Source organism: Streptomyces monomycini, from assembly GCF_022271435.1.
GTDB classification, from domain to species: domain Bacteria; phylum Actinomycetota; class Actinomycetes; order Streptomycetales; family Streptomycetaceae; genus Streptomyces; species Streptomyces monomycini.
The window spans coordinates 1-57,671 of sequence record NZ_JAFIQY010000018.1 but is presented as its reverse complement, the minus strand read 5'-3'; the positions used below and the strand labels follow the sequence as shown (position 1 = coordinate 57,671).

At 71.2% G+C, this 57,671-nt stretch carries 39 protein-coding genes and 5 tRNA genes (1 of these 44 running past the window's edge); 22 read left to right on the top strand and 22 right to left on the bottom strand.

Annotated elements, in window-relative coordinates:
- The 3 genes from JXZ78_RS21035 to purM form a co-directional block, all read left to right on the top strand.
- Positions 1-340, top strand: partial view of a maleylpyruvate isomerase family mycothiol-dependent enzyme gene (locus JXZ78_RS21035; protein ID WP_030023253.1) — the end only. Its footprint begins 467 nt before the window's first position; only the last 340 of its 807 coding nucleotides appear in the window; its start codon lies off the left edge, out of view; it ends in the stop codon at positions 338-340.
- A gap of 866 nt (positions 341-1,206) precedes the next feature.
- Positions 1,207-2,766: an amidophosphoribosyltransferase gene (gene purF / locus JXZ78_RS21025; protein WP_030024846.1), complete on the top strand. Its 1,560-nt coding sequence runs from the start codon at positions 1,207-1,209 to the stop codon at positions 2,764-2,766.
- 32 nt (positions 2,767-2,798) lie between these two features.
- Positions 2,799-3,893 carry a phosphoribosylformylglycinamidine cyclo-ligase gene (gene purM / locus JXZ78_RS21020; protein WP_050503060.1) on the top strand — a complete coding sequence of 365 codons (1,095 nt, stop codon included), beginning with the start codon at positions 2,799-2,801 and terminating at the stop codon, positions 3,891-3,893.
- A gap of 110 nt (positions 3,894-4,003) precedes the next feature.
- Here the strand turns inward: purM and JXZ78_RS21015 are convergent, their stop codons facing one another.
- Together JXZ78_RS21015 and JXZ78_RS21010 are read right to left on the bottom strand one after the other, a co-directional pair.
- Positions 4,004-4,264 (bottom strand): DUF3073 domain-containing protein, encoded by a 261-nt coding sequence (locus JXZ78_RS21015; RefSeq protein ID WP_003980574.1) that lies wholly within the window; start codon positions 4,262-4,264, stop codon positions 4,004-4,006.
- A gap of 594 nt (positions 4,265-4,858) precedes the next feature.
- Positions 4,859-5,977 carry a Leu/Phe/Val dehydrogenase gene (locus tag JXZ78_RS21010; protein WP_030024844.1) on the bottom strand — a complete coding sequence of 373 codons (1,119 nt, stop codon included), beginning with the start codon at positions 5,975-5,977 and terminating at the stop codon, positions 4,859-4,861.
- Between the two features lie 263 nt (positions 5,978-6,240).
- Here JXZ78_RS21010 and JXZ78_RS21005 point away from each other — a divergent pair, with 263 nt between their 5' ends.
- A complete protein-coding gene (locus tag JXZ78_RS21005; protein WP_030024842.1) occupies positions 6,241-7,077 on the top strand; it encodes a DUF8083 family protein in 837 nt (278 codons plus the stop codon).
- Positions 7,078-7,615: 538 nt separating this feature from the next.
- Entirely contained in the window at positions 7,616-7,822 is a 207-nt protein-coding gene (bldC, locus tag JXZ78_RS21000) for a developmental transcriptional regulator BldC (RefSeq protein WP_003980577.1), read from the top strand.
- A gap of 523 nt (positions 7,823-8,345) precedes the next feature.
- On the opposite strand, the gene JXZ78_RS20995 is transcribed toward bldC, so the two are convergent.
- From JXZ78_RS20995 to hrpA, 3 genes are all read right to left on the bottom strand, one after another.
- Positions 8,346-8,672, bottom strand: coding sequence for a DUF6274 family protein (locus JXZ78_RS20995; RefSeq protein WP_033040247.1), 327 nt, complete (start codon positions 8,670-8,672; stop codon positions 8,346-8,348).
- Positions 8,673-8,959: 287 nt separating this feature from the next.
- Positions 8,960-9,034 (bottom strand) — tRNA-Asp (locus tag JXZ78_RS20990).
- A gap of 109 nt (positions 9,035-9,143) precedes the next feature.
- Positions 9,144-13,208 carry an ATP-dependent RNA helicase HrpA gene (gene hrpA, locus JXZ78_RS20985; RefSeq protein WP_030024838.1) on the bottom strand — a complete coding sequence of 1,355 codons (4,065 nt, stop codon included), beginning with the start codon at positions 13,206-13,208 and terminating at the stop codon, positions 9,144-9,146.
- 245 nt (positions 13,209-13,453) lie between these two features.
- On the opposite strand from hrpA, the gene JXZ78_RS20980 reads away from it, so the two are divergent.
- Positions 13,454-14,569: an ABC-2 transporter permease gene (locus JXZ78_RS20980; RefSeq protein WP_030024837.1), complete on the top strand. Its 1,116-nt coding sequence runs from the start codon at positions 13,454-13,456 to the stop codon at positions 14,567-14,569.
- 164 nt (positions 14,570-14,733) lie between these two features.
- Here JXZ78_RS20980 and JXZ78_RS20975 read toward each other — a convergent pair.
- From JXZ78_RS20975 to JXZ78_RS20960, 4 genes are all read right to left on the bottom strand, one after another.
- A tRNA-Phe gene (locus tag JXZ78_RS20975) sits at positions 14,734-14,810 on the bottom strand.
- Between the two features lie 4 nt (positions 14,811-14,814).
- Positions 14,815-14,889 (bottom strand) — tRNA-Asp (locus JXZ78_RS20970).
- 48 nt (positions 14,890-14,937) lie between these two features.
- Positions 14,938-15,010: transfer RNA gene (locus JXZ78_RS20965), tRNA-Glu, on the bottom strand.
- A gap of 175 nt (positions 15,011-15,185) precedes the next feature.
- Positions 15,186-16,880: a metallophosphoesterase family protein gene (locus JXZ78_RS20960; protein ID WP_238783268.1), complete on the bottom strand. Its 1,695-nt coding sequence runs from the start codon at positions 16,878-16,880 to the stop codon at positions 15,186-15,188.
- A gap of 121 nt (positions 16,881-17,001) precedes the next feature.
- On the opposite strand from JXZ78_RS20960, the gene JXZ78_RS20955 reads away from it, so the two are divergent.
- From JXZ78_RS20955 to JXZ78_RS20935, 5 genes are all read left to right on the top strand, one after another.
- Positions 17,002-17,352, top strand: coding sequence for a metallopeptidase family protein (locus JXZ78_RS20955; RefSeq protein ID WP_003980582.1), 351 nt, complete (start codon positions 17,002-17,004; stop codon positions 17,350-17,352).
- A gap of 282 nt (positions 17,353-17,634) precedes the next feature.
- Positions 17,635-18,183 (top strand): hypothetical protein, encoded by a 549-nt coding sequence (locus tag JXZ78_RS20950; protein ID WP_050503059.1) that lies wholly within the window; start codon positions 17,635-17,637, stop codon positions 18,181-18,183.
- Between the two features lie 337 nt (positions 18,184-18,520).
- Positions 18,521-20,797 (top strand): DEAD/DEAH box helicase, encoded by a 2,277-nt coding sequence (locus tag JXZ78_RS20945; protein WP_238783267.1) that lies wholly within the window; start codon positions 18,521-18,523, stop codon positions 20,795-20,797.
- Positions 20,798-21,143: 346 nt separating this feature from the next.
- Positions 21,144-21,219: transfer RNA gene (locus JXZ78_RS20940), tRNA-Lys, on the top strand.
- Positions 21,220-21,623: 404 nt separating this feature from the next.
- Positions 21,624-22,709: a PP2C family protein-serine/threonine phosphatase gene (locus tag JXZ78_RS20935; RefSeq protein ID WP_030024508.1), complete on the top strand. Its 1,086-nt coding sequence runs from the start codon at positions 21,624-21,626 to the stop codon at positions 22,707-22,709.
- 45 nt (positions 22,710-22,754) lie between these two features.
- On the opposite strand, the gene JXZ78_RS20930 is transcribed toward JXZ78_RS20935, so the two are convergent.
- Positions 22,755-23,807 carry a DUF2332 domain-containing protein gene (locus JXZ78_RS20930; RefSeq protein ID WP_030024507.1) on the bottom strand — a complete coding sequence of 351 codons (1,053 nt, stop codon included), beginning with the start codon at positions 23,805-23,807 and terminating at the stop codon, positions 22,755-22,757.
- A gap of 575 nt (positions 23,808-24,382) precedes the next feature.
- Here JXZ78_RS20930 and JXZ78_RS20925 point away from each other — a divergent pair.
- The 3 genes from JXZ78_RS20925 to JXZ78_RS20915 all read left to right on the top strand — a co-directional run bounded on the left by JXZ78_RS20925 (position 24,383) and on the right by JXZ78_RS20915 (position 28,325).
- The gene (locus JXZ78_RS20925; protein WP_030024506.1) at positions 24,383-25,543 is read left to right on the top strand and encodes a M23 family metallopeptidase; all 1,161 of its coding nucleotides are present in this window, start codon (positions 24,383-24,385) and stop codon (positions 25,541-25,543) included.
- Between the two features lie 396 nt (positions 25,544-25,939).
- Complete coding sequence (locus JXZ78_RS20920; RefSeq protein ID WP_238783278.1) at positions 25,940-27,310, top strand: MFS transporter; 1,371 nt, start codon at positions 25,940-25,942, stop codon at positions 27,308-27,310.
- A gap of 73 nt (positions 27,311-27,383) precedes the next feature.
- The gene (locus tag JXZ78_RS20915) at positions 27,384-28,325 is read left to right on the top strand and encodes an aldo/keto reductase (protein ID WP_030024504.1); all 942 of its coding nucleotides are present in this window, start codon (positions 27,384-27,386) and stop codon (positions 28,323-28,325) included.
- Positions 28,326-28,384: 59 nt separating this feature from the next.
- Here JXZ78_RS20915 and JXZ78_RS20910 read toward each other — a convergent pair whose 3' ends face one another.
- The 3 genes from JXZ78_RS20910 to JXZ78_RS20900 all read right to left on the bottom strand — a co-directional run bounded on the left by JXZ78_RS20910 (position 28,385) and on the right by JXZ78_RS20900 (position 29,605).
- The gene (locus JXZ78_RS20910; RefSeq protein WP_078624674.1) at positions 28,385-28,690 is read right to left on the bottom strand and encodes a hypothetical protein; all 306 of its coding nucleotides are present in this window, start codon (positions 28,688-28,690) and stop codon (positions 28,385-28,387) included.
- 175 nt (positions 28,691-28,865) lie between these two features.
- Complete coding sequence (locus JXZ78_RS20905) at positions 28,866-29,075, bottom strand: hypothetical protein (protein ID WP_157851744.1); 210 nt, start codon at positions 29,073-29,075, stop codon at positions 28,866-28,868.
- A gap of 251 nt (positions 29,076-29,326) precedes the next feature.
- On the bottom strand, positions 29,327-29,605 hold the full coding sequence (locus JXZ78_RS20900; protein WP_030024502.1) for a hypothetical protein: 279 nt from the start codon (positions 29,603-29,605) through the stop codon (positions 29,327-29,329).
- 1,287 nt (positions 29,606-30,892) lie between these two features.
- Between JXZ78_RS20900 and JXZ78_RS20895 the strand changes: the two genes are divergently transcribed.
- The 4 genes from JXZ78_RS20895 (at position 30,893) to JXZ78_RS20880 (ending at position 36,421) form a co-directional block, all read left to right on the top strand.
- Positions 30,893-31,582 (top strand): KpnI family restriction enzyme N-terminal domain-containing protein, encoded by a 690-nt coding sequence (locus JXZ78_RS20895; protein ID WP_030024501.1) that lies wholly within the window; start codon positions 30,893-30,895, stop codon positions 31,580-31,582.
- Positions 31,583-31,632: 50 nt separating this feature from the next.
- Entirely contained in the window at positions 31,633-33,048 is a 1,416-nt protein-coding gene (locus JXZ78_RS20890) for a ParB N-terminal domain-containing protein (protein ID WP_030024500.1), read from the top strand.
- A 6-nt stretch (positions 33,049-33,054) separates the two neighbouring features.
- Complete coding sequence (locus JXZ78_RS20885; protein WP_030024499.1) at positions 33,055-34,881, top strand: DEAD/DEAH box helicase; 1,827 nt, start codon at positions 33,055-33,057, stop codon at positions 34,879-34,881.
- 319 nt (positions 34,882-35,200) lie between these two features.
- Entirely contained in the window at positions 35,201-36,421 is a 1,221-nt protein-coding gene (locus JXZ78_RS20880) for a DNA cytosine methyltransferase (RefSeq protein ID WP_030024498.1), read from the top strand.
- Here the strand turns inward: JXZ78_RS20880 and JXZ78_RS20875 are convergent.
- From JXZ78_RS20875 to JXZ78_RS20850, 6 genes are all read right to left on the bottom strand, one after another.
- On the bottom strand, positions 36,356-36,844 hold the full coding sequence (locus JXZ78_RS20875) for a very short patch repair endonuclease (protein WP_078624673.1): 489 nt from the start codon (positions 36,842-36,844) through the stop codon (positions 36,356-36,358). The two genes, JXZ78_RS20880 and JXZ78_RS20875, sit on opposite strands and share 66 nt — an antisense overlap.
- Complete coding sequence (locus JXZ78_RS20870; protein WP_030024494.1) at positions 36,837-37,814, bottom strand: NaeI family type II restriction endonuclease; 978 nt, start codon at positions 37,812-37,814, stop codon at positions 36,837-36,839. The genes JXZ78_RS20875 and JXZ78_RS20870 overlap by 8 nt, the downstream gene beginning before the upstream one ends.
- A 125-nt stretch (positions 37,815-37,939) precedes the next feature.
- Positions 37,940-39,283: a PrsW family intramembrane metalloprotease gene (locus tag JXZ78_RS20865; RefSeq protein ID WP_238783266.1), complete on the bottom strand. Its 1,344-nt coding sequence runs from the start codon at positions 39,281-39,283 to the stop codon at positions 37,940-37,942.
- Positions 39,284-39,311: 28 nt separating this feature from the next.
- Entirely contained in the window at positions 39,312-40,235 is a 924-nt protein-coding gene (trmB, locus tag JXZ78_RS20860; RefSeq protein ID WP_238783265.1) for a tRNA (guanosine(46)-N7)-methyltransferase TrmB, read from the bottom strand.
- Positions 40,236-40,393: 158 nt separating this feature from the next.
- Entirely contained in the window at positions 40,394-41,611 is a 1,218-nt protein-coding gene (gene lhgD, locus JXZ78_RS20855; protein ID WP_030025343.1) for an L-2-hydroxyglutarate dehydrogenase, read from the bottom strand.
- A gap of 264 nt (positions 41,612-41,875) precedes the next feature.
- Positions 41,876-43,342, bottom strand: a complete 1,467-nt coding sequence (locus tag JXZ78_RS20850) for an NsdA family TPR-like regulatory protein (protein WP_030025344.1) — start codon at positions 43,340-43,342, stop codon at positions 41,876-41,878.
- Positions 43,343-44,352: 1,010 nt separating this feature from the next.
- On the opposite strand from JXZ78_RS20850, the gene JXZ78_RS20845 reads away from it, so the two are divergent.
- Positions 44,353-46,437 (top strand): asparagine synthase-related protein, encoded by a 2,085-nt coding sequence (locus tag JXZ78_RS20845; RefSeq protein ID WP_030025345.1) that lies wholly within the window; start codon positions 44,353-44,355, stop codon positions 46,435-46,437.
- Positions 46,438-47,010: 573 nt separating this feature from the next.
- Here JXZ78_RS20845 and JXZ78_RS20840 read toward each other — a convergent pair.
- Both JXZ78_RS20840 and JXZ78_RS20835 read right to left on the bottom strand, forming a co-directional pair.
- Positions 47,011-48,831, bottom strand: coding sequence for a sigma-70 family RNA polymerase sigma factor (locus tag JXZ78_RS20840; RefSeq protein ID WP_238783277.1), 1,821 nt, complete (start codon positions 48,829-48,831; stop codon positions 47,011-47,013).
- 1,233 nt (positions 48,832-50,064) lie between these two features.
- Entirely contained in the window at positions 50,065-51,123 is a 1,059-nt protein-coding gene (locus JXZ78_RS20835; RefSeq protein WP_030025342.1) for a TetR/AcrR family transcriptional regulator, read from the bottom strand.
- 424 nt (positions 51,124-51,547) lie between these two features.
- Between JXZ78_RS20835 and JXZ78_RS20830 the strand changes: the two genes are divergently transcribed.
- Positions 51,548-52,948, top strand: coding sequence for an NAD(P)/FAD-dependent oxidoreductase (locus tag JXZ78_RS20830; protein ID WP_050503128.1), 1,401 nt, complete (start codon positions 51,548-51,550; stop codon positions 52,946-52,948).
- Positions 52,949-53,367: 419 nt separating this feature from the next.
- Positions 53,368-55,152, top strand: a complete 1,785-nt coding sequence (locus JXZ78_RS20825) for an ATP-binding SpoIIE family protein phosphatase (protein ID WP_238783264.1) — start codon at positions 53,368-53,370, stop codon at positions 55,150-55,152.
- Positions 55,153-55,289: 137 nt separating this feature from the next.
- Here the strand turns inward: JXZ78_RS20825 and JXZ78_RS20820 are convergent, their stop codons facing one another.
- Positions 55,290-56,642, bottom strand: coding sequence for an MFS transporter (locus tag JXZ78_RS20820; protein ID WP_030025339.1), 1,353 nt, complete (start codon positions 56,640-56,642; stop codon positions 55,290-55,292).
- Positions 56,643-56,774: 132 nt separating this feature from the next.
- Here JXZ78_RS20820 and JXZ78_RS20815 point away from each other — a divergent pair, with 132 nt between their 5' ends.
- Positions 56,775-57,335 (top strand): MarR family winged helix-turn-helix transcriptional regulator, encoded by a 561-nt coding sequence (locus tag JXZ78_RS20815; RefSeq protein ID WP_030025338.1) that lies wholly within the window; start codon positions 56,775-56,777, stop codon positions 57,333-57,335.
- Positions 57,336-57,671 lie beyond the last annotated feature (336 nt).

The following is a 57,671-nucleotide window of genomic DNA, read 5'->3' as shown; positions in this document are numbered from 1 at the left end:
GGTCGTGCACACCGACGACCTGGCCGCCGCCACCGGCCTGGACATCCCGTTCGACCGCCAGGCCCTGGCCACCGCCACCCGGGTGCTCGCCGACGCGCTGGCCGTCAAGGCGCCCGGCGGCTCCGTCGAGGTCCGGGTGCCGCCGTTCGCCGTCGTCCAGTGCGTCGAAGGCCCCCGGCACACCAGGGGTACGCCGCCCAACGTCGTCGAGACCGACCCGATGACCTGGCTCCGCCTGGCCGCCGGACGTACGGACTGGCCCGCGGCGCTCGAAGCCGCCGCCGTGACCGCCAGCGGTGAACGGGCCGATCTCGCGCCGTATCTGCCCCTCATGGGCTGAACCCGGAGACACAGCAGGCACTTTCGGGCGCTCCGCCCCACCCCTCCGGGCCCCGCCCCACCCCTCCGGGCCCCCGCCTCACCGTCCCGGGCGCCCCGCCCCGCCGGCTCGTACCGTCCAGCGGGCAGGACCACGGCCGGTACGGGGTGGTGAGGTTTGCGGGGCGGTGAAGTCCCGGTCGAGCAGCCACGGCCGGGTGTGCCGCCCACCCACGAAGCCGACGGCACGCTCGGTGCTGATCCGCGCGATGGCGCAGGTCGCGGTATTCGGCATCACCCTCGGTCACATTGCCTTCGTAAAGGCCGCACTCCCCGGCCCGCCCGAACACGGAGTGGCACTCCAGCGCACCGCCGAAGTTCCCGCAACAGCAGAACGCCTCGCCGAACAGGACCTTCCGGAAAGGGGTGCAAGCGTGCCGCGCCCCGTACGAGCGAGGCAGGGGGACGCGAGGAGCGAGGGCTGAAAAGCCCGGAATTCACCGGAACGTTCGCCGTGCCGCATCCCCCGGACAGCGGAGTGGCGCATCTCACCCCGCCCCCCGGTCCGGAAGACGGGAGGAAGCGGAACGGCGCACGCCGAACCCGCACCGGAACCGGCCGGACCTCGCGTGAAGAGACGGTGAAGGCGTACACGAGGGAAAGCGGCATTCACCCGCGCCGCACGCGGCGACGGATGGCGCCGGCGACGCGCCCGAGGCCGACGTGGCGGCGCTGCGCCAAGGGCTGCGGGCGCCGCGGGGAGCATGATCCCCTCCGTGAGTACGTGCTCACGTCAAGCCCTCGCCCACCTGGAGCAGGCCCCCCGGACCCGGCCCCGGTTCGATCCCCGGTTCGGATGAATCGCGGACCTGCCCTAGACTCAGTGCTGTGCCACGTGGTGACGGACGACTCAGCCACGACCTGCTCCCCGGCGAGAAGGGCCCCCAGGACGCATGTGGCGTCTTCGGTGTCTGGGCTCCGGGTGAAGAGGTCGCCAAACTCACCTATTTCGGGCTGTATGCCCTGCAGCACCGCGGTCAGGAGTCCGCGGGCATCGCAGTGAGCAACGGCTCCCAAATCCTCGTATTCAAGGACATGGGCCTGGTTTCCCAGGTCTTCGACGAGACATCCCTCGGTTCCCTCCAGGGCCACATCGCCGTGGGTCACGCCCGCTACTCCACCACCGGTGCCTCGGTGTGGGAGAACGCCCAGCCGACGTTCCGCGCGACCGCGCACGGCTCGATCGCCCTGGGTCACAACGGCAACCTGGTCAACACCGCCGAACTCGCCGAGATGGTCGCCGCACTGCCCCGTGAGGGCGGCCGCGCGACCCAGGTCGCGGCGACCAACGACACCGACCTCGTGACGGCCCTGCTGGCCGGCCAGGTCGACGAGGACGGCAAGCCGCTGACCGTCGAGGAGGCCGCGCCGCGCGTCCTGCCCAAGGTCTCGGGCGCCTTCTCGCTGTGCTTCATGGACGAGCACACCCTGTACGCGGCCCGTGACCCGCAGGGCATCCGCCCGCTGGTCCTCGGCCGGCTGGAGCGCGGTTGGGTGGTGGCCTCCGAGACCGCCGCCCTGGACATCTGCGGCGCCAGCTTCATCCGCGAGATCGAGCCGGGCGAGCTGATCGCCGTGGACGAGAACGGCCTGCGCAGCTCCCGCTTCGCCGAGACCAAGCCCAAGGGCTGCGTCTTCGAGTACGTCTACCTGGCCCGCCCCGACACCGACATCGCGGGCCGCAACGTGTACCTCTCCCGGGTGGAGATGGGCCGCAAGCTGGCCGCCGAGGCGCCCGCCGAGGCCGACCTCGTCATAGCGACCCCGGAGTCCGGCACGCCGGCCGCGGTCGGCTACGCCGAGGCCAGCGGCATCCCGTACGGCGTCGGCCTGGTCAAGAACTCCTACGTCGGCCGGACCTTCATCCAGCCCTCGCAGACCATCCGGCAGCTCGGCATCCGGCTCAAGCTCAACCCGCTCAAGGAAGTCATCCGCGGCAAGCGGCTGGTGGTCGTCGACGACTCGATCGTCCGCGGCAACACCCAGCGCGCCCTGGTCCGGATGCTCCGCGAGGCCGGTGCCGCCGAGGTCCACATCCGGATCTCCTCGCCGCCGATCAAGTGGCCGTGCTTCTACGGCATCGACTTCGCCACCCGGGCCGAGCTGATCGCCAACGGTCTGACCGTGGACGAGATCGGTACGTCGCTGGGCGCCGACTCGCTGGCGTACATCTCGATCGACGGCATGATCGAGTCGACGACGATCGCCAAGCCGGACCTGTGCCGCGCGTGCTTCGACGGCCAGTACCCGGTCGACCTCCCCGACCCGGAGCTGCTGGGCAAGCACCTCCTGGAGGCGGAGACCGCGGGCCAGGCCAAGCCGGACCTGGACGGCGTCGAGACGCTGACGGCCGGGGTCGGCGGCGCCGACGCGCTGCGCCGCCCGTAGAGCTCGTACACACCGACAGGAAAGATCTCACCGTGTCTGCCGAGTCTTTTGAGCGTGCCCAGCACGCGGGCACCAGCGCCAGCTACGCAGCAGCGGGCGTGGACATCGAAGCGGGCGACCGCGCCGTCGACCTGATGAAGCAGTGGGTCAGGAAGGCCACCCGCCCCGAGGTCGTCGGCGGCCTCGGCGGGTTCGCCGGCCTCTTCGACGCCTCGGCCCTCAAGCGGTACGAGCGGCCGCTGCTCGCCTCGGCCACCGACGGCGTCGGTACCAAGGTCGACATCGCCCGCCGGATGGGCGTGTACGACACGATCGGCCACGACCTGGTCGGCATGGTCGTGGACGACCTGGTCGTCTGCGGCGCCGAGCCGCTGTTCATGACCGACTACATCTGCGTCGGCAAGGTCTACCCGGAGCGGGTCGCGGCGATCGTCAAGGGCATCGCCGAGGGCTGTGTCCTGGCCGGCTGCGCGCTGGTCGGCGGCGAGACCGCCGAGCACCCGGGGCTCCTCGGGGCCGACGACTTCGACGTCGCGGGCGCCGGTACGGGTGTCGTCGAGGCGGACCGGGTGCTGGGCGCGGATCGTATCCGTACGGGTGACGTCGTCATCGCCATGGAGTCCTCGGGTCTTCACTCGAACGGGTACTCGCTCGTCCGCCATGTGCTGTTCGACCGCGCGGGGATGTCGCTGGACCAGCGGGTCGAGGAGCTCGGCCGGACGCTCGGCGAGGAGCTGCTGGAGCCCACGAAGATCTACTCGCTGGACTGCCTGGCGCTGACCCGCACGGCCGAGGTGCACGCCTTCTCGCACATCACCGGCGGCGGCCTGGCCAACAACCTGGCCCGGGTGATCCCGGACGGCCTGCACGCCACGGTCGACCGGTCCACCTGGACCCCGGGCGCGATCTTCGACCTGGTCGGCGCGGCCGGCGACGTCGAGCGGCTGGAGCTGGAGAAGACCCTGAACATGGGCGTCGGCATGATGGCCGTCGTACCGCAGGAGTCGGTGGACGTGGCGCTGGCCACCCTCGCGGACCGCGGCGTGGACGCCTGGGTCAGCGGCGAGATCGTCGAGCGTGGTGACCACACCGAGGCAGTGACCCTGACCGGTGACTACGCTGCCTGACCCGGCCGCCCGCAGGGCAGCACAGAACCCGGTCCGAGGTGACTACCCCGGACCGGGTCCGTGGAAATGCTGTGCACACCGTGCACGCACGACAGAAGAGACGTCGTACGTCAGGCGCGACGACGCTGCTGGGACGAGTTGCCCTCGTCCTCGTCATCGTCGTCTCGGTTGTAAAGGTCGGCGTACCGCGCGTACGGGTCGTCGTCCTCTTCATCCTCGAACGGCTCGCCGTTCGGCGGCTGCTGCTGTGCCGGCTGTTGCGGCGATGCACCCAGCTCTTCGGCCAGGCGTGAGAGATCAGTCCCACCGCTGTTGTACTTCAGCTGGCGGGCGACCTTCGTCTGCTTGGCCTTGGCCCGGCCGCGCCCCATGGCTCGACCCCCTCAACGACGGGGCTCGACGGCCCCAGAGTCTTGACACGCGTTCATGATCCAGAGCGGACTCTCGACGGAGAGACCGGCCCGTAGGGCTTTAACGGTACCTGCTTCCGCGGCCATACGGTACGTCGCCCGCATCACCGACCGCTCGGCACGACCGGCAGGACGCCCCGTCCCCGCTGGTCAGCTGCGATTTTAACCTGTCCCGTCCGGCGACCCGCCGACGGGTGGTGAGGGATGTCTCCTTCACCACCCGTGATCCCTTACGCAGCGCTCAGAGATCGTTACGCGAGCCGTTCGCAGGCCATTTCCGTACCCACCGTGACGACGGCCGGTACGGTCCGTGACCGGCGCGGCGCCCGCAGGGGTGTGCGGACCTGCTCGGAGCGTCCCGTGCGCATGATCGGATCGCGATCAGCCTCGGTCGGACCCGAGCATTCTTGGACATTGATGAGCGGGAACGGTCGTGATCTCGCTCCGTGACCGGCTGGAAAAATGGCCTGAACCGATCGGTACCGGCCGGGCCGGCACCGCCGCCGGGCGGCAGCACCAGGTGACACCGGGCGCTACCGGCCGACGCCGGGTCCGTCAGGCCCGCCGGGCGTCCGCCATCCGCTGTTCGGCCAGCCGGTCCGCCGCCGCGGCGGGCGGAATGCCGTCTTCCTTCGCACGAGCGAATATCGCCAGCGTGGTGTCGAAGATCTTCGCCGCCTTGGTCCGGCAGCGGTCGAAGTCGAAGCCGTGCAGCTCGTCGGCCACCTGGATGACACCGCCGGCGTTCACCACGTAGTCCGGCGCGTAGAGGACACCGCGGTCGGAAAGATCCTTCTCGACGCCGGGGTGCGCCAGCTGGTTGTTGGCCGCGCCGCAGACCACCTTCGCCGTCAGCGCCGGTACGGACTCGTCGTTCAGCGCTCCGCCGAGGGCGCACGGCGCGTACACGTCCAGGCCCGGCGTACGGATCAGCGACCCGGTGTCCGGCGCCACCTGGACCTGCGGGTGCCGGCTGCGGACGCGCTCGATCGATTCGGCACGCACATCCGTGATCACGACCTCCGCGCCGTCCTCAAGGAGGTGTTCGACGAGGTGGTGGCCCACCTTGCCGACGCCCGCGACGCCGACCTTGCGGCCGCGCAGCGTCGGGTCGCCCCACAGGTGCTGCGCCGAGGCGCGCATCCCCTGGAAGACACCGAAGGCGGTCAGGACGGAGGAGTCGCCGGCGCCGCCGTTCTCGGGGGAGCGGCCGGTGGTCCACCGGTTGGTGCGGGCGACGACGTCCATGTCGGCGACGTATGTGCCGACGTCGCACGCGGTTACGTAGCGGCCGCCGAGGGAAGCCACGAACCGGCCGTATGCGAGCAGGAGTTCTTCGGTCTTGATCAGTTCGGGATCGCCGATGATCACTGCCTTGCCGCCACCGTGGTCGAGACCGGCGAGGGCGTTCTTGTACGACATGCCACGGGAGAGGTTCAGGGCGTCCAGCACGGCCTCCTCCTCGGAGGCGTACGCGTGGAAGCGGGTGCCGCCGAGGGCCGGGCCCAGGGCGGTGTCGTGGATGGCGATGACGGCCCGCAGACCGCTGGCGCGGTCCTGGCAGAGGACGACTTGCTCGTGCCCACCCTGCTCGGAACGGAACAGGGTGTGCAGCACGCCTCCGTCAACGCTGACGGAGGAGGGACGTACGTCGGTCACGGTGGTGACTCCCATAAGTCGCGGAGGACGCCCTTCGGCGGCTCCCTGTGGCTTGTGGCAGGAGGAGGGCCGGAGGGCCGGTCGGGAAGAGAGTAAGACCTGAGGGGCACGCTGATCGGTGCAGTGCGGAGGATCACCCTCTCCTGAGGGACGGGCGTGGGACGATTTGCCGTATCCCGAGCCGGGTGGCGTGAGTCAACTCCCGGTACTTTGCACCTCTTTCTCATTCTTTGCGGTAGTTCTGCGGACGTCACGTTGTAGGAGACAAAGGAGCGGGCGTGGCCCTGGCGTCGTCGGTGATGGTCCCGTACGCGGCATATCTACGGGTCTACGAGCCGCTCGCAGCGTTCCCCGAACCGGAGCGCTCCTACTGGGCGCGCTATGCCCGGCGCGCCGAGACCCCCACGGTTCAGGACGAACTTCGGCGGTCTCTGGCCGATTTGCTGCCGACCCCGCCGGTGCCGGTCCGGGTCCACGAGAGCAGCGACGCCTTCGTCACGGTCGTGGACGGCGTGACGTGCGTCTGCCCCTGGCGGACGCGGCTGCGCGGCTGGCAGGCCCTGGAGGAGCTGTCCGAACTCCTCCCGGCGCCCGTGCTGGACGCGGCGCTGCCCCCGGTGGTGCGGCGCCAGGCGGCCGCGGACTACGAGGAGTGGCTGGAGCGCAATCCGGACGCCCGGCCGTGGATCCGCACCGCCACCTGGCACGTACCGGTGCGCTGGTTCGCGCTCTTCGGCGACGGCGAGCGGGAGTACACCAAGAGCGAGCACGGGCCGGTGCTGCGGTACCGGACGCCCATGGTGCAGGCGCGGCGCCGGGTGGCGCGGGGCCTGCGCACGCTGCGCGACTCCCTGGAGGAGGGGCCGTTGATCGACGGCCTGGTGGACGTGGGCCGCTGGCTGGAGGAGTTCCATCCGCGGGCACTGGTGGAGCTGGACTACGGCGGGCTGGTGCACGCGGTGCCCGAGGGGCAGCTCGCCGAGGACCGGTCGGCCGCCGAGGTGGCGGAGGGGCTGGCCGCGTTGCGCGAGGGGGACAGCGACCGGGCCGGCGAGGCGTACGAGAAGCTGTCGGACCGCTGGCGCGAGGTGCGCGAGCGTCAGTTCGCCAGCTGAGGCGGGCGCTTCCGGCGCCACGGGACGTTCCGCGGGACGACAAAATGATCTGCGGCCGCCGAGGCTCGTGCACACTACTGACACGGGGGGCGTGGGACGTAGGTCCCGATCCGGGCGATTGCCTCAAGGGTGACCTAAAGCACTGACTTCGGGCCTTGCGGCCAAGCCATACCCTCGTGCCAAAATAGGACAAGGAGCCCGACAAGGGCCCCTTCCGCCCTACTAAGGGCGGATAGTTCGGTATTGCGCTCCTTGGTGGGTCTGGTGGCGGCTGGTCACCGTGTGACTGATCGTCACGGTGGGGTGACTGTCCGCTATGGCATGGTCCATCGGCTTCCGCCGAGGTTGAACACCTGAGAGGGCAATTCCATCGGTTTGGCCGACGTGGCTGGACAGATGGTGTAGTTGTAGTGCCGAGGACAAGCCGTTCGTCCTATAACCGACTCGGCCCGCGTCCGCCATTTCGGGCAACGCGGGTCAAGGTGCAGAATTTAGAGGAAAGAACCGTGATGGTTCGGTTCTCCCGAGGAGGCCGCTCATGACCGCTCGCACCCCTGACGCCGAGCCGCTGCTTACCCCCGCCGAGGTCGCCACGATGTTCCGCGTGGACCCGAAGACGGTGACCCGCTGGGCCAAAGCAGGCAAGCTCACGTCCATCCGCACGCTCGGAGGACACCGGCGCTACCGCGAAGCCGAGGTTCGCGCTCTGCTCGCGGGCATTCCGCAGCAGCGCAGCGAAAGCTGAACAACCGCATGACCGGGCTGTTTTCGGGCCCCCCAACCCGATGCCGGCCCATGGAGCCCCACCCGGCTCCGCCCAGCACCACCTAGCACCACACAGCACCACTTAGCTTCACCCAGCTTCATACGACGCGGAGCCTGCCCCAACAGGCCCCACACCCGCACCATCTGGGTACGTCATCGATCGCGCTGGACTCCGCCGGGTCCAGCGCGATCTTTTTTGTGCGCGCGCTCCCGTGCGGGCGGCCGGTCCGGCCGGCTGGACACCGCCCGCGGGGGCCGCCGGGGCGGGCCCCCGCCGTTCTCCGGTCCAGTCCAAGGACTGCCGGGCGGGCGGTGCAATTGCACATATTAAATTGACCGGGTGTAGGGCGGCCGTAAGATTCCCGGTTCCTGAAACCCGGGCGGTGACACCCGTCACAGCCCGGGAAGGTTGTGGCGCCGACGCCGCTGCGATAGAGGGACGGAGCGCCCTGGCTCCTCTCAACAGCCTCCCACCGCAGGGCCGGTGGGGAACGCGCCGTTGGTCACCGGGCCGGGGGACTTTGGTCCCCACCCGCCTCCGCGGGCGACGCGGCGGGTGCGACCGCCTCCGTCGACGGCGCTTGCCGGGACGCCGGGTCCGAGCCCGGTGCGTCTTCAGAAGCCGTGGAAGGCCCCCTGGAGGGCCGCGCGGACGCCCGGGCGGCGGAGTCGGCGGCCGGTGCGCCGGCGGCGCGGCTGCGGGGCTCCATGGCGAGCCGCAGGAGGCGGGCGCACACGGGGCAGTGGCGGGTCAGGTGGCGATAGCCCGTGGCGGCCGACAGGTGGGCCCGCAGCAACGCCCTGGTCTCATGCCTGGCGGCTGTCGACATCGCCCACTCCTCCCGGCCCCGCGCCCTTCCTCGTGACTACCGGTGGTACGTGCCCCCGTCAATACGCACATCGGCCCGGGCCCGTACGACCCGGACCTTCAGGCCACGGGGTGGAGCATCGCTCCCGTCCACACTCCCCCACCGCGGGGCGGGGCAAACGGCCCGCAGCCGGCGAGTGGGTACGGCCCGGACGGCGGCCGGTCGCGGCGCCGCCGCGCGCTCCCCGGCGTACGCCTGCCGCAACGCGAACGGCCCGCATCCTCGGAAGGATGCGGGCCGATCAACTGCGGTCCTGACGGGATTTGAACCCGCGGCCTCCACCTTGACAGGGTGGCGAGCACTCCAAACTGCTCCACAGGACCTTGGTGCGGCTTCCGCTTGCGCGGTGCTGCGAAACAAGACTCTACAGCAGGTCAGGGGGTGCGGTCGAACTCGGTCCCGCGGGGCCGCCCGGAGGGGCCCCGCGGCCGGTCAGGCCTTGGGCACCGCCGCGTCCACGGCCTTGACGATCCGTTTGTCGGAGACCGGGTACGCGGTGCCGAGCGCGTGCGCGAAGTAGCTCACCCGCAGCTCCTCGATCATCCAGCGGATCTCCCGGGCCTCGGCCGGCACCGGCCGCCCCTGGGGGTACTGCTCCAGCAGCCAGGCGTACTCGTCCTGCATCTCCTTGACCTTCGCCATCCGGGAGCGGTCCCGTTCGGCGTTGTTGGGGAGCTGCTGGAGGCGGCGGTCCACGGCGACCAGGTACCGCATGAGGTCCGGCAGGCGCTTGGCGCCGTGCGCGGTCACGAATCCGGGCTTGACCAGGGCGGCCAGCTGTTCCTTGACGTCCGTGAGGGAGGGGAGCAGCGAGGCGAAGGCGGTGGCCTTCAGGCGGCGCTCGCACGCCTGCCAGGCCGCCAGCACCTCCCGTACCTGCTGGACCGTCTTCATCGTCGCGTCCACCAGGTCGGCGCGGACCGCGTCGAAGAGCTTGCGGAAGGACTCCTCGTCCCAGGCCGGGCCGCCGTGCGCGGCGATCAGCCGGTCGGCGGCGGCGGTCACACAGTCCTCGAAGAGGGCCTGTATGGAGCCGTGGGGGTTGGCGGACAGTGCCAGCTTCTGTTGATTGGTGAGCTTGCCCTGCGCGAACTTGGCTGGGTTGCTCTGGATATTCAACAAGATCAAACGGCGGGTGCCGGTCCACATCGCCGTCTGCTGTTCCGCCTCGGTGTCGAAGAGGCGTACGGCCACGCTCGTGCCCTCGTCGACCAGCGCCGGGTACGCCTTCAGCGGCTGGCCGCCGCGCCGGGTCTCGAAGGTGCGGGGGAGCGTGCCGAGCGTCCAGGACGTCAGGCCGGTGCGCTGTTCCAGGCCGGCCGGCGTCCCGGCGCCCGCGGACGCGCCGTCCCCGCCGCCCTTGGCGGGCCGCTCGGCGGCCTGCGCGAAGGCCTTGCTGAGGGCCGCCTGCGTCTTCGGCTTGAGTTTCAGGCGCAGCGCTTCGAGGTCCTTGGCCTCGGCCAGCTTGCGGCGGCGCTCGTCGACCACCCGGAACGTGATCTTCAGATGGTCCGGGACCTTGGCCAGGTCGAAGTCGGCCGGGTCGACCGGGACGCCGACCATCCGCTGGAGCCCGGCCGCCAGGGCCGTGGTCAGGCCGCCCTGGAGGGGCACGGTCGAGTCCAGGAAGCGGGCGGCGAAGTTCGGCGCCGGCACGTAGTTGCGGCGGATCGGTTTGGGCAGCGAACGGATCAGTTCGGTCACCAGTTGTTCGCGCAGGCCCGGGATCTGCCAGTCGAAGCCTTCGGAAGAGACCTGGTTGAGCACCTGGAGGGGGACGTGGACGGTCACACCGTCCGCGTCCGCGCCCGGTTCGAACTGGTACGTGACGCGGAACTTCAGCTTCCCCTGCCGCCAGGAGTCCGGGTAGTCGTCCTTGGTGACGGCCTCGGCGGACTCGTTGATGAGCATGGAGTGCTCGAAGTTGAGCAGCTCCGGCTCGTCATGGCGTTTCTTCTTCCACCACGCGTCGAAATGGGCACCCGACACGATGTCTTCGGGCAGCCGCTGATCGTAGAAGTCGAAGAGCGTCTCGTCGTCCACGAGGATGTCGCGCCGCCGGGCGCGGTGCTCCAGCTCCTCGACCTCGCCGAGCAGCTTGCGGTTGTCGTGGAAGAACTGGTGGTGGGTGCGCCAGTCGCCCTCGACCAGGGCGTTGCGGATGAACAGGTCCCGGGAGGTCTCCGGATCGATCCGCCCGTAGTTCACCTTCCGCTGGGCGACGATCGGCACGCCGTACAGCGTCACCCGCTCGTACGCCATCACCGCGGCCATCTTCTGTTCCCAGTGCGGCTCGCTGTACGTCCGCTTCACCAGGTGCTGGGCCAGCGGCTCGATCCACTCGGGCTCGACCTTGGCGTTCACCCGCGCCCACAGGCGGGACGTCTCGACCAGCTCCGCCGACATGACCCAGCGCGGCGGCTTCTTGAAGAGCGCCGAGCCGGGGAAGACCGCGAACTTGGCGCTCCGGGCGCCCAGGTACTCGTTCTTGGCGTCCGTGTCCTTCAACCCGATGTGCGAAAGCAAACCGGACAGCAGGGAGGTGTGGATGGGGTCGGGCGCCGCGTCCTGCTCGCTGAGGTGTACGCCCATCGTCTTGGCGACCGTCCGCAGCTGCGAGTAGATGTCCTGCCACTCGCGTATCCGCAGATAGTTCAGGAACTCGCCCCGGCACATCCGGCGGAACGCCGACGAGGACAGTGCCTTCTGCTGCTCGCGGACGTACCGCCACAGGTTCAGATACGCCAGGAAGTCGCTGGTCTCGTCCTTGAAACGGGCGTGCTGCTGGTCGGCCTGCTGCTGTTTCTCGGCGGGCCGCTCGCGCGGGTCCTGGATCGACAGCGCCGCCGCGATGACCATGACTTCGCGTACGCACCCGTTGCGGTCGGCCTCCAGCACCATCCGGGCCAGCCGCGGGTCCACCGGCAGCTGGGAGAGCTTGCGCCCCAGCGGGGTGAGCCGCTTCTTGGGGTCCTTCTGCTTCGGGTCGAGCGCGCCCAGCTCGTGCAGCAGGTCCACGCCGTCCTTGATGTTGCGGCGGTCCGGCGGGTCGATGAACGGGAACTTCTCGATGTCGCCGAGGCCGGCCGCGGTCATCTGCAGGATGACGGAGGCCAGGTTCGTGCGCAGGATCTCGGCGTCGGTGAACTCCGGCCGGGTGAGGAAGTCGTCCTCCGAGTACAGCCGGATGCAGATGCCGTCGCTGGTCCGGCCGCAGCGGCCCTTGCGCTGGTTGGCGCTGGCCTGCGAGACCGGCTCGATCGGCAGCCGCTGGACCTTGGTGCGGTAGCTGTAGCGCGAGATCCGGGCCATGCCGGGGTCGATCACGTAGCGGATGCCCGGCACGGTCAGCGAGGTCTCCGCGACGTTGGTCGCGAGCACGATCCGGCGGCCGGTGTGGCGCTGGAAGACGCGGTGCTGCTCGGCGTGCGACAGGCGCGCGTACAGCGGCAGCACCTCGGTCTGCGGCAGGTTCTTCTTGTTGAGCGCGTCCGCCGTGTCGCGGATCTCGCGCTCGCCGGAGAGGAAGACCAGGATGTCGCCGGGGCCCTCGCCCCGCAGCTCGTCCACGGCGTCGCAGATCGCGGTGATCTGGTCGCGGTCGCTGTCGGTGCCGCCCTCCTCCAGGAGCGGGCGGTAGCGGACCTCCACCGGGAACGTACGGCCGGAGACCTCGACGATGGGCGCGCTCGGGGCCTCCTCACCCTCCGCGGGGCCCGCCTCGGGCGCTCCTACGGAGGCGAAGGAGCCGAAGTGCCGGGCGAACCGCTCCGGGTCGATGGTCGCGGAAGTGATCACGACCTTCAGGTCCGGCCGCCGGGGCAGCAGCTGCGCCAGGTACCCGAGGATGAAGTCGATGTTGAGGCTGCGCTCGTGCGCCTCGTCGATGATGATCGTGTCGTACTGGCGCAGCTCGCGGTCGGTCTGGATCTCCGCGAGGAGGATGCCGTCCGTCATCAGCTTCACGAGGGTGTCCGGGCCCACCTGGTCGGTGAAGCGGACCTTCCAGCCGACCGCCTCGCCCAGCGGGGTCCGCAGCTCCTCGGCGACCCGCTCGGCGACCGTACGGGCGGCGATCCGGCGCGGCTGGGTGTGCCCGATCAGACCGCGGACGCCGCGGCCCAGCTCCAGGCAGATCTTGGGGATCTGGGTCGTCTTGCCGGACCCGGTCTCGCCCGCGACGATCACGACCTGGTGGTCGCGGATCGCTGCGAGGATCTCGTCCTTCTTCTGGCTGACCGGCAGCTGCTCGGGATACGTGATCGCGGGCAGCGCGGCGCGGCGCTGCGCGACCCGCAGCTCCGCCTCCTCGATCCCGGTGGCGATCTCGGCGAGCACGGCCGCGCGGGCCTCGGGCTTACGGATCCGGCGCGCGCCGTCGAGCCGGCGCCCCAGCCGCTGCTGGTCGCGCAGCATCAGCTCGGGCAGCCGCTCCAGGAGAGCGGGCAGGGAGGGGGCGGCACCGTCGGGCCGGGCGGAGGCAGGCTGACTGGACATACGTCCCCCAGGATCTCACCTCCGTGAATACGGTGGCGAACGAATTGCCGCCGGTGCGGGGCCGGGAGGGCTCCCGAGCGCGGGCGGGGTCCCCGCGCGGCCGTACCGGACGGACCCTCCCGGCCGTTTCCGACGGGCCCTCCCGGCGGTTTCCGACGGGCCCTCCCGGCCGTACCCGGCGGCCCTTGCGCACGGTGGGCCGACCACCAGGGGAATGTCCGGGATAGGTGCTTTAGCGTGGCCTTATGTCTGATCAGCACGGTGACCTCCCCCAGCCGCACGGCGCCCACGGACGGCCTCCCACCGCGGCCGAGAGATGGACCGCCTTCAAGAAGTCGCCGTTCCTGCCCGCCACCGTGCTGGTCTTCATCCTCGCCGTCGCCGCCGGCCTCTTCGCGGGCTCGTACACGTACACCATGGCCAACCCGACCCCGCGGCACATCCCGACCGCCGTGGTCGGCCCGCCGGACTCTCCGCACGGCAAGGCCTTCGCCGACGGCATGGAGAAGGCCCTGAACGCCTCCCTCCAGCTGCACGCGTACGACTCGTACGCCGCCGCCCAGGAGGGCATCGAGGAGCAGGAGGTCTTCGCGATCCTGCGGGTGCGGGACAAGAGCGTGGAGCTGGACGTGGCCGGGGCGGCCGGCGCCCAGGTGGCACAGGTGCTGGAACAGGCGGGGCCCAAGGTGGGCCAGGCGGTCGGCGTGCCGGTCGAGGTCAAGGACCTCAAGCCGCTCCAGGAGGGCGACCCGCGCGGGCTCGCCCTCTTCTACATCTCGCTCGCCGCGGTGATCATCGGGTTCGTCGGCGCCATCCAGCTGAGCGTGCACGCGCGCGGCCTCAATCCGCTGGAGCGGATCGCCTTCACGGTGCTGTACGCGCTGCTGGGCGCCTTCGCGATCGCCGCGGTCGTGGACTGGCTGCTGGGGGCGCTGGACCTGCCGTTCGTGGAGTCCTGGCTGATCCTGGCGCTGACGATGTTCACGTCCGGCATGGTCTTCACGATGTTCAACACCCTGATCGGGCGCTGGGCGATGATCCCGACGTGGGGCCTGATGGTGCTGCTGGGCAACCCGTCCTCGGGCGGCGCGGTCTCCTGGCCGCTGCTGCCGTCCGTCCTCGGGCACATCGGCCGCTGGCTGCCGCCGGGCGCCTCGGTCAACGCGCAGCACACGGCCGTCTACTTCGGCGCCTCGCAGCACCTCTTCCCGTTCCTGGTGCTGGCCGGCTGGGCGCTGGTCTCGTGCGCGGTCTTCTGGACCTGGCGGCACCGGCACCCGGGCGGGCGCGAGGTGGGCGCGCTCACCTCGGGGGCGCACCGGGCGGGCGCGCCGGCCGCACCGGACGCGCCGGGCGCCTGACGCACGCGGGGCCGGGCCTTCGGGGTCCGGCCCCGGTTTCCGCCGTACGGGTGGATGGGGGATCGCATACGGGTGGGCCGGGCGGGCCGGATTCCCCGGGGCGGCTTCCCGAGGGACCGCATGAAAAAGGCCCCGATCCGAAGATCGGGGCCTTTTCCCACTGCTGGTGGCTGGGGCCGGGGTCGAACCGGCGACCTATCGCTTTTCAGGCGATCGCTCGTACCAACTGAGCTACCCAGCCACAGCGGTCCTGACGGGATTTGAACCCGCGGCCTCCACCTTGACAGGGTGGCGAGCACTCCAAACTGCTCCACAGGACCTTGCACTGTGCGAGATCAAGCGTACCTGCTCTCGCACACGGTAATGCGTGCCCCCAACGGGATTCGAACCCGTGCTACCGCCTTGAAAGGGCGGCGTCCTGGGCCACTAGACGATGAGGGCTGATGGCCCGCCTTGGTGCCTTGTGGGGCGCCGTCGGGGACGTGAGAAGCATATGGGATGCAGGGACCGTTCGCCAAAACGGTTTGTTCGAGCCCCTCCGAGGAGGTGTTCGGCGCGGGATCCGACGGGCGGATGGGGCGGGTGACGCGCCGCGCTCCCCGCCCGCCTCGCGGGCCTACGGAGGGCCGGGGGAGGCCGTGCCGGGAGCCGTCGTGCCGGGCGTCCCCGCGCCGGGACCCCTCGTGCCGGGCGTCCCCGCGCTCGGGGACGACGAGGCGCCCGGCCGGTTCTCCTGCGGCAGGTGGCGGCTGACCTCGGCCTTCGACAGCCCCAGCCCGCCGAGCGTGATCTCGTCCCACGCCTGGAGGCGCCGGGTCTCGCGGTCCAGGTAAAGGACGGACGCCTGCACCGGAGCGGGCTTCTTGCCCTGCACCGCGCGCAGCCCGCCACCGCCCGTGGAGCCCTCGATCATCAGCCGGGTGCCCCGGGGGAGCACGCTGTTCTCGCGGTGGTGGACATGACCGGCCAGCGCCAGCGGAACCAGACCGTCCGTCTCGGACGCCGCGACCGGGTTGTGCGCCAGCGCGATGTCCACGGGCGTCCCCGCGAGCCGCTGCGTACGGAGCGAGTCGGCCAGCTTGCCGCCGGCCGTGCGTTCCGAGAAGTCCCCCTCCGCGACGACCGAGCGGTCCGGGGTGAACTGCGGGTCGCCGACGCCGGCGATCCGCAGCCCGCCGACGCTGACCGCCCGCCCGTCGTCGAGGACCATGGCGTTCTTACGGGTGGCCAGGTACTTCTGCGTCGTCACGGAGTCGTGGTTGCCGCGCACCCAGACGTACGGCGCGCCGAGCGTGGCGACCGGGTCCAGGAAGGCGTTCTCGGCGGCCGAGCCGTGGTCCATGGTGTCGCCGGTGTCAATGATCACGTCGATCTTGTACTGCTTCACCAGGGACTTGACGATCTGCCAGGCCGCCGGGTTGAGGTGGATGTCGGAGACGTGCAGCACCCGGATGGTGGTGGGGTCGGGCGCGTACGCGGGCAGGGTCGAGGTGGCTTCGTAGAGCTTGGTCACGTTCGTCACCAGGCGCGCCAACTCCCGCTGGTAGACGTCGAACTCGCTGACGATGTTGCGGGCGTTGCCGACCACCGAGGGCGCCGAGGACAGCAGCCCGGAGAACTTCGGCTCCAGGACCGATTTCGGGTTCCAGGTGGCGTACGCGGCGGCGCCCGACGAGGCCAGCAGCACGAGCGCCAGCCCGCCCGCGGCCAGCGCGCGGCGCGGCCGCCGGTAGACGGCCAGCCCCAGCGCGGTGGCGCCGGAGACGACCGCGACGCAGGAGCGGAAGGCGAGGGTGCCGGTGCCGCTGACGACGTCGCGGGTGACCTGTTCCTGGAGGCCGGCGAAACGTTCCGGGTGGTCGACCAGGGCCTGGGCCCGTACGGGATCCAGCCGGTCGACGTCGACGTCCAGCCGTATCGGCGCGTGGTGGCTGCGCAGCTCCAGGGCGCCCAGCGGCGAGACGTTGATCTTCGTGCCGCCGGAGAACGACGGGCGCAGTGTCATGTTCGTGTCCACCGGCCCCACGGGAGCGTGGATGCTGCCGACGATCAGCAGTCCCAGCCAGGCGCCGAGCAGGGTGACGGCGATCAGGCCGAGGGCGCGGGCGTACGGGTGCGGGGTGTGGGTGAGGGTGCTGGTGGGGGCGGTGCGGTGGGAGCGGTAGTCGTGGAGCACCGCGGCGGGAAAGCCCCGTAACCGGGCGAGCGAGGCGCGGAGCAGCCGGGACACAAAGGAGCCGGGGTGACCGGCGGAGCCGGAGGAGTCGGAGGGGCCGGGGGAGGAGCCCCCGGGCGGCGCGACACGGGCCATTGGGCGCGTATTCCCGGGCGCCGCGCCCGTCATGCCCGGAAAACGGACCTCGCGCGCCGGTGCCGCAGGCGGCACCGCTCGGTACCGCCGCCGAACGGTGGCGTGGCGGACAATGGGTGGTGTGCTGGAGATGACGCGCGAGGAGTTCGAGGAACTGGTGGCCGAGGCGCTGGACCGGATCCCGCCGGAGCTGACACGGCTGATGGACAACGTGGCGGTGTTCGTCGAGGACGAACCACCGGCCGAGGACCCCGACCTCCTGGGGCTGTACGAGGGGACGCCGCTGACCGACCGCGGCGAGTGGTACGCGGGCGTGCTGCCCGACCGGATCACGGTCTACCGCAACCCGACCCTGCGGATGTGCGAGACGCGGGAGGACGTGGTGGCGGAGACCGAGGTGACCGTCGTGCACGAGATCGCGCACCACTTCGGCATCGACGACGAGCGGTTGCACGCGTTGGGGTACGGCTGACGGCCTGACGGCCTGACGGCCTGACGGCCTGACGGCCTGACGGCGGTCCGGTGGGGTTCGCGTACGGCGCGGAGGCGTACGGCCGGAGCGCCCGTGCCGGCCGGCGCGGCCGGTTCGCGGCATTCGTGGCGTTCGGGACGGTGCCGCCGGTACCCGGGGCCGAGATCGGGCCCGTACGGACGCGATCTCGTGCCCGCGGCGCGTGTCCTCGGGTGCCCGGCGGGAGTTGGGCAGGGCGTTCATCTCCGCAGTCTCCGCGCTCCGGATCCGGAGGTCCCGCCCGTGCGCCCGATCGCTTCCCCCCTTCCCGGCCCGGCCCTGAACCGGCTCGCCGCCGCCGTGGCCGCCGCCTCCGCCCTGGCCGCGTCGCTGAGCGGCTGCATGAGCGTGAGCGACGCGGAACCGCCCAAGCCGTCGGGCTCCTCCGCGCGGCCCGACGGCGGGCCCGCGCCGGACGGCGGCACGGTGGACACCCGCGGCGGGAGCCCGGACCGCAGGGGGCGTACCGGCGGCGGCCACGGTGTGGAGGGGCACGCGGGGGCGCCCGCGAGCGACCACACGCCCTCGGCGCACGAGACGGAGCCGGAACCGGAACCCGCTTCGGGCGCCGCGCCCGGCCCGGAGCAGCCCGGACCGCCCGGCAGCGGCCCCGCCGCGCCCGGACCGCCGCGGCCCGGCAGCAGCCGCCCCTCCTCGACCGCCCAGCCGCCCCGTACGACCCCGACCGTGAAGCCGACACCGAGCGCCAGCCCGGACCCGCAGCCGAGCACCCCGGCGCCTACCCCGTCGTCCCCGCCGCCCGCGCCCTCGAACCCGGAGGGCGGGGGATAGCGACAAGGCGGGGGAGTGGCGTACGGGGCGGCTGGGCGGGGGACGTCGGAGCGGGCGTGGTGCGGGTGGGGGCCGGGGTGGGCGAGGTGCAGGGGTGGCGGCAAAAGGCCAGGTGACAGCGGTGGGGAACGGGGGTTCGGGAGGGCATTTGCCTTCCGGGGGTTGGAGTGAGTATGGTGGTAGATCGTTTGATCCCATTTGCCCGGCGCATGATGCAGCGCCGTGTGGCGCGTTCTCTCCCTTGCCGTGGCTGACCGCATTGAGGCGGTCGTTTGTGAAGTCTCACGGAGTTTGGGCGCGTGCCTGTGCCGAGACTCCGGAAGGTTTCGCATTTCGCATGTCTGTTTCCACTGATCAGTCCGTCCTGCCCGCTGCCGACGAGCAGGCTCCCCAGCAGGACCAGCCGCAGGACCAGGCCGTCGTCGAGGCGCCTGCCGAGGTGACCGGAGCGGCCGAGCCGGCCGCCGACACCGACGCCGACACCGACGTCGACGCCTCCGCCGACGCCCCCGCCGAGGACGCGACCCCGCAGATCACCTTCGGTGACCTCGGCCTCGACGAGAAGATCGTCCGCAAGCTGGCCGCGAACGGTGTCACCACCCCGTTCCCCATCCAGGCCGCGACGATCCCCGACGCGCTGGCCGGACGCGACATCCTCGGCCGCGGCCGTACCGGCTCCGGCAAGACCCTCTCCTTCGGTCTGCCGCTGCTCAGCCGCCTGGCCGGCGGCAACACCGCGAAGAAGCGCCCGCGCGGCGTCATCCTCACCCCGACCCGTGAGCTGGCCATGCAGGTCAGCGACGCGCTGCAGCCGTACGGCGACGTCCTGGGCCTCAAGCTCAAGGTCGTCTGCGGCGGTACGTCCATGGGCAACCAGATCTACGCGCTGGAGCGCGGCGTCGACGTCCTCGTCGCCACCCCCGGCCGGCTGCGCGACATCATCAACCGCGGCGCCTGCTCGCTGGACGACGTCGAGACCGCCGTCCTGGACGAGGCCGACCAGATGGCCGACCTGGGCTTCCTGCCCGAGGTCACCGAGCTGCTCGACCTGATCCCGTCCGGCGGCCAGCGGATGCTGTTCTCCGCCACGATGGAGAACGAGATCGGCACCCTGGTCAAGCGCTACCTGACCAACCCGGCGACCCACGAGGTCGACGCGGCCCAGGGCGCGGTCACCACCATGACCCACCACGTGCTGGTCGTGAAGCCGAAGGACAAGGCGCCGGTCACCGCCGCCATCGCCGCCCGCAAGGGCCGCACCATCATCTTCGTCCGCACCCAGCTCGGCGCCGACCGCGTCGCCGAGCAGCTGTGCGACTCCGGTGTGCGCGCCGACGCGCTGCACGGCGGCATGACGCAGGGCGCGCGGACCCGCACGCTGGCCGACTTCAAGGACGGTTACGTCAACGTCCTGGTCGCCACCGACGTCGCCGCCCGCGGTATCCACGTCGACGGCATCGACCTGGTCCTGAACGTGGACCCGGCCGGTGACCACAAGGACTACCTGCACCGTTCCGGCCGTACCGCCCGTGCGGGCCAGTCCGGCACGGTCGTCTCGCTGGCCCTGCCGCACCAGCGCCGCCAGATCTTCCGCCTGATGGAGGACGCGGGCGTGGACGCCTCGCGCCACATCGTCGGCGGCGCCGGCGCCTTCGACGAGGACGTGGCCCGGATCACCGGCGCCCGCTCGCTCACCGAGGTGCAGGCCGACTCGGCGACCAACTCCGCCAAGCAGGCCGAGCGCGAGGCCCAGGAGCTCTCCCGCGAGCTGGAGCGCGCGCAGCGCCGGGCGACCGAGCTGCGCGAGGAGGCCAACCGGCTGACCGCCCGCGCCGCGCGGGAGCGGGGCGAGGACCCGGAGGAGGCGATCGCCGCCGCCGAGGCCGCCGTGGAGGAGGCCGCCGAGGCCGTCGTACCGGCCCAGGCCGCTCCCGAGGCCGACGAGGCGCAGCGCCGCTCCTCGTACCGCGACGAGCGGGGCAACTACGAGCGCCGGGACCGCCGGGACAACGACCGCGGTGACCGTGGTGACCGTGGCGGCTTCCGCCGTGACGACCGCTCCGGTGGCGGCTTCAACCGCGACCGTCGCGACAACGACCGCGGCGACCGCGGCGGCTTCAACCGTGACCGCCGCGACGACCGCTCGGGCGGCGGCTTCCGCCGTGACGACCGTTCCGGTGGCGGCTTCAACCGCGACCGTCGCGACGACCGTGGCGAGCGCGGCGACCGTGGTGACCGTGGCGGCTTCCGCCGTGACGACCGTTCCGGCGGTGGCTTCAACCGTGACCGCCGTGACGACCGCTCGGGCGGTGGCTTCAACCGTGACCGCCGTGACGACCGTTCCGGTGGCGGCTTCAACCGCGACCGCGGCGACCGCCCGAACCGTTCCTTCAACCGTGACGACCGCTCCGGCGGCCGCTCGGGCGGCGGCTACCGCTCCGGTGGCGGCGACCGTCCGTACAACCGTGACCGCCGCGACGACCGTCCCGCCTCGGGCGGCTACCGCTCGGGCGGCGGCGACCGTCCGCACGGCCGCCGTGACGACCACCGCGGCCACGGCACCAGCTCCTTCGGCCGCCGTGAGGACAAGCCGCGCTGGAAGCGCAACGGCTGACGGAGTCCGTGACGCCTGAGGGCGTCCGTGACGCCTGACGGAGTCTGTGACGCTCGATGGAGTCTGTGACTTCTGACGTCGTCCGTGACACCTGACAAAGTCGGTGCCGTCCGACGGCGTCGCTCTCCACGACCGCGGGGCCCGCGCCACGCCTCCGTACTCCGGTACGGGGCGGGCGCGGGCCCCGCGTCTCAACTGCGTTCCCCGTGCGGCCCTTTGACCGCGCTCCCCGCCGTACGGCAGCCTCGTGCGCCACGCCCGCCCCGAAGCGGACGCGGCGCCTCCGCCGGTCCGATGGCTAATGCCTTCGGGCTGCGGCGGGAACGCGGGCTATGCTGCTCGGTGCGGGCCATTAGCTCAATTGGCAGAGCAGTGGACTTTTAATCCATTGGTTCAGGGTTCGAGCCCCTGATGGCCCACCAGGTACGAGCCGGAGGCGAGCCCTCCGGTCCACCGCACAGCGCCCCCGCCGGGAGTCCCCGGGCGGGGGCGCTGTCGTATGCCCGCCGCCCCTTCCCCCCGCCCGGCCCGCAGCCCCTTCCCCCCGCCCGGCCCGCAGCCCCTTCCCCCCCGCCCGGACCGCTGCTCGTTCCGCCGTCCCCGACGTCCGGTCCGCCGCCCCCGTCGGCTCCGTATGACCCGTACGGCCCCATCTGATTCGCCCCCCGGCCCGGCAGCGGAAAGCCTTGGGACGGCGGCGGTGGTCGTACGGGCGGGCGCGGGCCGCGGCCCGGCTGCGACGGGAGTGGGAGGCAGGCCGGTGCGGGTGCGTCGAGGCGGCAGGGGCCGTACGGGCGAACGGGAGCGGCGGCGCCGCCGCTCCGGCATGTCGCCGTTCGGCCGGCGGCTGGTCTGCTGGCTGCCGCTGATCCTGCTGGTGGCGGGGCTGGTTTTCGACAGCGGCACCCCCGACCGGTACACGGCCGCGCCCTTCTTCTCCGCCGCTCCGCTGGTGGCGGCGCCGCTGTACTCGCTGGGCAGTACGGCCGTCATCGCGGCGGCCGCCGTCTTCGCCGAGACCTGGGTCGTGACGTACCACGGGGGCCGCGACGCCAACCAGTCCTTCACCGAGGGCCTGACCGTCCTGGTCGTCGCCGTCCTCGCGCTGGGCATCAACCGGGTCGTACGGATGAGCGACGCCCGGCTCGCCTCCGTACGGGACGTCGCGGAGGCCGCCCAACGGGCCGTGCTGCCGACGCCCGCCGAACGCATCGGCGGGCTGGCGGTCGCGGCGCGCTACGTGGCGGCGCAGGCGGACGCCCGGATCGGCGGCGACCTGTACGCGGTCCAGGACACTCCGTACGGCGTACGGCTGATCGTCGGCGACGTACGGGGCAAGGGCCTGGAAGCGGTGGAGGCCGCGGTGATCGTCATCGGTGCCTTCCGGGAGGCGGCCGAGCAGGAGGCCAGTCTGGAGGCAGTGGCGGGGCGGCTGGAGCGCGCGCTGCAGCGCGAGGGCAGCCGACGGGAGGGCCTCGACCAGTTCGAGGGGTTCACGACGGCCGTACTGGCGGAGCTGCCCTCGGACGAACACGCGGCGCTCCGCGTCCTCAACCGCGGCCATCCGGCACCACTGCTCCTCGCCCCCGACGGCGAACTGCGCGAGCTGACGCCCGCGTCGCCCGCGCTGCCGCTCGGCATGAGCGAGGTGGCCGGCTGGCCGGACCGGGCGGACGAGACGGCCTGCCCCGCGGGCTCGATCCTGCTGCTCTTCACCGACGGCGTGACCGAGGCCCGGGACGCAGGCAACGTCTTCTACGAGCCGGCGAAGCGGCTGCGCGGGCGGGTCTGGGCCTGCGAGGGGCCGCAGGCGCTGCTGGACGCGCTGGTGGCGGACGTGGCGGCACACACAGGCGGGGAGACGGCGGACGACATGGCGTTGCTGGCGGTGCAGCGGCCTCTTAAGGGGTGAGGGGGCCGTGGCCACAGCCCCGGAACATCAGCCGATGCCCCGGCCTCACAGCCACTGCACGTTCTGCCCGTACAGCCACTGCACGCTCTGCCCGTGCTGGCCGGTCAGCGCGACAGCCCGCTCGTCGAGAGCCAGCGTCAGCAGCCGCTCCGTCACCTCCAGGGGCTGCGCCGGGCGGGGTGTGGTGATCCACGGGAGCACGGAACGGTACTCGTTGGAGACCCAGTGCCCGGGGCGGTCGCGCTCCCGGAGAACGGTCCGTACGAGCCGGGCGAACTCCTCGCGGCGTGCCGGGGGCAGGTACGTCAGCACGGAGGTGTGGAAGACGACGAGCGTCGCTTCGGGCGGGGCCTCGGCGGCCAGTGAGGGCAGTGCGTCGAGCAGGTCGCCGCGTACGACCCGGGGACGCGGCGCGGACCGTACGGCTTCGATGGCGGCCCGCTGCCGCCGTACGCGCTCGTCGGTGGCGCCCGGCCAGACGAGAGCCTCCAGCCAGCGCACGTCGTCGGGGTCGGCCGGGTCGAGGGGGGCGAGGTCGATGCCCGCACGCCAGGCGATGTCCGGGACACGATCGGGTACGGGGGTGTCCGGCCCCGTACGGCAGGCGAAGACCGCGGCGCTGTCCGGGGCCCCGAACTCCGGCCGCTCGTCGTAGCGATAGCGGTAGCGGTCCGGGTACAGGCACAGCCCCGCCGACGCGCCGACCTCCAGGAGGGCCAGCGGCTGCGGGAGCCGGGCGAGCAGGGGCAGCAGGGTCGCGCAGCGGGCCGGCTCGTTGGTCTGCGTCAGGCGCCGCATGACGACGGCCCTGACCTGCTCCCAGTGGCGCAGGGTCCACTCACGCCAGCCGCGGTACGCCGCGTCGCCGCGCGGCCCGTGCTCGGCGTAGGGGCCGTCGAGGTAGCGGACCGCGGCGAACAGGAGGTTGGGCTGCTGCTTGTTGCCGGCGGGCAGGGAGCGCGCGAGATGGCCGCAGAACTCGGGGTCGTGGCCGATCCGCGCGGCCAGCTCCTCATGGGCGTCGGACTGCCCCCGTGCCTGGTACCAGGCGAAGTCCACGTACCGATCCGCCAGTGCCTGCGCGCTGTTGACGACCATGATCAGACGTTACTGCGCTCACAGGGGGTGAGTGCCGGGCACCCCTGCGCATAACGACTCCCGCACAATCGCGCATCACAGGTTTGAAGGGCGCTCGGCAACTCGGCCTGTTTGTGCCTCGATGGGCGTTTAAGCTCAGGCCAAAGCTATCCCAAAGCGCCCATGAATTCGGTGGAACGCTTGGTATCGGACCACGGTTTCTATTACAGTCCGATAACGCAGCGCGGTCGTCCCAGCCGTCGCAAGAGGCGGCACCGTGCGCCGACGCCTAATCCCGTCAGCAGGTTCACAACTGAATCACCGTTGGGGCATCGCTGGACCGGCCGTGCGGCCGGTGCCGTACCAGCGCGTGTCCGGGGAACCGGGGAACCACCACGTTGGGGTGCGCCGGGCCGGAGGGCCGCCGATCCGTCGGAAGCCGCCCGCCGTCCGCCGTCCGTGGCAGACCTTCCAGCTCTGCACACCCCAGCGCCTGAACGACTCCGGAGGCCCGTCCCCCTCCGGCGCCGGACCGGCCTGGAAGGCGGCTCCACCACTGACCCGGTAGGCGAGAGGAAGGAAAGGAGTGCGCCCCCGTGGCGTCCAACAGCCCTGCCGACTCCGGCCCCGAGACTCCTTCCGGCGCCGTTCCCGGCGCCTTCGACCCGTTCCTGGCGTTCGGCGCGGGCGCGGGCGCGGGCACGGGCGGCGCTGCTGCGGCCGGTGCCGATGCCGCTGCCTCCGCTCCCAGCACTGTTCCGGCCGCCGATGCCGGGTGGTTCGCGGCCGAGCCCGGTGCGTTCGACACCGGCACCTGGGAGGAATGGAATCCCCCCGAGGAGTCCGCACGCCCCGCACGCGGCAAGCACCGGGTGGCCGGCAAGCAGCGCGGCGGACTCGCCCGCAGCGGTACGGCCCTGGGCGTCGGCGTGATCGCGGCGGTCGGCGCCGGCGGTGTGGCCTCCGCCGAGGGGAAGCCGCAGGTCGCGATATCGCTGCCGGATGTCGGTGCATCCGGAGCCGACGCGGCTTCCTCGGACGTGGCCTCCTCGGACGCTGTGGAGGCCGGCACCGAGCCCATCGGATCCGCATCCGCATCCGCATCCGCACCTGCCGCCGTCTCCGCCGCTCCCGCCGTCTCCGCCGCTCCCACCGTCTCCGTCCCTTCCACCGGGGTCGGGCCGGGTACGAGCGGCACGTACGGCATGCGCGGCACGGGCGACGTGCACGGCACGAGGGCGGGCCAGTCCTTGAACGACCACGTCATCCCGCAGACCGACCAGCAGCAGAGCAGCGCCGCCGAAGAGGAACGTCTCGCCGCCACCGGCTCCCAGAACGCCGCACAGCCCGCGACCGCGCACGCCCGCCGCTACGTCACCCCGCTCTCCACCTACACCCTCGCCGCCGGGTTCGGCCAGGCCGGCGACCGCTGGGCGGCCCACCACACGGGCCTGGACTTCGCCGCCCCCGCCGGCACCCCGGTCAAGGCGATCCACGGCGGCACGATCACGCAGGCGGACTGGTCCGGCGCGTACGGCTACCGGGCCGTCCTGACCCTGGACGACGGTACGGAACTGTGGTTCTGCCACCTGTCTTCCCTGGTGCGGACCTCAGGCCGGGTCGCCGCCGGCGACCTCGTCGGCCGGGTCGGCGCCACTGGCAACGTCACCGGCCCCCACCTCCACCTCGAAGTACGCCCGAGCGGCACCCCGGTGGATCCGAAGCCGTGGCTGCGCGATCACGGAATCAGCATCTGACCCCGGAGCTTCTCCCCCTCCCCTCCCACCTCCTGCACGACACGCGCGCCGCACCGGGAGGACAGATCGGCCCCGCCGACCCCGCCTCCTGGAGAATCCCTTCCAACCTGGGCATTCCCCCTGCTTCGCGCGCTGTCCGCCGGGCACTCGGATGGATGCGCCGCCGGGGTGACCGGCCCCGGCCCGGTACAGGAGGGTGCGATGAGTCCGAACGACAAGGCAGGGGACACGCCGGGCACGAAGGACCACCGAGCAGCCGCGACGCCCGCAGACAGCGCCCCGAGTATCCCCGCCGCCAGCTCCGCCCCCACCTCCGCCCCTTCCCCCGGCGCCCCCGCCATCACCACCGACGTCCCCGCCCGCCTCGACCGTCTCCCCTGGTCGCGCTGGCACTGGATGGTGGTCGTCGGCCTCGGCACGGTGTGGATCCTCGACGGCCTGGAAGTCACCGTCGTCGGCAACATCGCCGGCCGCCTCTCCGAAGAGGGCAGCGGGCTGCCCATCTCATCCGCCCAGGTCACCGGGGTGGCTGCGGCACTGTACGTGGCCGGTGCCTGCCTCGGCGCGCTGTTCTTCGGGCGGCTCACCGACCTCTTCGGCCGTAAGAAGCTCTTCCTGATCACCCTGGCCGTCTACCTGGCCGCCACCGCCCTGACCGCGGTCTCCTTCTCCTCCTGGTGGTTCTTCCTCTTCCGCTTCCTGACCGGTTTCGGGATCGGCGGCGAGTACGCGGCGATCAACTCCGCCATCGACGAGTTGATCCCCTCCGCCTACCGGGGCCGCGTCGACCTCGTCATCAACGGCAGCTTCTGGCTCGGCGCGATCGGCGGCTCCCTGCTGTCCATCGTCATGCTGGACACCAGCGTCTTCCCCATCGATGTCGGCTGGCGGCTGACCTTCGCGCTCGGCGTCGTTCTCGGCCTGGTCATCCTCCTCGTACGCCGCAATGTGCCCGAGAGCCCACGCTGGCTGTTCATCCACGGACGGGGTGACGAGGCGGACCGACTCGTCACCTCCATCGAGCAACAGATCACCGAAGAGAAGGGAGAGCGCCTCCCGGAGCCCGACGGCGAGATCACCATCCACCCCCGCAAAAGCATCGGCTTCCTCGAAATCGGCCGCACCGTCTTCTCGCGCTACCGCCGGCGCGCCGTCCTCGGCCTCGCCCTCTTCATCGGCCAGGCGTTCCTCTACAACGCCGTCACCTTCGGCTTCGGCGCCATCCTCACCTCGTTCTTCGACGTGTCGACCTCGCACACCGGCTACTTCTTCGCCGTCATGGCGGCCGGCAACTTCCTCGGCCCGCTCCTGCTCGGCAAGCTCTTCGACACCGTCGGCCGCCGCGTCATGATCTCCGGCACCTACCTGCTCTCCGGCGTACTCCTCTTCGCCACCGCCTGGCTCTTCGCCGCCGGCCATCTGACGGCCACCACCCTCACCGCCTGCTGGTGCGTGGTCCTCTTCTTCGCCTCGGCCGGGGCCAGCAGCGCGTACCTGACCGTCTCGGAGATCTTCCCGATGGAGACCCGGGCCATGGCCATCGCCTTCTTCTACGCGATCGGTACGGCCGCGGGCGGCATCAGCGGCCCCCTGGTCTTCGCCGAACTGACGGAATCCGGCGTGGCCGCCGACACCGCGCTCGCCTTCTGCATCGGCGCCGCCCTCATGTGCCTGGCCGGCCTGACCGCCGCCTTCCTGGCCGTACGCGCCGAACGCCGCTCCCTGGAAAGCATCGCCAGCCCGCTGTCCACGGCCCCCGGCGCGTGACCCGACCCCTCTGCCTCCCGTTTCCCTCCCCTCAGCCGCGACGTGATACGGCTCCCCCTAGTTTGGATAGATCATGAACGCGAAACAGAAGTCCCTCGGCTCCCTGTCCGTCTCACCGCTCTCCCTCGGCGGCAACGTCTTCGGCTGGACCGCGGACGAGCCCCAGTCCTTCGCCGTCCTGGACGCGTACGTCGCCGGCGGCGGCAACTTCATCGACACCGCCGACGTCTACTCGGCCTGGGTGCCGGGCAACAAGGGCGGCGAATCCGAGACCGTCCTCGGCAACTGGCTCGCCTCCCGCGGCAACCGCGACCAGGTCGTCATCGCCACGAAGGTCGGCGCGCACCCCGACCACAAGGGTCTCGCCCCCACCACCATCAAGGCCGCCGTCGACGCCTCCCTCACCCGCCTGCGCACCGACTACATCGACCTCTACTACACCCACTACGACGACGAGTCCCTCGCCGTCTCCGACTTCCTCCCGGCCCTCGACGAACTGGTCAAGGCCGGCAAGGTCCGCGAGATCGCCGCCTCCAACATCTCGGCACCGCGCCTCGAAGCCGCCCTGACCTTCTCAGCCGACGAGAACCTGGCCCGCTACGTAGCCGTCCAGCCCCACTACAACCTGGTCTCCCGCGACACGTACGAGGGCGACCTGGCCGACACCGCCGCCCGCCACGGCGTCTCCGCCATCCCGTACTACGCCCTGGCCTCGGGCTTCCTCACCGGTAAGTACCGCCCGGACAGCGACGTGAACAGCGCCCGTTCCGAGTCGGCCGCCAAGCACCTGGCCACCGACCGCGGCCGCAAGGTCCTCGCCGCCCTCGACACGGTCGCCACCACCCACCAGGCCGAACACGCCACCGTGGCCCTCGCCTGGCTCGCCGCCCAGCCCACGGTCGCGGCCCCCCTCGCCAGCGCCCGCACGGTCGACCAGCTCCCCGCCCTCATGTCCGCCGCCGACCTCTACCTCACCAACGAGGACCTGACCCTCCTCAACGAGGCCTCGGCCTGACCGCACCCCACAAAAGGGCGTGGGCGCGCACCCAGTACGCACCCACGCCCTCCTTCTTCCTACCGACCGCGCCGATCAGCAACCACCCAAGAAGCAGCCCCCACAACCCCCGCCACCGCAAACACCGAAGGCCAGGCCCCCACCTTCTTGGCCAACGGATGCGACCCCGCAAACGCCGCCACATAGGCCCCACTCAACAGCGCAGCAGCCTTCCCCCCAGCCTTCCGCTCCCACTCCCGAGCCGCCACAGCCCCCGCAGCCGCCAAAGCCACCCCACCCAGGGGCCGCTTCTTGGTCCAACGGGCTACGGCGTAACCGCCTACGAGCCCGCCTGCCGCTATCACTGCCGCCGGCACCTGCGCCATGTCCGGAACCTCCGTATCAGGGATCTAGATGTTTGCGACCCTACGCCGGCCGTGCGGAAGCAGGCCGGCGGCGTGGTGTCGCACGGCAACGCGGCCGGCAGATGCCTGCCGACCGCGTTGCCTATCGCTATTCGGAAGGGGCGTGCGCCCCCCGCAGAAGAGCAGCGTTACTTAGTTACCTACGACCGCCCCTGGTGGCGACGACCTGAAGCCACGTCCAGCAGATCATCGACACGGCGGACAGGACCACCAGTGCCCAGAGCTGCTGCGAGTCCGCGGGCGCACGGTCCGTGAGGATCAGGTAGCCGACCGCGGGCGTGCAGAAGGGCAGCCCGACCAGAGCCAGGGAGGCGTTGCCGCCCCGGTTCATGGGATCGTTATTCATAGCGTCTACTTCCTTGTCTAGAGGCTTGGGGGTGACGCGGCGCCCGCCGCTTCGTCCTGGGCTAGGTTGGGAGCGGCGGGCTGTCCTTTGTGTCTGCGCCGAACAGCGCAGGCGGGCTCCCGTTGGGAGGAGCCTGGCCCCGTGAACCGTCTGGGTAAGAGGTCGTGGGCTGGATGACCGTTTCTCCTTTCATGTGGAGGGTGGTTACGTGAGGTCGCGGGGCGGTCCGGTGGCCCGCCGTCGGCGGTACGTCAGGCGGGCTGGTCCAGGGCGGCACTGACCAGCACCGAAGCGTCCTCGACCTGACCGGCGTCCAAGAGCGTGCTCACGATGTGCAGCACGGCGCGGAGGTCCCGCGCCGCGGCGCTGGTCAGCATCGTCGTAGCGGCATCCGTACGGCCTGCGGCCCGGTACCTGCTGACCGCGTCCCGGACCTCGTCAGGGGAGTGGCTCCGGCCGGCGTGCCACAGCAAGGTGGCGGCATCAGCGTCCCGTCCCGAGCGCAGATGCTGGAGGGCTTCGTCCTCCACGAGCCCGTGAGCTGGAGCTGTACCCCTCTCAGGGGAAGGGCGGGTCTGGGGCACCGGGGCGTGAGGGGCAGCGGAACCATCGCCAGAAGGCAGGTGGCCCTGCCGCCTCAGGATGGCCTTCCGGTGCGCCTCCAGTACCTGCTCCAGCGGTGGAGGCGGTTGTCCCGTCGCCGACTGTGAGGAGTCGGCGAGATCCCAGAGTCTCCGCAGTACGTCTTTCGAAGGGGTCCGGCGCCCGGTTGTGTACTCCGTCAGGGAGGAGGGTGCGACAAAGACCGTGCGCGCGATAGCCCGCTGGCTCACCTGCGTACTGCGCCCCAGCGCACACAGATGGGCAACGAGCTTCGCCAGGTCCTGTTCCTCGGTCGCGAGGTCAGCGCGAGGCTCGGCACTTACCTGTCCTCTCGGCGGCACGGTACGGATTCCCTTCTGCGGGTATGGCGGGGTGACGGGCGAATAGGCATGGAGGGGGATAGCCAGGTTCCTCAGGGTGCTTTCTCGTGGCCAACAGAAGTCTTGCACGAGTAGCTGACGAGAAGTCAACAGCTGTTGCGTGACATTGCGATTGCTGAAGGTATGACGACGGTCTGCGGCCCCAAGTTCCCAGGATTGACGATTTCCCTGACCCTAGCTCATGTGCCGGGACGCGCCAGTGGGGGCGACGCCGCATGGCGTCGGATTTCTGGTCGGCGCACCGCCGACTGGTTTGCCCAGATAGGCCCGGTTGTTCGGTTTCCATTCTGGAAACGGAATGCTTGCTTCCGGTCTCCTCGCGAACACTCGGCGGTGGGTGCCGGTCCTGTGAGCTGGAGTTGCCGAGGAGCGCGGGGGCTGGCAAAAGTGCAGGTCAGCGACTCAATGGTCCGCCTGCTCGTGTTCGCAGGGTGTTCGCGCCCCTCCCGCTTCGCGATGCTGGCGGCGGGAAAAGTTCTCGCCGGTCGGTTAATTCGAAGGGACCGGCAAGCGGGTGTCGCCGCAGAGGGGAGGCCGGTTTTGCCGCCCACGCCGCCGACGTGAGATGGAACCTGTGACGAGGGTCACAAAAACTTGGTCAGAATGCCCGGTTGTACTGTATGCGGGTCGCGAAGTCAATGGTTTCGTATTCGCAATCTCGCGAATGCGGGACGGGGGGAGCTGTATTGAATTCTGGCGTTCGGCATGGATCCTTGAAAGGGTGACCGGCCGCGGGCTGGTGTTAGGTGTCGCGCGTGCATGGGTGGCGGGGAAGAAGGTGTCCATCGCATCCGTACAGTCACGAGCGCTTACGGAATGTGAAAGGCGATCCTTATGGCACTGCCGTCCTGGGAGGACAAGAAGCTCGGCACGATGAAGCGTGCCGCGCTGTGGTTGGTCACTGAAGTCGGTGAGGGGAACGTCTTCACCAAGGGAGCCTTGAGGGCTGCTTTCCCTGAGACCTCGCAGATCGACCGCCGTATGCGTGACTTGCGGGACCACGGCTGGCGGATCGATACAAACCGGGAGGATGTCGGCCTCGAACCGCATGAGCAGCGCTTCGTCATCCGGGGCGAAGCGGTCTGGGAGCCCGGCAAGGGACGCTCCAAGCAGGCGGTAGCCATTACAGCTACCCAGCGGCGCGAGATCATCGCGCGGGACGGGCACTTCTGCCGGTCGTGCGGGATCTCCGCGGGGCAGACGTACCCGGGCACATACGAGGCCGCGCAACTGGACATCGCCCGGCGGCCAGTCCAGGGGGCAGGAGGAGCAGCCGAGGTACAGCTGGTCACTGAATGCAACCGGTGCCGGGTGGGCGGCCGGGACCTGACGGCAGACCTCACGAGTGTCCTCGGCGCTGTACGGCGGATCGGTCCAATGGAGCGCAAGCTTCTGGCCGGCTGGATGGAGCAGGATCGCCGTGAGTTCAGCGACCTGGAGCGAATCTGGGCCGACTACCGGTCGCTGCCCGCGGACTCGCGGGCTCAAGTACGCGAGCAGCTCGGTCTTGAGGGCGGCCGCTAGCCGCGCCGGCTGGCAGGCCCTGTGATTGTTGAGAGCCAGGAGAACGGAACGTGAGCATGGACTTCGGACGACCGCCAAAGGCGGAGGCTAACCAGGAGCTGGTCCGGAAGCGGCTGAAGGAGGCTGAGTCTGCGGCCGGCACCAGGGAAAGCCTCACTGTTGAGTGGCGGAGCCAGCCCCTGCACGTCGAGGTCATCGACATGCCGGTGGCCGACCTTTACTACAACCCGGGCACGCACCGCATCAGGGCACAGCGTGATCACGACCCACAGCTCGATGCTGAGCTGCAGAGTGACCCCTGGAGCGACGACAGCCAGGGCTACTTGCACCTCCTGCTGAAGGCGCTGCCGGCTGATCCGTCGAAGGACGACCCGGACTTCATCGCTCTCATGGAGAGCCTGCGCGACTTCCGGCAGAACGACCCCGGCCTCATCACGCGCGATGGCGTGCTGGTCAACGGCAACACCAGGCGAGCCGCGCTGAAGGAACTGGGCGTCGCGCACATCCGAGTCGGTGTGCTTCCGGAGTCGTGTACATGGGACGACGTCAACGCGGTAGAGCTGTCGTTGCAGCTTCGCAAGGACCACCGCCGCGAGTACTCGTACATCAACCGGCTGCTGGCTATCGATGAGCAGGCTGAGCTCGGCCGTTCCGCCAAGGACATCGCCCGTGACTTCCGGATCAAGGAAGAGACCTGCAAGCAGGACCAGTGGATCCTGACCTGCCTGCGTGACCTCATCGAGCGGAGCAAGACAGAGGGAACCGGGCTGCGGCTGCTTGACTTCGAGCAGCACCAGGAGAAGCTGCGCGAGCTTCACCGCCGGTACGTCAAGGAGGCGAGGGTCAGCAAGGGCAACGCTGACGTGATGAAGGAGAACCGGCTGGCAGCCATGGTCCTCGGCTTCTCCAAGACAGACGTACGGCTGATCGAGCCTGACTTCGCGCGTCGCTACCTGGACCAGCGACTGCCTGATGAGCTGAAGGCGGAAGCGGCATCGACCAGCGGCTCGGTCGCCATTCCCGGGCTTGGCAGGACGATGAAATCCGCTGACGCCAGTGTGACGGTGGCCAGGACACTCACGGACACCGTTCTCCGGGCGAAGGCGGTCAGCCCGACGGCGGCCGGTGTGTCCGCTGAGCGCGTGCAGGTGGCGACCCACACCTTCAAGGCCGCTTACGAGGCGTTCGAGGCAGCCCTGTCGCCGGCTGGCAAGGACGCACGTATCCGCAAGCGCAAGCAGGCCGCCCCCGGACGCATCACTGACGCGTGCCAGGACATCGAGCAGTGCATCACCGATCTGGTGATGGCCAGGGCCTCCCGGAGTCTCGACGAGGAAGCGTTCGACGAAGCGGTGCTGAAGCTGCGGGACAGCCTCGGGAAACTCGCCGTCGAGTCTGCCCGTAGCATCGAGGTTCCCGGAGACGGGGTTGAGTGGCTGCTGGGTGCGGTGAAACAAGAGGAGTGACGGCCGATGGCGGGTAAGCGGGAGCCGTCGCTGCGCATCGGGTTCGACATCACCCGTACCAAGGCGGCCCTGCGGGTAAGCCCAGCACACCAGAGCGACCTCACGCAGCTGGCGGGCTGGTTCCCCGCCAGTACGCGGAGCGGCCCGCTGGCTGTGGAAGTCGATCTCGATGACTTCCTGGTCGGCCTGGAAGCGCTGGGCACCTGGCCGGTCCCGGAAGATGTCGAGTGGGAAGCGACGCTGGCTGACCTCGTCGGCAGTGTGCTGGACGATGCCGAGGCCGCCGAGCAGGCACTGGCCGGCGAGGGCGGCGCGGCAGTCACCGCAGACGATGTCACTTCCTTGCTGGGCGCCGGCTGGAAGGCTGACCTCACGTCCTTCCAGCGGCGCGACATCGCACACCTGCTGTCGATGCGGCACGGAGCGAACTTCAGCGTCCCGGGGGCCGGAAAGACCCGCGTCGGGCTGGCGGTCTACGCGGCGATGAGAGCTCGGGGAGAAGTCCGGCGGCTCCTCGTGGTCAGCCCGAAGTCAGCCTATGAGTCGTGGCTTTTCGAGAGCGCGGCTTGCTTCGAGGAGCCGCTCGCCGCCGAGGTCATGGCCAAGAGCCCTGACCTCGGCACGGAACTGCTGCTCGTGAACTACGAACGGCTGGACCGCTCGCTGGCCCAGCTCACGTCCTGGCTCCGGGCGGCCCCGTCCATGGTGATCCTGGATGAAGCGCACAGGATGAAGCTGGGCGCGAATGGTGTCTATGGAAGCGCCTGCATGCTCCTGGGCCCCCTCAGCCGCCGTCGGCTCATCCTGACCGGTACGCCGGCTCCGAACGGGGCCCGGGACCTGGAGAACCTGCTTTCCTTCGTCTGGCCTGGGCACGGCAGGCGGGTAGTGACCAGTGCGGTAGACGGCGGAGACCTGGCGTACGCCAGCAAGATTCTGCGCCCGCTCTTCACCCGTACCACTAAGCATGAGCTCGGACTGCCCCCTTATGAGACCAGGATCCGCTACGTAGACCTCCCTGGCCTGCATCGCGAGATCTACGACGCACTGATCGGCCGCTACACCGCCAGAGCCGAGACATCACGCGATGACTTCGACGCTCTGGGCAAGGCGCTTATGCGGCTCCTCATGGCTGCCACCAGCCCCGCGCTGCTGCGGGAAGGCAGCAGCAAGTACGAGCCCCTCGCCTACCAGGTGCCGCCACTGGACGTTCCAGAAGGCGATTCGCTGTACGAGCTGATGCGGGACCTGCCCAGCTACGAGGTATCCCCGAAGTACTCGGAGGCGCTGAGTCTGCTGGCCGAGAACGCGGCCGCTGGCCGGAAGACCCTCGTATGGTCCACCTTCGTGCGCAGCCTGACCACGATGGAGCACCTGTTCGCCGATTATGGGCCGGCTGTGGTCCACGGGGGCACAGCTGACCGTGAGGAGCAGATCCACCGCTTCCGGAATGATCCGGACTGCATGGTGCTGCTGTCCAACCCGGCGACCCTGGGCGAAGGCATTAGCCTTCACCAGGTGTGTCACGACGCGATCTACGTGGACCGCGATTTCATGGCCGGGCGGTTCCTGCAGAGTCTGGACCGCATCCACCGGCTGGGGCTCGCGCCGGGTACTGAGACGCGTGTCACGGTGCTTGCCGCTACCGGGACGGTTGACGAGGTCGTGGCCCGCCGCATGGAGGAAAAACTGGAGTTCATGGGCGGCATCCTCGACGACCCCTCCGTTAGGCAGCTCGCTGACCTGCAAGAAGAGCCCTCAGTTGCCGGCGGCATGGACGCTGCGGACGTCCAGGCACTGCTGCGGCACCTGGGCACCGCCGGGCGGGAGTGAGCCGAAGCGGATTCTCCGTATCGCGGTGGCGGCTACCGCGAAGCGATGAAGAGTGCCGGCTGAGTGCATCATGATGTCCTTCGGTACGTGACTCTCGGTCTGTGCCACCGGCTCCCTAAACGTTGCTGGGATGCGGTTGCGGCAATACTGAGAGGCGTTCGCTGCGTTGTCTGTGATGGCAGCAGCGGCGCGAACGAGTGCCGCACACTAGTGGAGGCCGAGTTGTTGCCGGGGCCGAGCCGTTGTCAGTGGCGTCTGTCACCCTCTGTGAGGGCGGACTGCAAGCTGTGTCCGCCGTGGCACGTAGGAAGGAGGGTGCATGACCCGCACTGAGTCCAAGTTCACCTCTGTGGAGATCTGCGCTGGGGCCGGGGGGCAGGCACTCGGTCTGCACCAGGCGGGTTTCCGTCACCACGCACTGATCGAGATCGACAAGCACGCGTGCGAGACGCTGAAGCTCAATGTCACGGAGAAGAACGGCTGGGGCGACTGCAGAGTCATTCCAGCTGACCTGACGGAGTTCGACCCGGCTGACCTTGAGCTGGAACCCGGTTCCCTCGATCTCCTGGCCGGCGGCGTGCCGTGCCCGCCCTTTTCGGCCGCGGGCAAGCAGCTGGGCCGGGATGACGAGCGTGATCTGTTTCCCGTCATGCTCGACCTGGTGAGCTATCTGAAGCCCAACGCCGTCATGATCGAGAACGTGCGAGGTCTGCTCGAACCGCCGAAGAAGTTCGAGACCTACCGCAACGAGATCAAAGCGCGCCTTCGGGACGAGGGCTACGTCATTTGCGGCTGGCGGGTGATCGAGGCCCGCGACTATGGGGTACCGCAGCTCAGGCCGCGTGCGATCCTCGTCGCGGTGCGTCCGGAGTTTGCCGGCCACTTCACCTGGCCGGACCCGGAGAAGATCGAACTGGTGACGGTGGCGAAGGCTCTCGCGCCCACGATGAAGAAGCGCTTCGGCAACTCCGAAGAGGGCCGGAGTGCATACAAGCGCTGGTACGGCAAAGCTGTCACCGGTGTAGCGCCTACGCTGGTGGGCGGGTCCAAGAAGCATGGCGGCGCGGATCTTGGCCCTACACGGGCCAAGAAGGCATGGCTCAAGCTCGGAGTCGATGCCATGGGGGTGGCCAATGACCCCAAGGAGATGAAGGACCCGGTCCGGGACCTTTACAGCGTGGACGGGCAGGGCAACCTGATCGGTCCGAAGCTGACCGTCACCCAGGCAGCGATCATCCAGGGTTTCCCGGAACAGTGGAAGTTCTTCGGCCGCAAGACAGCGGCGTACCGCCAGGTCGGTAATGCTTTCCCGCCGCCGGTCGCGCGAGCCATCGGTGAGCAGATCATCATCGCCCTGGAGAAGGGTATGAAGGCTCCCTTCCCCGTGGAAGAGACCTTGGAGCGGGAAGCGGTCCTGGAAGCTGAGGCGGCGAGAAGGGCACGAGAGGCAGCCCTTTTCGAGATTCCTGAACAGTCAGCGCTGATCTCCGCGGAGCCTGCTGACCGTACTGGCGATCTTGAGGGCGCAGTCGCCCGGTGACTCGTGCTCCCAGAACCGGAGGATGGTCCACCCCGCTTCGGTGAGCCGCTGGTCAGTGTCCCGGTCGCGCGCCATGTTCCGTGCCACCTTGTCTGACCAGTACCCCTGGTTGGTCTTCGGCGGCACATAGTGTTCCGGGCACCCGTGCCAGTAACAGCCGTCGATGAACACCGCGACCTTCGCCGGACGGAAGACCATGTCTGCTGTCCGGCGAAGGTCCGCGACAGGCCTGGCCGCTACGCGGTACCGGAGCCCTTGCGCGTGCACGAGCCGCCGGATGAGCTGCTCCGGCTTGGTGTCCCGGCTCCGGATGGCCTGCATGTTCCGCCGCCGGGCGGCGGATGACGCCCAGGAGCCGTCCGGCGGGGTCCAGACATCGCCGTTAGAGGGCTGCCTCTGATCAGAGCGGTTCTCGTCAGTCACGGTTCTTCTCAGTGTGCTTCGGAAGGAAGGGCGCTGGCTGGGGCGGGTCCTCCGGGGTCGCAAGGACCCACGCCCGGTTATCGAGGATTACACGCGGGAGGCCTGCGTGGTGAGCGGCCGCTTCAGCTACCCGGAAACTGACGAGTTCACCGACCCGTGGCACAGGGGCGCCGAGTCCGCGTGCCACGGCCTGGTGGCTGCTGTAGTGCCCCGGGATGAGAATCCCGGCTTCGCGCAGGACTGTCCGCGCACGGCCCTTCGCCTCTCGGACCCGGGCCATGTAGTCGCTCTGCTGGGCGACAGTACGCACCACGCCTCTGCCGATGGGGCGCATCTGAACGCGGCGGAAGAGCTCATTGACTCGCGTCTGGCCTGAGGACGGACCGAGGATCTTGTCCCGGGTTGCCTGGTCCAGGTGCAGCAGCACGTTCTCCGGCAGCGGAGCGTCCCGCCAAAGCCAGTAGATCTTGTTGCGGTGCTCGGCCTTGATGGTCAGCTTACGGTCGCGGTTATTGCCTCTATTCAGCAGTTCCGGGCGAATCCGGAGCAGTCCTGCGCTCCAGCGGCTCTGCTCATCGTCGGCCCAGACCAGCAGACAGATGTGGTTCTCCGCTTCGGGCGGGATCATCCACCCGCCGAACTGCTGAGAGTATTTGCAGTCGACCTGGACCCCGGCTATCCGGTAATCAGTGACGTCACCGTCATCGAAGCCGAACTCGCGCTGCAAGTTGATCTCGACGATCGAACCAGCGTGTGTCTTCTCCGTCTTGGACAGTGTCTTCCAGTCGTAGCGTCCTGTGACCTCACCGTTGAGCAGCTGGTCGATGGTGTCACGCAGCACTCGGGCGAATCGCTCGCCTTGAGGATCGAGCTGCCGGAGATGCTCGCGCACAGCGACGAGTCCGCTGTCCGATCCGGCTAGGGCTGCGGCCACGGTGTTGGAAGCGGCCGAATGGTCGAGCGGAAACACGACGTCACCTCACCAATGCGCTGGCGCCACACCAGCGTCAGGCTCTTGAGCCTGCCATAGGCGGAACTTGGCGTGTTCCGCTGTCCGGCTCCAGGCAAGTTCCGATCACATCCCTGGGCCTGATGTCACCGGCCGTAGGGCGGCATGTGCCCGCCGTCTGGAAGCCATGATGCCTGGCTGGGCACCGGCCGATGTGTCACTTGCAGTGCCTGTAGCAGCGCCGGATGGGCCACGGCCCTGTGGTGCCACAGGTGGTTCAGGAGAGCGCGTTCCTGAGTGGGGAAGTCCGGGGTGGGGCCCGTGCGGTGGGCTCGGCGGCGGAGGAAGGCCAGGGAGGTGGCTACGGCGGTGTATTCCGTTACGGCGCGGGCGGCGGCGGGGCCGTGGGTGCGGCGGGCTATGTCGCGGGCCAGGGAGCGGGTCTTGAGGGAGGAGAGGGAGATCGGTTCGGTGGGGGAGAGCCAGCCGGTGGTGACGTACGGGGGGAGGTAGGTGCGCAGGGCGAGGAGCTCGCGGTGGCGGGTCCAGACGGCGAGCCAGGTCAGGGCGGCGAAGACCGGCAGCATGAAGAGGCCGTAGACGGTGATGAAGCCGAGGTCGCCGAGGGTGGTGGCGGCGTTCCAGATGGCGTGCAGGAGGACGGCGGTGGCCAGGCCGACGAAGGGCAGGGCCAGGCGCAGCGGCCGGCGGTGGGGGTAGCTGGTCGCGGCTATGCCGAAGGCCAGGCCGGTGAGCATGGTGAAGAGGGGGTGGGCGAACGGCGAGAGGATGATGCGTACGAAGAAGGTCGCGGCGGTCAGGGAGTCGAGGCCGGTGTGGCCGAGGGACTGGTCCTGGCCGAAGGCGTTGCCCAGGTAGAGAACGTTCTCGGTGAAGGCGAAACCGGTGGCCGTGATGCCGGCCAGGACGAGGCCGTCCGTGATGCCGTCGAAGTTCTGGCGGCGGAAGAGGAAGAGGAGGAGGACGGCAGCGGCCTTGACGGTCTCTTCGATGACGGGGGCGAAGACGGTCGCGCCCCAGGTCTTGGCGTCGTCGGGGGAGAGGGTGGAGAGGTTGTTCTCCAGCCAGTTCGTGGCGAAACCGTTGGCCAGGAGCGCTACGAGGGTGGCGGCGCAGGCGCCCCAGGCGAAGGCGAAGAGCAGGTTGCGGCGTGGTTCGGGGTCTATGCGGTCCAGCCAGCAGAAGGCGGCTATGAGGACGGGTACGGGGAAGACCGCCAGCCCGAGGCCGACGAGGAAGCCCTGGGTGCCGGTCTGCTGGCGGACCATCGCCAGGATGGTCACGCCGGAGAGGGCGAGGAGCGAGAAGAGAGCGACGGCACGTGCCGTCTTGCTGTGCCAGGGCGCCGGGCGGCGGCGCGGTGTGCAGTGCCACTGCGCCGCCGCGGGCGACGCGGCGGGGGCGGCGTAGCGCGGATCGGGCGCGTACGCCGGTTTCGGCGGAAGCGGAGGCGGCTGCGGCGGATTCACCCATCGACCCTAACCACCGCGGGGTGGACTATGCCGGGAGCCGCCGGAAGAGGAGGTCGTGGACGACGTGGCCCTTGTCCAGTCCCTGTCCCTCGAACTTGGTGAAGGGGCGGAAGTCCGGGCGGGGGGCGTAGCCGGAATGCTCGTTGGCGAGGGTGGGCTCGGCGGAGAGGACGTCCAGCATCTGCTCGGCGTACGGCTCCCAGTCGGTCGCGCAGTGGACCAGGGCGCCCGGGGCGAGACGCGTGGTGACCAGGGAGAGGAACTCGGGCTGGATCAGTCGGCGCTTGTGGTGGCGCTTCTTGGGCCAGGGGTCCGGGAAGTAGACACGCAGGCCGGCGAGGGAGGCGGGGGCGAGCATCTCGCGGAGCAGGATGATCGCGTCGCCGTTGGCCACCCGGATGTTGGACAGGCCGTTGCGTTCCGCGAGGCCGAGCAGGTTGCCCTGGCCCGGGGTGTGGACGTCGCAGGCGAGGATGCCGGTGTCCGGGTCGGCGGCGGCCATCTGTGCCGTGGCCTCGCCCATGCCGAAGCCGATTTCCAGGACGACCGGACGGCCCTCGAAGAGCTTGTCCAGGTCGATCCGGGAGAGGCCGTCGATGTCCAGGCCCCACTGGGGCCACAGGCGTCGCAGGGCGTCCGCCTGGCCGGGGGAGACCCGGCTGCGGCGCGGCTGGAAGGAACGGATCCGCCGCTCGTGGTGCGAACCGGCCGGGTCGGCCGCCGGGCCGGTGCCGTCGGGGAACATCGGCTTGGGGGCGGGGCGGGACGCCTGCTGGTGCGCCGGGGCCGGTGCTGCGTCGTCCTGCCCGGGACGCTCGCCCGTGTGCGCGGCGTCGGGGCCGCAGGCGGGGGCGGGGGTGAAGGCAGGGCGGGGCTCGGCGGCCGGGCCGGGCTGGGCGGCGGGGCCGGATTCGGGGGTGGGGGCCGGGGCGGCGGAGTTCTCGGACACAGTGGGTCGATTCTACGGGCGGGGGAGTGGGGAAGTGGGGGAGAGGGGCGGTGGGGATGAGGCAGGAGTGGATGGCAGGCATGGGGCGGTTACGGGCCGCTCCCGGTGTCGGCCACCCGCCGGTCGGCCGCCCGCCGGTCAGCCTCAGCCCGTCGGCCTCAGCCCGTCGTCTCCAGCATCGCCAGAGCCCGCCCGGCTATCTCCCTCCCGATCGGCAGGGAAGCCGTGGCCGCGGGGGACGGGGCGTTCAGGACGTGGACGGCGGAGGGGGTCTCGGTGATGAGGAAGTCGTCGGCGAGGGTGCCGTCGGGCAGGACGGCCTGGGCGCGGACGCCGGCGGGGGCGGGGCGCAGGTCATCCTCGCGGACCGCCGGGAGCAGGCGGCGGACCGCTTCGGTGAAAGCACGGCGGGAGAGGGAACGGTGCAGTTCGCCGGTGCCGTAGCGCCAGTGGCGGCGGGCTATGTGCCAGGAGCCTCGGTACGCCAGGGTGCCGGCCAGTTCCGCGGGGCGGACGGTGCGCCAGTCGTACCCCTCGCGGGCGAGTGCGGGGACGGCGTTGGGGCCGATGTGGACGGAGCCGTCGACCCCTCGGGTGAGGTGGACGCCGAGGAACGGGAAGGCGGGGTCGGGCACCGGGTAGACCAGGCCGCGCACCAGGGAGGCACGGGCCGGGGCGAGGGTGTAGTACTCGCCGCGGAAGGGGACGATGCGCATGCCCGGCGCGTCGCCCGCCAGCCGCGCGATGCGGTCGCAGTGCAGGCCGGCGCAGTTGACCAGGGTGCGGGCGCGGAAGACGGCGCCGGCGGAGGTGCGCACCGCGACCCGGCCGGGGCGGCGGCCGATGGTGGTGACCTCGCCGCCGTACGCGATGCGGGCGCCCGCGTCCGTGGCCAGGGCGGCGAAGCGCCGGGCGACCACGCCGAAGTCGGCGATGCCGGTCGTGCCGACATGGATGGCGGCCAGGCCGCTGACTTCCGGTTCGTACGTCGCGAGCTGGGCCGGACCCAGCTCGCGGACCGGGATGCCGTGCTCCCGGCCGCGCTGGATGAGGCTGTGCAGGCGGGGCAGCTCGCTGCGGTCGGTGGCGACGATCAGTTTGCCCGTGACCTCGTGCGGGATGTCGTGGTCCAGACAGAACTTGATCATTTCGGCCGAGCCCTGGAGCGCGAAGCGGGCCTTCAGGGAGCCGGGCGGGTAGTAGATGCCGCTGTGGATCACGCCGCTGTTCCGGCCGGTCTGGTGGCGGGCGGGGCCCGGCTCCTTCTCCAGGACCACCACACGGGTGCCGGGAGCGGCGCGCGTGATCGCGTAGGCCGTCGAGAGTCCGACGATGCCGGCACCGATCACCAGCACGTCGCAGTCGTACGCCGTCACAGCACCTCCCCTGGAACCCTTGGAATCAGACGTATCCCATCATGACGCGGGGGACTGACAACGGGCCGGGAGAGCGGCGGGGGCGCGTACGCCCCCGGGCCCCCGCCCGTGTGCACACTGAGAATCACGCCCGCATCCGTACCCAGAATCACGTTCGCATCAGTACTCACACTTGTACGTTTCCGTACCTGCCCTCGTGGCCGTCTCCGTACCCGTGTCCGTGCCCGTCGCCGTACCCGCCGTCTCCGTACCCGTGCCCGCGCCCTATGCCGGTGCCACGAGCAACGGGCGGGCCCGTTCGCGCAGCTCCACGACGCGGGGCTCGTCGCCGTACGGTTCGAGACGGTGCAGGAGATCGCGTACGTACTCGGTCGTACGGGCCGAGGAGATGCGGCCGGCCACCTCGACCGCCCGGGTGCCGGCCGCGCACGCCGCGTCCAGGTTGCCGGACTCCAGCTCGGCCACCGCGGAGACGACCAGCCGCAGCCCGTGCGAGCGGACGTACTCCTCCGTGGGGCGGGACAGCGCCTGCTCCGTGAAGCGGCGCACCTGGCGGGGCAGCCGCAGGTCCCGGTAGCACTCGGCGGCGTCGGCGGCGAAGCGTTCGTACGAGTAGAAGTCCAGCCAGGACGGGTCCGGGTCGCCCTCCCGGGAGCGCTCCAGCCAGCCCTCGGCGGCCTTCAGGGCCACCTCACAGGCGCGCGCCTCGTTGGCCTTGGCCTGCGCGCGCGCCTCCACCAGGCGGAAGAAGCTCATCGTGCGGGCGGTGGCCAGGCCGCGGTTGCGTTCGAGGGCGGCCTGCGCCAAATCGACGCCCTCGTCGGCGAAGCCGCGGTAGGTCGCCTGGAGCGACATCGAGGCCAGGACATATCCCCCCAGCGGGACGTCGGCGGCGGCTCGCGCGAGGCGCAGCGCCTGGATGTAGTAGCGCTGGGCCGCCTCCTGCTGCCCGGTGTCGAAGGCCATCCAGCCCGCGAGTCTGGTCAGTTCGGAGGTCGCTCCGAACAGGGCGCGGCCCACCTCGTCGCTGTACGAGGCGAGGAGCAGCGGCGCCGCGTCCACCCGCAGGCACTCGGGCACCATCGAGGAGCGCCAGTCGCCGCCCCCGTACTTGGAGTCCCAGCGGCGGGCGTCCTCGGCGGCCTCCCGCAGTTTGGTGACGTCGCTGTGCCCGACGTGCTGGGGCGCGGTGTCGTGGGGAACACCGTCCTTGCCCGTCGCGCCGTTGCCGTCCCGTACTTCCCGCAGGTCAGGTGCTTCGCGCGCGACGGAACTGTCGGCCGGGGATATCAGCCACCGCGAGGCGGGTGTCGCGTACGCGCTCACCGAGAAGGATCCGGCCAGGCTCTGCCAGATGCCCCCGCCACCGCGGCGTCCGGCCAGGTCCAGGCGGTACAGCTCGGTCGCGGACCGGACCGCGGCGCCCACGTCGCGCGGGAAGGCCAGGCCCACCTCGGGGGCCGGGTCGGCGTCGGCCAGGCCGATCTCGTGGAGCGGTACCGGGCGGCCGAGCTTGCCCGCTATCGCGGCCGCGATCAGATGGGGCGCGGCGCCCTGCGGCACCATGCCCTTGGACACCCACCGGGCCACCGACGTCTTGTCGTAGCGAAGCGTCAGACCGCGCTGCGCCCCCAGGTCGTTGACCCGGCGGGCGAGTCCGGCATTGCTGATCCCCGCGAGGGCGAGAACGGTGCCGAGCTTCTCGTTCGGCCCGCGTATATCCCTTGACATGCGCACCCCTCGACACAGCGACGGCAGCCCCGGTACCCCGGGGCACGCGTCCACCCAGAGTAGTTCGCCGAATCCCTACCGTTAAGGCCCGATGTCCCGGATGGCGGGTTTCAAGTCCAAGCGTCCGTAGGGGGTTTGGCATGTGCTCCGGGTACGTGTTGCCGTGCGCCCGTGTGTGCGCGCTGGCCGGGTTGGTGCGGGAGCGCTTCCATGGGACCTGCGTGGGTCGGCCCGCTGCACTGGATCCAGTGGGCTGGGGGACACCGCCACCTCATTCCCCGCGGGTGGCGGTCCGGTCCGGGGGGCGAGTCCCGCCTCCCGGACTGTCGCATTGTGCGGGAAGGGCCCGCCGGGACGGCTTGGGGGTGCCTGCTCGGCCGCGGCGGCGTCCGGAAGGGAGCCCGGCCGTTCGGCGCGGCGTCCCGGAGGCGTGTCCGGAGGGTCGGCGGGGTGCCCCGAAGGGGCGGTGGGCGGGTGATCGGCCGCGCTTCGGCTGTGCTGGCCGGTATCGGGCCAACTGGTCTTGGCCGCACAGATTTTGGCTGAAAATCGATGTAGGTGGGTTTGCTTTCGGGAGCGGGGGGTGGGAGGGGGACAGGGCGCGGGGCGTACAGGGCTCTCTCGAACCCGTTGCCTTCGGGCCGCCCGGTCCGCCCAAGCGCCCGGCTCGCCCGGCTCGCCCGGTCCGCCCAGTCCGCCCAGTCCGCCCAGTCCGCCTGGTCCGTCCAGGCCGCCCGATCCGCCCGGCCCATCCGGTCCGCCCGCCCCACCCGCGCTCGATAACGTCTTCCGAACACCCCCGCGCCCAGGCCCTCCTCGGCGCCTCCCGAAGGCCGCTGTCGTGGCAGCATGGTCCGCACAACAGCTTGGCAACGGCTTGGCAATCCGCTGTGCGGGGCGGCGGTCCGGTCCACCCTGCCGACCGTCAGGGCGATCCTGAGGTGGGCGGGTGTCCGCCCCGGCGGACGGACGGGGGCCGCCCGGCGGCGGCGAACAGGGTGGAGGCGGCGATGCGCTGGTTGGTGGGGTGGAGCAGTACCGCCACGGGACCGGCCCCCACCGAGGAGGCCCGTACGGTCCTTCCCGTAGGCGCCCAGCTCCTGTGGGGCGACCCCGACCCCCTGTGGGCGGTCGGCGACTGGCGTGCCGACGAGGTGCGCGTCGTCCAGGCCGACGCCGAGACCCGGCTCGCAGTCTTCGGGGTCTGCGGCGCCACCGACGACCAGTTGCGGGTGGGGCTCTTCGCGGCCCGTGGGGGCGCGCTGCGGCACCTCACCGCCTGGCCCGGCAGTTACACGGCCGTCGTCCAGGTCGGCAGGCGCGTGACGGTCACCGGTGACCTGGCGGGCGCGCGGCCGGTCTTCCACACCCCGTGGGCGGGCGGTACGGCGTACGCGACCGCCGCCCTCCCGCTCGCCGACCTGATCGAGGCGAACCTGGACGTCGGGCACCTGGCCGCGCTGCTGGCCTGCCCGGACGCGCCCGAGGCGCTCGGCGCCGGTACCCCGTACGAGGGAGTGCGACGGGTGCCGCCCGGCCATGCGCTCGTCCTCCGCGGGGGCAGCTGCGAGATCACCTCCTACGAGCCGACGGCGTCGCTCGCCGTCGCCGCGCCCCAACTGCCCCCGGAGCAGGCCGTTGACGGCGTGCGCGACGCGCTGGTCGAAGCCGTACGGGCGCGGTTGTCCGGGCCCCGGCACGCACCGGACCCGGACGGCCTGAACGGCCTGGACCCGGGGCCCGTCCCGGGCATGGGCCCGGCCGAACGACGGGCCGCGCGCGGCGCGCCGGCCCCCGGCGTCGGCGCCGACCTCTCGGGAGGCAGCGCCTCCGCCACCCTGGCGCTGCTCGCGGCCGGACTGCCCGGAGTGCCCGGCACGGTCAACGGGCGCGGGGAGCGCCTTCTGGCCGTCACCTTCAACGACCGTGCCACCCACGGGGGCCGCCCGTACCGGGAGGCCGAGTTGGAGCGGGCCCGCAGCATTGCCGCCAATCCGCGCCTCCACCACGTCGTCGTCGCGGCAGGCGAGGAAGCCCTCCCGTACGCGGACCTGGAGGGCGGGCCGCTCACGGACGAACCGGGGCCGTCGCTCATCATGGCCGGACGCCACCGCCGGCGGCTGCTGGCGGGCAGCGCGGACCACCTCGTGGGCGCCGGTGCGCGGCAGGTCCTGGACGCGCACCCGGCCCGCCTCGCCGACCTGCTCCTGGACCGCCGCAGACGTCATTTGCTGCGGCCTGTCACGGCACTGGCCAAGGCCGACGGGCCGCTGTCGCAGTCGGCGCTGGTGCCGTTCACCGTCTACCGGGCCGCGCGCAAGCTGGCCCGTACGACATACGGGGCGGGCATCGCCGACACAGCGACGCGCCTGAGAGAGCGGCAGTTCACCGACGACCCGGTGGCGGGCGGCGGGGCGGTGGACGCGTCCTTGGCGGCGCTCTCCTGGTGCCGGCCCGGGCCCGCGGCACGGTGGCTCACGGGGGAGGCGCTGGCTGAAGTATCGGTTCGGCTGAATGCCGCGGCCGCCCGGACGCCCACCGTGGGACGGCCGGGGGAACGCCGGGCCCGCGCCGCGCTGGCCCGGCACGCGGCCGACCACCGGATCTTCGAACAGGCCGTGGAGGTACGCAACCAACGCCTGCACGCCCCCTTCCTCGACAACCAGGTGGTACTGGCCTGCCGGGCGCTGCCGGACACCCTGCGCGTCCAGCCGGGGGCGCGGGCGGCCGTGCTGCGTGCCGTCCTGTCCGGCGCGGGCGTCCGCGACCTGCCGTCCGGCTGGGGCGCCACGTCCCACATCACGCACGCGGCGGCCGTACGGGCCGGGCTGCGCACCTCCATCGGGGACGTGGTCGGCCTCTTCGACGCACCGCTGCTCGCCGACGCGGGGCTGGTCGAGGCACGGATCGTACGGAAGGCCCTGCGAGCGGCGGCCGAGGGCGCCCCGCTCCCCCTGGACGGGCTCGCCGAACTCGTCTCCACCGAACTCTGGCTGCGCCGCCTGCTCGCCCGCCGCGGCACCTGCTGGACCGGCACGGCCGCACCCCGCCAGCGAGCCGTGGCGGGTGGGGTGTCGCCGCGGCCGAGCCTTTGAGGGGGCGGGGGGCGGGGTGGGGTGGGGCGGGTTTGCTGGGTACGTCGAGGTGGGATCGCTGGGTACGTCGGGGCGGGGGTGGAGCGTCGTTACGGTGGCGGTTCGTCGGGACGGGAGTGGTGCGTCGTAACGGGGGTGGTTCGTCGGTACGGGAGCGGGGCGTCGGTACGGCGGTGGTTCGTCGGTACGGGGGCGTGACGACGGTACGGGGTCGGGTCGTCGTTACAGGGGCGGTCCGTCGGTACGCGGCCGGACCGTCGATACGGTGGCGACCCGACGCTACGGAAGCGGCGCGACGTTACGGAACCGGGCCGACGCTACGGTGGCGGCCCGCCGGTACATGGACGTAGCGTCGCTACGGTAGCGTTCCGTCGCCTCGCCCGCCTCGCCCGGCCCGCCGCTGCGGAATCGTTTCTCCGCTACAGGCCGACCCGTCGTCACGGAACCGACCCGTCGCCACGACGCCACCTCGTCGCCACGCCGCACCTTGCCGAAACAACCCCGACGCCCCGACGCCCCGGCGCCCCGACGCCCCGGCGCCCCGACGCCCCGACGCCCCGCGCCCCACACCTCTCAGCGGCAGGTGATCTGTGACTGGGCCCAGTCGCCCAGGAACATCACGGTGTGGGGGGAGCCGGGCTCGACGACCAGGCGCAGCGTCTTGTGTCCTCGCAACGGCACATGGACCGGGACGGCGGGCTGACCGCCGCGGACCACTCCCGAGCGCCAGAGCCGCTGCCCGTCCGCGTACACGGAGAAACGCAGCGCCCCCAGGCCGAGCCCCATGTCGTCCACGCCGGCGAACGCGTCGTACGCCGTGCACTGCCGGTTCAGGTCGATGGTCACGGAGGACGGCGCGTGCACGGTCACCCCGTGCCGGAACGTCCGGCCGCCGATGCCCAGTTTTTGCCGCTGCCACAGCCAGCTGCTGTCCGCCATGCGCACCTCGGGCTTCGTGCCGTCTCCCATGAGGTCCCACGTCAACTTGTTGATCTGGTACGGGGACGGAGCGGGCGCGGACGGGGTCGGCGTCGGCTTCGGGGAGTGTGCGGGCGGGTCGGCCGGTGCGGGGGAGTGCGGCGGCTCGGGTGCGGGGGTGGGCGTGGCCTTCGTCGGGGCGGGCCTCGGCGTCGGCGTCGGCGTCGGTTCCGGCCGGGAGGAGGCGGTGGGGCCGGGCGTCGGTTTCGGGGATACGGGGGCGTGGGTCGGAGACGGCTGCGCCGGAGTGCGCTCCGGCGGTTCCGACTCGGGAGGCTGCGGCGCGACCGAGGCCGCTCCGGGCTGCTCGGCCTGCGCCCGGGGCGTCGGCTGCGGGTCCCCGATCAGCGCCAGGGCGAGCGCGGCAGCCGCCACGATCACCAGACCCGCGCCGATCGCCACCTTCGCGGGCGCGCCGAGCCCCTCGCCCACCGCGGCGCCCGCCCCGCCCGCACCGGACCCGCCGACGACACCCGACCCCGCGGCACCACCGGCCCCAGTCGCTCCACCGGCCCCCGCGGCAGCCCCAGTCCCCGCAGCAGCACCAGTGCCCGCGGACGCTCCCGTCCCCGCGCCTCCCGCCGCCGCGGCCGCGCCGGCTCCCGCCGCGGCGCCCGCGCTGCCGAGCCCCACCACGGCCGCGGCTCCCTTGACCGCGTATCCGGCCGCGAACCAGCCGATGACCGCCACCGGAAGGATGACGCGGATGTGCTCGTTGACATCCGCGACCTCCGAGGCCGCCGTACGGCACCGGGCGCAGTCCTCCAGGTGCTTGCGCAGCCCGCGCTCCGCCCGCATCCGCAGCCCGCCGCGGGCGTACGCGCCGAGCCGGTCCGCGTACCGGGCGCAGTCGCCCTCGGCGGTCAGCGAACGGCTCACGTGCGCCTGCAGATACGCCTGCTTGAGACCTTCGCGTGCACGGTGGGCCAGTACGGCGGTGGCGTTGGCCGACAGCCCGAGCAGCGGCGCGACCTCGCTCGGCGACTCCTCCTCGATCGTGGTGTGCCACAGCACGGTCTGGTAGCGCTCCGGCAGGCTGCGGAACGCCCGTACGGCCAGGGACTGCTCGGCTTCGCGCATGGCGCGGACGTCCGCGCCGAGGTCGAGCGTGTCGTCGTCCAGCGCGGTGCCGGCCGCCGTGACCGCGAACACGGCGAAATCCTCGACCAGTTGCTCGCGCTTCGCGGTCCTTCCCCAGGCGGCGGCCACCCGGCGGACGGTGGTGAGCAGATAGGCGCGTACGGACGAGTCGGGGCCGGAGCCGCCGCGTACGGCCTGGAGGGTACGGGCGAAGACTTCGCCGGTGAGGTCGTCGGCGGTGTGCGCGTCCCGGCAGCAACTGCGCGCGTAGCGCCGTACGGCGTCGGCGTGGCGGCGGTACAGCTCCTCGTACGCGCTGTCGTCACCGCCCCGCATGCGGTCGATCAACTCGCGATCCGCGGGGAGCGGCCCGGACTGCCCGGCCGGGGCCCCTGCCGTGGTCGCCCCGTCCGTTCCCGCCGCCCCGTCCGCTTCCGCCGCCCTGTCCGACCCCGCCGCCCCGTCTGATCCGGTCACCCCGCCTGCTTCTGCCGCCCCGCCCGTTCCCGCCGCCCCGCCCGTTCCCGTCGGCCCGTCCGCTTCCGCCGCCCCGTCCGACCCCACCGCCCCGACCGCTGTCGCGCCCCCACCCGCCCCCGCAGAACCGCCCCGCTTCCCGGAGCCGCCGGATCCGGCCGCCTTCAGCCGGCTCGGCTTCCGGTGGGCACCCCGGCCCTTCGGGCCCCGCGCGCCACTCGGCTCCCGCCCACCCCGCGGCTCCCAGGCATCCGCCGACTCCCGGGCCTCACGCGGCTCCCACACGTCCGCCGACTCCCGGGCTTCACTCCGCACCCACACGTCCGCCGACTCCTGGGCTTCACCCCGCTCCCGTGCGTCCACCGACTCCCGGGCTTCACTCCGCACCCGCGCGTCCGCCGACTCTGGACCGGTCCGCCGATCCCGAGCATCCGCCGGCCCTGCACCGCTCTGCCGATCCCGAGCATCCGCCGGCCCTGCACCGCTCTGCCGCTCCCCCGTATCCGCTGACCCTGGACCGCTCCGCCGCACCCGCTGCTGAGGAACGTTCCGTTCGGCCGGTGCAGGCCGATAATCGTCCTCCGCCCGGTCGTGCCGCTCCACGGCACGCCCCGAAGAACCCGCGCCCGACCCCTCCGGGCCACTCACCCCGTAAGGACGCTTCTGCCCCGGGACTTGAGGGCCACGGCTCCCGCCACCCTGCTGCCCGCCACCCTGCTGCCCGCCACCCTGCTGCCCGCCACCCTGCCCGCCCTGTCCGTCCTGCTGCCCGTCACGCCGCTCGCCCTGCTGCCCGCCCCGCTCCCGGCCGAGCCGCTCGTCCCGCCGCTCGTCCCGCCCGTCCACACCCATCGCCGAGGCCCCCGAACACGCCGTCGCTGCGGTAACACCGCGCCAGCGTGCCACAGGGGGACCGCCCGGCTCGGTCTGCGAGCACACCAACCACTCGTCCGGGGCGAGTTCATGGACGGCAGCACTAGAGGTCACTCGTACGGGGAATACTCGCTCGCCCGCGCTCAGAACACGGAACAGGGCGCGGCGCCGGCCCACAGCCGACCCCGCGCCCCGCCCGATCTCTCAGGCTGGTGTCACTCAGCCCTGCTCGGCAGGCCGCGACCGCAGCCCCTCCAGCAGGATCTCCAGCAGCCGGGCCGAGGCGGCCTGCTGCTGGGCCGGGTCCGGCAAGGACGGTGCGCCCGTGGCGATGACCAGCAGTACGTCGGCCACCGTCACGTCCGCGCGCAGTTCGCCCGCCTCGCGTGCCCGCTCGACGAGCTGCCCGACGACCTCCAGCAGCGCCTGGGCGCCGCCGTCCGCCGTGGTTTCGCCCGGTCCGGACGGTGCCTCCAGCGCGCCGGTGACGGCCGTGCCGTGTGCGGTCACGCCGTTCGGAACGCCGGCGGAGACCCCGTACGGGACCGTGGCCGGTACGTCCGCGACCTCGGCCCCGGGCGCGCCGCGCTGTGCGATCACACGGAACTCCGCGGGGACGTCGGACGTCAGCGCGCCGGACACGTCCGCGGCGAGGTGCGCCGCGCCGGCCGACACGTCCGCCGGGCCGGTCGGCACGCCGTCCGGTCCGTACGCCTGGCGCTGCTGCGGAACCCGAGCCTCAGCGGCACCAGCCCCAGCACCAGTACCGGCGCCGGCACCAGCACCGCCCGCGCCGTCCGAAGCCGGAGCGCTGGCGCTCACCCGCAATATGCTCGGCGGCAGCAGCCGTCCGGCGCCGGAGGCGACCGACGTCCGCAGGAAGCGCGAGAGCGCCGACCACGGGTCGTCCTCCTGGCCGAGCGCCGTACGCGCCTGGTCGGTGAGCCGGGAGGTCTCCTCCTCGGCTATTCGCCTGACCAGTACGTCCTTGCTCGGGAAGCGGCGGTACACCGTCCCCACCCCGACGCGGGCCCGCCGCGCCACGTCCTCCATGGGCGCGCCGTACCCCAGCTCGCCGAAGACCTCACGAGCCGCCCGCAGGACGTGCTCAAGGTTGCGCTGCGCGTCCACGCGCAGCGGTGTGTTCCGACCACCGGCACCGGAGTGTCCGGAGTGCGCGGTGTGCGGATGCGTGTGCGTGGTGCCGTTCCCCCTGCCCTCCGCGGCGTGCGCGGTGGCAGTTACGGCAGTCGGCCATTGAGAGCCCTGAATGTGCATAGATGATCCCCCGGTAATGACGTCTCCCCCCGGAGACTCCCCGCCCTGACTGCTGGGGTGTAACAACGTGACGACGAGAGGCTGCACCCCAACGAGGTACGAACATAGTTGAGCCCAGGTCAAGAATGAAGGGGGCAGTTCCGCACAGTCCGTGCACCGATCGGAGTACGGATCCCGTCCGCCCCTATTCCGCACCCTCCGCTCGCCGTAGACCCACCACCTGACCTGCACCCTTGCACCCGGCAGCGCGGAATCCGGCCCTCCGGGCCGATGTGCCGGACCGGTCATACATTTCGTCGGGCCTGTGGACAAAGGCGTGTCGCCGGTGCGTCATGGAACAGTGCTGCGTCCTTCCGGGGACACAGTGCCTGGTGGTGGCAGGCCGGCCGGAGGACGGTGGCAACCCGCGCGGGCCGGCCTTTCGATGTCGCATGTCGCGAGGAGAACCTCTGTGAAGGAACCGGCGCGCATTCTCGTTGTCGGCGGCGGCTACGTGGGGATGTACACCGCCCTGCGCCTGCAGCGGAAACTGAAACAGGAACTGCGGCGGTCCGCCGTCGAGGTGGTCGTGGTGGACCCCGACCCGTACATGACGTACCAGCCGTTCCTCCCCGAGGCCGCGGCCGGCTCGATCTCGCCGCGGCACGTCGTCGTACCGCTGCGCCGGGTGCTCCCGCTCTGCAAGGTCGTCGTCGGGGAGGTCACCGCGCTCGACCACACCGCGCGGACTGCGACGGTCACGACACCGGCCACCGAGGAGGATGGCACCGGCGGCCTGCAACTCCCCTACGACGAACTGGTACTGGCGCCCGGCTCGGTCTCCCGCGCGCTGCCGGTCCCCGGACTCGCCGAGGGCGGCATCGGCTTCAAGACCGTCGAGGAGGCCATCGGCCTGCGCAACCACGTCCTGGAGCAGTTGGACATCGCCTCCTCGACCCGCGATCCGGCGATCCGCGACGCCGCGCTGACCTTCGTCTTCGTCGGCGGCGGCTACGCGGGGGTGGAGGCGCTCGCGGAGTTGGAGGACATGGCGCGCTACGCGGCGCGTTATTACCACAACGTCGAGCCCGGCGACATGAAGTGGATCCTGGTCGAGGCGACCGGCCGCATCCTGCCGGAGGTGGGCACGGCGATGGGGCAGTACGCGGTACGGGAGCTGCGGGCGCGCAACATCGACGTACGCCTGGAGACGCGCCTGGAGTCGTACGAGGCGCGGATCGCCGTCCTGAGTGACGGCTCACGCTTCCCGGCTCGCACTCTCGTGTGGACCGCGGGCGTCAAACCGCACCCGGTCATCGCCGCTTCCGGCCTGCCGCGCACCGGGCGCGGCCGCCTCAAATGCACGGCCGCCCTCCGGGTGGAGGGCGTCGAACACGCCTGGTCGGCGGGGGACGCCGCGGCCGTACCGGACCTGACGGCGGAGCGCCCGGCCACGCCGGACGAGCCGCGCCGGGAGTGCGCGCCCAACGCCCAGCACGCCGTCCGGCAGGCGCGGGTGCTGGCGGAGAACATCGCCGCGGTGCTGCGCGGCGGGCCCGTCGTGGACTACGCGCACAAGTACGCCGGTTCGGTCGCCTCGCTCGGCCTGCACAAGGGGGTCGCGCATGTCTACGGGCGCCGCCTGAAGGGCTATCCGGCGTGGTTCATGCACCGCGTGTACCACTTGAGCCGGGTGCCCACGTTCAACCGGAAGGCGCGGGTGCTGGCCGAGTGGACGCTCGCCGGGCTCTTCAAACGGGAAATCGTTTCTCTCGGCTCGCTGGAACACCCGCGCGCCGAGTTCGAACTGGCGGCGGGCACCGGGCGCCACAACGAACCGAGCTGACGGGCCGTCGCAGACGGCCGGCCGTACGGGCCGCCCCTTGCCCGCCCCCGCCCGTACGGGCCGCCCCTCCCGGGGCCTCCGAGCCGCCTGCCCCCGTCCGTACGGCCCCCGTCCCGCCGCCCGCCGCACCCCCGTACCCGGAGTCAGGAACTCCACCTCGTACCTCCGGCGTCTGACGGATGTCAGTCCGGTCGGCCACACTGGACGTGTGACCATGGGTGGGCTCGTATCTGCGAAGAGTGACAATCACGAGGATTCTGGACGATTGCTGCAATCCGCCAGAGGGCACCGAGGGTGCCCCCAGCCGACACCGCTCCCCGCTTCCGCCGGGCGGGCGTCCCTCCGGCGTGCGCGCGGGGAGTTCCACCGAGCCGACGGCCCGATCCCGCGCGACGACGCGAAGTAAGAGGTACCCCTCCGTGAACTTCACGCGCTGGAGCGCCCGTCTCCCCGGCACACAGCGGCGCGGCGCCGCCCGGCCCGACCGTGCCGCACCGACGTCCGCCGCCACCGTGCCCGCCGCTGCCGCCGCCTCGGCCCCGGGTGGCCCGCCGGGCGTGGCCGCCGGCGCGGTCCCCGCGGCCCGCGCCGAACACCCCGGCTCGGACGCGGTGGCTGACGGCCCGTCCGCCGGCCCGGACCGCACCCCCAGCGTCGACGCGCTGTCCGTGCACGACATCCTGGGCAAGGTCCCCGCCCTGGTGGCGGTCGTGTACGGGCCCGAGCACCGCATCGCGTACGTCAACGGCGCGTACGCCACCGTCTTCGGCCCCCGCCCGCCCGGCGCCACCGCCCGCGAGGCACTGCCCGAGCTGGACGCGCTGGGCCTGCTGCCGCTGATGGACCAGGTGCTGCGCAGCGGCCGCCCCCGTACGGTCAAGGCCCGCCGGGTGCCCGGCGGCGCCGGCGCCGACCAGTCCCGGGACGGCTACTACACGTTCACCTGCACCCCCATCGAGGTCGCCGCCAGCGGCCCGGCGCCCGACCCCGAGGTCGCCTGTGTGGCGCCGCACAAGGGCGTCCTCGTCTTCGGCGCCGACGTCACCGACCAGGTGGAGTCCACCGAGCGGCTGCGCGCCAGTGAGGCGCGCCAGCGCGCCGCGGCCGTGACGCTCCAGCGTTCCCTGCTGCCGCAGGAGCTGGAGCAGCCCGACGACCTACGGGTCGCCGCGACGTACCAGCCGGGCGGCACGGACGCCGCGGTCGGCGGCGACTGGTACGACGTCATCACCCTCGGCGCCGGCCGTACGGCCCTGGTCATCGGCGACGTCATGGGCCGGGGCGTGCGCGCCGCGGCCGTCATGGGACAGCTGCGGACGGCGGTCCGCGCCTACGCCCGGCTCGACCTGCCGCCCCACGAAGTCCTCCAGCTGCTGGACGGACTGGCCGCCGAGATCGACGCCAGCCAGATCGCGACCTGCGTCTACGCGGTCCACGACCCCAACGAGGGCCGCCTGGTCTACGCCTCCGCCGGCCATCTGCCCATCCTGGTGCGCGACGCCGAGGGCACGGTGCTCCGGGCCGCGGAGCCGACCGGCCCGCCCCTGGGCACCGGCGGCTGGCTGCACACCTCCGGAAGCGTCCCACTGGGGCCCGGTTCGAGCGCTGTCCTCTATACGGACGGTCTGGTCGAGCGCCGTGACAAGGACATCGACCACGGGGTCGAGGCCCTGGAGCGCGCCTTCGCGGGGGCGACCGGAGCACCGGACATCGTCTGCGACCGGCTGCTGCGCGCTCTCGGAATCTCCACCGACCACGACGACGATGTGGCCGTCCTGGTCCTCCAGCACCCGGCCCGTACGGGGCACGACGCCGAGCTGTTCCACAACGCCGCCCTCGAACTGCACGGCGGTACGGAGGCGGCACCCCGCGCCCGCGCCTTCGCCTCCGGGGTGCTCGCCTCCTGGCGCTTCTCCCCGGAGCTGCACGACCTCGGCGTCCTGGCCGCCAGCGAACTGGTCGCGAACTCGCTCCAGCACGGCACCCCGCCGATGCGGCTGCGGCTGCGCCGTACGGACCGCCGACTGATCATCGAGGTGACCGACGGCGACGACCACCTGCCGCGGCGGCGCCGGGCCGAGCTCGCCGACGAGGCAGGCCGCGGCATCTCGATCGTCGCGACGATCGCCTCGGCGTGGGGCTCGCGCCGCACGCCCGGCGGCGGCAAGGCCGTGTGGTGCGAGTTCGCACTGCCGCGGGAGTAGAGGCGGGCTGGGCGGCACGCACGCGGGTGCGCGGGAGAGCACGTACTCGGGTGCACGCCCCAGCAACACAACGGGCCGGACCCCGCTCGGTGCAGCAGCAGGATCCGGCCCGTACGCGATCAATCGTTCCGTGCGGCTTACGCCACCGCCGTGACGGACTCCCGTCGCGGCGCGCCCGCCTCGGCCGCCGTCCCGGCCGTGGTCCCGGCCCCCGTGTCGGTGACCGTGTCCGCCGGAGCGTCCGGAGTGAAGGCCCGGATGTGCGGATTGTCCTGCGCGGGGCTCAGCATCCGCCCCAGCCGCAGCGCCAGCACGCTGACGCCGACGGCGCACAGCACCAGCATCACGATGTACGGCGCGGACATCCCGTGGCCCACCATGAGGGCACCCACCCCCGGGCCGATCGCCAGGGCCAGCTGCTTCACCAGGGCGAAGACCGAGTTGTACAGACCGACCAGGGACGTCGGCGCCAGGTCCGCCACCAGCGGGGCCACCGTCGGAGAGAGCAGCGACTCCCCTATACCGAACAGCGCGTACGTCGAGATCAGCAGAGTGGTGGCCACCGCGTGCGCACCGTGCACCAGGCCCGACAGGCCGGCGGCCAGCCACGCCACGGTCCAGATCAGCCCGACCGCGGCCATCACCCGGCTGCGCCGCCGCCGCTCGACCAGTTTCAGGACCACGAACTGCGCCGCCACGATCGCGGCCGTGTTGGCGGCCAGCGCGATACCGAGGGTGGAGGGCGCGATCCGCGTGACCTCGGTGGCGTACGCCGCGAGGCCCGATTCGAACTGGCCGTAGCAGGCAAAGAACAGCACGAAGCCCAGCAGGCACAGCCACATCATGCGGCGGTCGGTGAACAGCGAGCGCAGGGCGCCCTTCTCGCGGGCCTCGCCCGGCACCGGGTCCTCGACCCGGGCCGTACGCGGCAGCCGTACGGTCGCGATGGCCGCGCCCAGCACCAGGAACATCACGGCCTCGATGGCGAACAGCCGGACGAAGCTGCCGGCCGCCGACTCGTCGACCAGCAGGCCGCCTATCAGGCCGCCGATGCCCAGGCCCAGGTTGTTCAGGAAGAACTGGGTGGCGAAGGCCCGCGAGCGGGTGACCGCCGTCGAGCACCACACGATCATCGTGGCGAGGGCCGGCTGGATCACCGCGATACCGGCGCCGAGCGCTACGGCGGAAAGGATGACCAGCGGTGTCGTGGTGGACAGGCCGAGCCCGAGCGATCCGACGGCGGACGTGACGGCACCCACGACGGCGACCGGCAGCGGACCCCGCCGGTCGATAGCCCAGCCGGTGAACGGCAACACGAGGAGCGCGGCGAAGGCCAGTGTCATCAGGACCAGACCGGCCGTGCCCGCGCCAAGATCCCGCACCTTCGCCACATAGACGTAGAGATACGGAACCGTGAAGCCGTTACCGAACGCGCTCAGCGCGTTGCCCAGCTGGATCCGGCGCAGCGCGGCGCCCATCGCGGTGGTCACACTCACCTACCTAGGTCAGATCGAGGGGGACTGGACAGTCACACCCTGAAGACTTCAATGCTAAAGTTCGAAGCTAAAGAGTACATGGCGAAGGACTTCAATGCCAATGAGGTACGTGCCATACTTCCCGGCATGTCAGAGCCCTCAGATGCGGCCCACAGCCCTGCGGAGCCGAGCCTCGAGGAACAGATCGCCGCTTACCAGCGCGAGTTCCAAGGCCTCGATCCCCAGGTGGAGCAGGTCGTCTCCGCACTGCAGCGCCTCAACCGCCGGATGAACGTCGCCTACGGGCGGCAGACCGCGACCCTCAACATGAGCAACGCGGAGTGGGAGGTGCTGAAGGCCCTCGTCGTCGCCGGGGCGCCCTATCAAATGGGCCCCGGCGAGCTGGCCAAGCGCCTGGGCCTCACGCCGGCCGCCATGACCCATCGCATCGACCGGATGGCGAGCGAGGGGCTGGTGACGCGGGAGCGCGACGAGGCCAACCGCGTACGGGTGATCGTCGAGCTCACGCAGGAAGGCCGCGAGAAGTGGGTCGAGGCGATGCGGATGGCCTCGGTCTTCGAGGAGGACCTGCTCCAGGACCTCTCCACCGAGGAGCGCGGCCAGCTCGGGGAGATGCTGACGCGCCTGCTGTGCCGCGTCGAGGACGCCCAGCCGGACGCGGACGGCCGGCTGAACGACCTGGACTGACCCCTGACCCCTGGCCTCGGCCGACGCGGACCCGGGAGCAAAACCGGTTGACCAGAGGTGGTTGACATGGGTCGCCGCCGTACGTAAAGTTCTTCGAGTTGCCATGGAGCTGTAACGGTTCTGCGGTAGCCCCTCGCGCCGCACCGGCGGCACAACCACTACTGCACGACTCCCGAACGGGACGGATTTCGGCATGCCGAAATTCTGATCAGTGACTCGATTATGCGTCACCGGGAAAAGGCACTAAAGTAGTGATCACGCCGGAAGGCGCGAACAAACCCCCTCCGACGGGGAATCGGATTCACATTCGAACCGACCAGCTTCCTTCACCGGAAG

What these genes read in the sequence shown, in the direction of transcription:
- JXZ78_RS21015 (WP_003980574.1), bottom strand. Translation starts at nt 4,264, where the DNA reads ATGGGGCGCGGCCGGGCCAAGGCCAAGCAGACGAAGGTCGCCCGCCAG.
- JXZ78_RS21010 (WP_030024844.1), bottom strand. Translation starts at nt 5,977, where the DNA reads ATGGGAGTCACCACCGTGACCGACGTACGTCCCTCCTCCGTCAGCGTT.
- bldC (WP_003980577.1), top strand. Translation starts at nt 7,616, where the DNA reads ATGACCGCTCGCACCCCTGACGCCGAGCCGCTGCTTACCCCCGCCGAG.
- JXZ78_RS20995 (WP_033040247.1), bottom strand. Translation starts at nt 8,672, where the DNA reads ATGTCGACAGCCGCCAGGCATGAGACCAGGGCGTTGCTGCGGGCCCAC.
- hrpA (WP_030024838.1), bottom strand. Translation starts at nt 13,208, where the DNA reads ATGTCCAGTCAGCCTGCCTCCGCCCGGCCCGACGGTGCCGCCCCCTCC.
- JXZ78_RS20980 (WP_030024837.1), top strand. Translation starts at nt 13,454, where the DNA reads ATGTCTGATCAGCACGGTGACCTCCCCCAGCCGCACGGCGCCCACGGA.
- JXZ78_RS20960 (WP_238783268.1), bottom strand. Translation starts at nt 16,880, where the DNA reads ATGGCCCGTGTCGCGCCGCCCGGGGGCTCCTCCCCCGGCCCCTCCGAC.
- JXZ78_RS20945 (WP_238783267.1), top strand. Translation starts at nt 18,521, where the DNA reads ATGTCTGTTTCCACTGATCAGTCCGTCCTGCCCGCTGCCGACGAGCAG.
- JXZ78_RS20935 (WP_030024508.1), top strand. Translation starts at nt 21,624, where the DNA reads ATGTCGCCGTTCGGCCGGCGGCTGGTCTGCTGGCTGCCGCTGATCCTG.
- JXZ78_RS20930 (WP_030024507.1), bottom strand. Translation starts at nt 23,807, where the DNA reads ATGGTCGTCAACAGCGCGCAGGCACTGGCGGATCGGTACGTGGACTTC.
- JXZ78_RS20920 (WP_238783278.1), top strand. Translation starts at nt 25,940, where the DNA reads ATGGTGGTCGTCGGCCTCGGCACGGTGTGGATCCTCGACGGCCTGGAA.
- JXZ78_RS20915 (WP_030024504.1), top strand. Translation starts at nt 27,384, where the DNA reads ATGAACGCGAAACAGAAGTCCCTCGGCTCCCTGTCCGTCTCACCGCTC.
- JXZ78_RS20910 (WP_078624674.1), bottom strand. Translation starts at nt 28,690, where the DNA reads ATGGCGCAGGTGCCGGCGGCAGTGATAGCGGCAGGCGGGCTCGTAGGC.
- JXZ78_RS20905 (WP_157851744.1), bottom strand. Translation starts at nt 29,075, where the DNA reads ATGAATAACGATCCCATGAACCGGGGCGGCAACGCCTCCCTGGCTCTG.
- JXZ78_RS20895 (WP_030024501.1), top strand. Translation starts at nt 30,893, where the DNA reads ATGGCACTGCCGTCCTGGGAGGACAAGAAGCTCGGCACGATGAAGCGT.
- JXZ78_RS20885 (WP_030024499.1), top strand. Translation starts at nt 33,055, where the DNA reads ATGGCGGGTAAGCGGGAGCCGTCGCTGCGCATCGGGTTCGACATCACC.
- JXZ78_RS20880 (WP_030024498.1), top strand. Translation starts at nt 35,201, where the DNA reads ATGACCCGCACTGAGTCCAAGTTCACCTCTGTGGAGATCTGCGCTGGG.
- JXZ78_RS20850 (WP_030025344.1), bottom strand. Translation starts at nt 43,342, where the DNA reads ATGTCAAGGGATATACGCGGGCCGAACGAGAAGCTCGGCACCGTTCTC.
- JXZ78_RS20845 (WP_030025345.1), top strand. Translation starts at nt 44,353, where the DNA reads ATGCGCTGGTTGGTGGGGTGGAGCAGTACCGCCACGGGACCGGCCCCC.
- JXZ78_RS20840 (WP_238783277.1), bottom strand. Translation starts at nt 48,831, where the DNA reads ATGCGGGGCGGTGACGACAGCGCGTACGAGGAGCTGTACCGCCGCCAC.
- JXZ78_RS20835 (WP_030025342.1), bottom strand. Translation starts at nt 51,123, where the DNA reads ATGCACATTCAGGGCTCTCAATGGCCGACTGCCGTAACTGCCACCGCG.
- JXZ78_RS20830 (WP_050503128.1), top strand. Translation starts at nt 51,548, where the DNA reads ATGTCGCATGTCGCGAGGAGAACCTCTGTGAAGGAACCGGCGCGCATT.
- JXZ78_RS20815 (WP_030025338.1), top strand. Translation starts at nt 56,775, where the DNA reads ATGTCAGAGCCCTCAGATGCGGCCCACAGCCCTGCGGAGCCGAGCCTC.